The following is a 57,462-nucleotide window of genomic DNA, read 5'->3' on the forward strand; positions in this document are numbered from 1 at the left end:
GCTCAAGCGCAGCAAGGCTGCCTTGTCCGGGGTTTTGCTCTGGGCGGCCTGTTCGAGCAGTTGCTCGATACTGGCATCCGGGGTCCGTGGAAGTTCGCCAAGGCTGGAGGAGGGCGAGCTGGCGCAAGCCGCCAGCAAGGCAGCGAGGCAGAGGGCAGTGAACAGCCGCAGGCAAGCGATCATGTAGTGTTCCTGATACTCGATCAAATTAGCGTGGAATTGTACCCAAGCACTGGCCGGGGCGCGATGTTACTGGCGTGAAACTGTCGATTTAGCTCGTGTAAATGTTGCAGCACTGCACAAAAGGCCGAAAAACCAAGGGCGGGTAGGGCGTATCGCGAATGCATCTACGCGCTACAATGGCGACTTTTACCGATCATGAGGTGTGCGCTTTGACTGCTCCAGGTGCTTTGAATTCCGCTGCTGGCTCGCTTTATGTGGTGGCGACGCCCATCGGCAACCTGGACGACATCAGTGCCCGTGCGCTGAAAATCCTGCGCGAGGTGGCGTTGATTGCCGCCGAAGACACTCGGCACTCTCAGCGCTTGATGCAGCACTTCGGCATTCCGACGCCGCTTGCCGCTTGCCATGAACACAACGAACGGGATGAAGGTAGCCGCTTTATCACGCGTCTGCTGGCCGGCGACGATGTGGCGTTGATTTCCGATGCCGGTACGCCGCTGATTTCCGATCCGGGCTATCACCTGGTGCGCCAGGCGCGCGCGGCGGGGATCAACGTGGTGCCGGTGCCGGGGGCGTGTGCCTTGATCGCTGCGCTCTCGGCGGCGGGCCTGCCATCGGATCGCTTCATCTTCGAGGGCTTCTTGCCGGCCAAGGCTGTGGGGCGTCGGGCGCGTCTGGAGCTGGTCAAGGAAGAACCGCGCACGCTGATTTTCTACGAGGCCCCGCATCGCATTCTTGAATGCCTGCAAGACATGGAGCTGGTGTTCGGCGGCGAGCGCCCTGCGTTGCTGGCCCGCGAGATCACCAAAACTTTTGAAACCCTCAAGGGTTTGCCGCTCGCCGAGTTGCGCGAATTTGTCGAGTCCGACAGTAATCAGCAGCGCGGCGAGTGCGTGGTGCTGGTGGCCGGTTGGTCGGCGCCGGAGGCGGAAGACGCGGTCAGCAGCGAAGCCATGCGCATCCTCAACCTGTTGCTCGAAGAAATGCCGCTCAAACGCGCCGCCGCCCTGGCCGCGCAAATTACCGGCGAGCGCAAGAATGTGCTCTACCAAGTTGCTCTGGATCAGCAGAAGGGCGAATGAAAACCCGACGCGCAGGAGCGGCCAACGGCGTTTAGCGCTTGTTCTTCGGCCGCTCTGCCGTTAACCTTCGCGCCGGAGAGTCGATTGGACAGTCGCTGCCCTCTATGAAAATTAGGGGGGGGAGGAAAGTCCGGGCTCCATAGGGCGAAGTGCCAGGTAATGCCTGGGAGGCGTGAGCCTACGGAAAGTGCCACAGAAAATAACCGCCTAAGCGCTTCGGCGCCGGTAAGGGTGAAAAGGTGCGGTAAGAGCGCACCGCACGTCTGGCAACAGTTCGTGGCTAGGTAAACCCCACTTGGAGCAAGACCAAATAGGGTCCCAAGGCGTGGCCCGCGCTGGGACCGGGTAGGTTGCTAAAGATGTCCAGTGATGGCCATCGTAGACGAATGACTGTTCAAGACAGAACCCGGCTTACAGATCGACTCTCCACCTTTTTCTCTCCCTGCTTGAATGATTGAGCAGGGCATCGGTAGTAGCAAATTCCCTCTTCACGTAATACGGGTGGAGGGTTTTGGTGATATCGATTAGCCTGCTTTGGCAGGCATAGAAGGACCTCCCCGTGACATCGATTTCCCTCCTTACATAAACACCAGCAGACCCCCTCTTCTAATACCGAAAAAATCTTACTCTTAACAAATTACTTTAACTTTCGAACGCAGCTGTCCGTGCTGATTCAAGTTATTGGGCGAAAACCCACGCCAGATTCTCGTTACCCCTCCTGTTGTGCTCCTAAATCTCCGTTCTGTAAGGCTTTTCCTTTAATCCGCGCCTTGACGGTGCGGTAGGGGCATTCCTATAGTGTGCGCAAGTGGCGGAAAGTGGCATGAAGTGGGTTTTTTGAGCTCAAAACGCTAAAAATTGGAGAAACGCTGACGTGTTTCGCGGAGCTAACGCTATCAGTCTCGATGCAAAGGGCCGTCTCGCTATGCCGAGCCGGTACCGTGACGAGTTGGTTTCGCGTAGTTCCGGTCAGCTAATCGTCACCATCGATGCCGTTGATCCATGTTTGTGTGTTTATCCCCTCGATGAGTGGGAAATTATTGAAACCAAACTGCGCGCACTGCCTTCGCTTCGCGAAGAGAACCGCCGCCTGCAACGTTTACTGATTGGTAATGCCGTCGACCTCGAGCTCGATGGCAGTGGTCGTTTTCTGGTTCCGCCGCGTCTGCGCGAATATGCCAAGTTGGATAAGCGCGCAATGTTGGTAGGCCAACTGAACAAGTTCCAATTATGGGACGAGGATGCCTGGGATGCGGTTTCTGCCGCTGACCTGGCTGCTATTCAACAACCGGGCGCCATGCCTGATGAACTGCGTGATTTGATCTTGTGACTATTGATAGCGGCTTTAACCACATCACCGTACTGCTTGACGAAGCCGTGGAGGCTCTCGCCGTACGTCCTGATGGCTGCTATCTGGACGGCACGTTCGGACGCGGCGGACACAGTCGGTTGATCCTCAGCCAGCTCGGTCCCGATGGTCGGTTGCTTGGATTCGATAAAGATCCTCAAGCGATTGCCACCGGGCAAACGCTAGCGGCCGAAGACGGCCGCTTTGTCGTTGTGCAGCGCAGCTTTGCCGAGCTCGGTTCGGAAGTCGCCGAGCGCGGTCTGGCCGGCAAGGTCAGCGGCGTTTTGCTCGACCTGGGCGTCTCCTCGCCCCAGCTCGACGACCCTGAGCGCGGCTTCAGTTTCCTCAACGATGGTCCGCTGGACATGCGCATGGACCCGTCTCGCGGGATCAGCGCCGCAGAATTCGTCAACAGCGCGCCGGTGGAAGAAATCGCCCGGGTGTTCAAGGAGTACGGCGAAGAGCGTTTCTCCGGCCGCATGGCCCGTGCCGTGGCCGAGCGTCGCGACATCAAGCCGTTCGAGCGCACTGCTGACCTGGCCGAAGTCCTGAAAGTCGCCAACCCTGCCTGGGAAAAGGGCAAGAACCCGGCTACTCGCGCGTTCCAGGGCCTGCGTATTCACGTCAACAACGAACTGGGCGATCTGGAGGCCGGCCTCGAAGCCGCACTGGAATCCCTGGAGATCGGCGGTCGTCTGGTCGTGATCAGCTTCCATTCCCTGGAAGACCGCATCGTCAAACTGTTCATGCGCAAACTGGTAAAAGGTGAAGCCGACAACCTGCCGCGCAATCTGCCGGTGCGCCACGTCGCCTTCGAACCGAAAATCAAAGTCCATGGCAAAGCGCAGTCCGCCTCCGAGGCCGAACTCAAAGCCAACCCACGTTCCCGGAGCGCCATCATGCGCGTCGCGGAGAAGCTGCGGTGAGCAAGCTTTTCGCCAAGCCCCTGCCCGGCGGAAGCTTTTTCATGATGCTGCTGTTTGTGGGCGTGCTCGTGTCGGCCATCGGCGTGTCGTATAGCGCCCATTGGAACCGTCAATTGCTGAACTCGCTGTACAACGAACTGAGCGTGCGCGACAAGGCGCAGGCGGAGTGGGGCCGGTTGATTCTCGAGCAGAGCACCTGGACCGCCCACAGCCGTATCGAAGTGCTGGCCACCGAACAACTGAAGATGCGCATCCCGGGCGCCGCTGAAGTACGGATGGTGGCGCCATGATGAAACTCGAAGGCGCACTGTTTCCTTGGCGGTTCCGCGTGGTGCTGGGTTTGCTCGGTGTCATGGTGGCTGCGATCTGCTGGCGCATCATCGACCTGCAAGTGGTTGACCGTGACTTCCTCAAAGGTCAGGGCGACGCGCGCAGTGTTCGTCACATTCCTATTCCGGCTCACCGTGGTCTGATCACCGACCGTAACGGCGAGCCATTGGCCGTGAGTACTCCGGTCACTACCCTATGGGCCAACGCCAAGGAAATGCAACTGGCCAAAGAGAAGTGGCCAGCACTCGCAGCGGCGCTGGGGCAAGACCCGAAAGCCCTGGCCGAGCGTCTTGAGGCCCAGGCCAACAAAGAGTTCATTTATCTGGTGCGCGGGTTGACCCCCGAGCAGGGCCAGTCGGTGCTCGACCTGAAAGTGCCCGGTGTCTACGGCATCGAAGAGTTCCGCCGTTTCTACCCGGCCGGCGAAGTCACCGCGCACATGGTCGGTTTTACCGACATTGACGATCACGGGCGCGAAGGCGTCGAGCTGGCCTACGACGAATGGCTGGCCGGGGTCGCCGGCAAGCGACAGGTCATCAAGGATCGGCGCGGCAGACTGATCAAGGATGTCCAGGTCACCAAAAACGCCAAGGCCGGAAAGCCCTTGGCGTTGTCCATTGACCTGCGCCTGCAATACCTGGCCAACCGTGAACTGCGTAACGCGATCATTGAGAACGGCGCCAAGGCCGGCAGCCTGGTGATCATGGACGTGAAGAGCGGCGAGATCCTCGCTATGGTCAACCAGCCGACCTACAACCCGAACAACCGTCGCAACCTGCAACCGGCGATGATGCGTAACCGCGCGATGATCGACGTGTTCGAACCCGGTTCGACCATGAAAGCGATCTCCATGAGTGCGGCCCTGGAAACCGGGCGCTGGAAGCCGAGCGATACCGTCGAGGTGTACCCGGGCAGTTTGCAGATTGGTAAATACACCATCAAGGACGTCTCGAAGACCGAAGGCCCGGTGCTCGACCTGACCGGCATCCTGATCAACTCCAGTAACGTCGGCATGAGTAAGGTCGCCTTCGACATTGGCGGCGAAACCATTTTCCGTCTGGCGCAGAAAGTCGGCCTCGGCCAGGACACCGGCCTGGGCTTCCCGGGCGAGCGCGTTGGCAACCTGCCGAACTACCGCGAATGGCGCAAGGCTGAAACCGCCACGCTGTCCTACGGCTACGGTATTTCGGTGACGGCGATCCAGTTGGTTCACGCCTTCTCGGCACTGGCCAACAACGGTCGTATCGCACCGCTGACCCTGATCAAAACCGACAAGCCACCGCAGACCACCCAGGTGATCCCGGAAAACGTCGCCAAAACCATGCAAGGCATGCTGACCCAGGTGATCGAGGCCCCGCGCGGTGTATTCCGTGCGCAGGTGCCGGCGTATCACGTGGCCGGCAAGTCGGGTACTGCACGTAAGACGTCGGTGGGCTCCAAAGGCTACGCCGAGAACTCCTACCGTTCGCTGTTCGCCGGCTTCGGCCCGATGAGCGATCCGCGTTTTGCCATCGTGGTGGTGATCGATGAGCCGAGCAAGGCCGGTTACTTCGGCGGCCTGGTCTCGGCACCGGTGTTCAGCAAAGTGATGTCCGGGACCTTGCGTCTGATGAACATCACCCCGGACAACCTGCCACCGACCCAACAAGCTAATGCAACCCCGGTCGTTCCGCTGAAAGCCAATGGAGGGCGCGGCTGATGTCTCTGAGTCTGAACAAGATTTTCGCCCATGCCGGTCGTGATCTGTTGATCCGCGAACTGACCCTGGACAGCCGTAATGTCCGGGCTGGCGATTTGTTCCTTGCTGTTCCTGGCGGCAAATTCGACGGTCGCGCGCACATTGCCGACGCGTTGCAGCGCGGCGCGGCGGCCGTGGCTTATGAAGTCGATGGCGCCACCGTGCTGCCGATCACCGATGCACCTTTGATTCCGGTCAAAGGCCTGGCAGCGCAGCTGTCGGACATCGCCGGGCGCTTCTATGGCGACCCGAGCCGTCACCTGAACCTCGTGGGCGTGACCGGCACCAACGGCAAAACCAGCGTGACCCAATTGGTCGCCCAGGCCCTTGACCTGCTCGGCCAGCATTGCGGCATCGTCGGCACCCTGGGCACCGGTTTCTACGGCGCGCTGGAAAGCGGCCTGCACACCACGCCGAACCCGATTGCCGTGCAAGCAACCCTTGCCGACCTGAAGAAGGCCGGCGCCAAAGCCGTGGCCATGGAAGTGTCTTCCCATGGCCTGGATCAGGGCCGTGTGACCGCATTGGCGTTCGATGTGGCGGTGCTGACCAACCTGTCCCGGGATCATCTGGACTACCACGGCACCATGCAGGCCTACGGCGAAGCCAAGGCCAAGCTGTTTGCCTGGAATGATTTGAAATGCCGGGTGATCAATCTCGACGACGAATTTGGCCGCGAACTCGCTGCTGATAAACGTGAGTCGCGCTTGATCACCTACAGCCTGGAAGATTCCAGTGCCTACCTTTATTGCCGTGAAGCGCAGTTCGATGACGAAGGCGTGCGCGCCACATTGGTCACGCCGCAGGGCGAGCACCATTTGCGCAGCACCTTGCTCGGTCGTTTTAACCTGAGCAACGTACTGGCTGCCGTCGGTGCCTTGCTCGGCCTCGACTATGCGCTGGACGAAATCCTCAAGGTCCTGCCGAAACTCGAAGGCCCGGCCGGCCGCATGCAGCGCCTCGGTGGCGGGACTCAACCGCTGGTGGTGGTCGATTACGCCCACACCCCGGATGCCTTGGAAAAAGTCTTGCTGGCCCTGCGTCCACACGCCAAGGGTCGGTTGCTGTGCCTGTTCGGTTGTGGCGGTGATCGCGATCGCGGCAAGCGTCCGCTGATGGCCGAAGTGGTCGAGCGTCTGGCCGATGGCGTACTCGTCACCGACGACAACCCGCGTACCGAAGACCCCTCGGTGATTTTCGATGACATCCGCGCCGGTTTCGCGGCTGTGGATAAAGTCACCTTCGTCGCTGGCCGTGGTCAGGCGATTGCCCAACTGATTGCCAGTGCGACCGCCGATGATGTGATTGTCCTGGCCGGTAAAGGTCACGAGGACTATCAGGAAATCAACGGTGAGCGCCACGCCTTCTCCGATCTGGTCGAGGCCGATCACGCCTTGACCGCTTGGGAGGTGGCCCATGCTTAAAGCGTTGAAGCTCAGCGAATTGACCGGCGCGTTGAATGCTCGGCTAGTGGCGGCTGACGCCAGTTTCGACGGTGTCAGCATCGACAGCCGTGCGATCAAACCCGGCCAACTGTTTATTGCCCTGACCGGTCCGCGCTTCGATGGTCATGACTACCTGAATGACGTTGCCGGTAAAGGCGCCGTGGCCGCATTGGTCGAGCGCGAAGTCGCCGACAGCACGCTGCCGCAATTGCTGGTCAAGGACACCCGTCAGGCCCTCGGTCAACTGGGTGCGCTGAACCGTGCGGCTTATACCGGCCCGGTCGCGGCAGTCACCGGTTCCAGCGGCAAGACCACGGTCAAGGAAATGCTCGCGAGCATTCTGCGCACTCGCGGTCCGGTACTGGCGACCCGTGGCAACCTGAACAACGACCTCGGCGCGCCGCTGACCCTGCTCGAGCTGGCACCGGAACACACCGCCGCCGTGATCGAACTCGGTGCTTCGCGCCTTGGCGAAATTGCCTACACCGTGGCGATGACCAAGCCCCACGTAGCCATCCTCAACAACGCCGGGACCGCTCACGTGGGCGAGTTCGGCGGGCCGGACAAAATCGTTGAAGCCAAGGGCGAGATTATTGAAGGGCTGGCGGCCGATGGTATTGCCGTGCTCAATCTCGACGACAAGGCATTCGGCATCTGGAAGACCCGCGCTGCCGGTCGCAAAGTGCTGACCTTCGCGCTGAACAACCCAAGCGCCGACTTCTATGCCAGCGACCTGAGCCGCGATGCCCGCGGTTGCCCGGCGTTCAACCTGCACAGTCCTGAAGGTGTGGAGCGGGTTCAACTGAACCTGCTCGGCACCCATAACGTCGCCAATGCCATGGCCGCCGCCGCTGCCGCACATGCCTTGGGCGTGTCGCTGTTCGGCATCGCCACGGGCCTGGGCGCGGTGCAACCGGTCAAGGGCCGTACCGTCGCGCAACTGGCGACCAACGGCATGCGCGTGATTGATGACACTTACAACGCGAACCCCACCTCGATGTGCGCCGCCGTTGATATACTCGCCGGCTTTTCCGGCCGCACCGTTCTGGTGCTCGGGGATATCGGCGAGTTGGGCGACTGGGCGGAGCAGGGGCACCGCGACGTGGGCGAGTACGCCCGGGGCAAGGTATCTGCGCTTTACGCAGTCGGGCCAATGATGGCTCATGCAGTGAACGCATTCGGTCCGCAGGCCCGCCACTTCGGCACTCAGGCTGAGCTGATCGAAGCGCTGGGCGCCGAGCAAGACACAAACACCACTATTTTGATCAAGGGCTCGCGCAGCGCTGCGATGGAAAACATCGTCGCCGCTTTGTGCGGGTCCAGTCTGGAGAAACATTAATGCTGCTGCTGCTAGCGGAGTATCTGCAACAGTTCTACAAAGGCTTCGCGGTCTTTCAGTACCTGACCCTGCGCGGGATTCTCGGTGTGCTGACCGCGCTGGTTTTGTCGCTGTGCTATGGCCCGTGGATGATCCGCACTTTGCAGAACCGTCAGATCGGCCAGTCCGTTCGCAATGACGGTCCACAATCGCACCTGTCCAAATCCGGCACCCCGACCATGGGCGGCGCGCTGATCCTGTCGTCCATCGGTGTCAGCACGTTGCTCTGGGCTGACCTGAGTAACCGTTACGTCTGGACCGTGTTGCTGGTGACCTTGCTGTTCGGCGCCATCGGCTGGGTCGACGACTACCGCAAAGTCATCGAGAAAAACTCCCGTGGCTTGCCGAGCCGCTGGAAGTATTTCTGGCAGTCGGTGTTTGGCCTGGGCGCGGCGCTCTTCCTTTATATGACCGCGACCACTCCGGTGGAAACCACCCTGATCCTGCCGATGCTCAAGGACTACAGCATTCCGCTGGGCGCAGGCTTCGTTGTCCTGACTTATTTCGTGATTGTCGGCTCGAGCAACGCGGTCAACCTGACTGACGGCCTCGACGGCCTGGCGATCATGCCGACCGTGATGGTCGGCGGTGGTCTGGGGATCTTCTGCTACCTGTCCGGTAACGTGAAATTCGCTGAATACCTGCTGATCCCTTATGTGCCGGGCGCGGGCGAGCTGATCGTGTTCTGCGGCGCGTTGATCGGTGCGGGCCTGGGCTTCCTCTGGTTCAACACCTATCCGGCCCAGGTTTTCATGGGCGACGTCGGTGCGCTGGCGTTGGGCGCCGCGTTGGGCACCATCGCGGTGATCGTCCGTCAGGAAATTGTCCTGTTCATCATGGGCGGTGTGTTCGTGATGGAAACCCTGTCGGTGGTCATCCAGGTGGCCTCCTTCAAAATGACCGGGCGCCGCGTATTCCGCATGGCGCCGATTCACCACCACTTTGAACTCAAGGGCTGGCCCGAGCCGCGCGTGATTGTCCGTTTCTGGATCATCACCGTGATTCTCGTACTGGTCGGCCTTGCCACCCTGAAGCTGAGGTAGAACGAGTGTCTCTGATCGCTTCTGACCACTTCCGCATCGTTGTCGGCCTCGGCAAGAGCGGCATGTCCCTGGTTCGCTTCCTGGCGAACCGGGGCACGTCGTTTGCCGTGGCCGATACGCGGGAAAATCCACCGGAACTGGCCACGCTCAAGCGTGACTATCCGCACGTGGAAGTGCGTTGTGGCGAGCTGGACGTCGAGTTCCTGTGCCGTGCCGACGAGCTCTACGTGAGCCCCGGCCTGGCGCTGGCGACCCCGGCCCTGCAAGCGGCGGCGGCTCGTGGCGTGAAGTTGTCCGGCGACATCGAGCTGTTCGCGCGTAACGCGAAGGCGCCGATTGTGGCGATCAGCGGTTCCAATGCGAAAAGCACCGTCACCACCCTGGTTGGCGAGATGGCTGCTGCGGCGGGCAAGCGTGTGGCGGTCGGCGGCAACCTCGGTACGCCGGCGCTGGACCTGCTCAGCGATGACGTCGAGCTGTACGTGATGGAACTGTCGAGCTTCCAGCTCGAAACCACCGATCACCTCGGCGCCGAAGTGGCGACCGTGCTCAACGTCAGCGAAGACCACATGGACCGCTACAGCGGCCTGCCGGCGTATCACCTGGCCAAGCACCGGATCTTCCGTGGGGCCAAGCAGTTTGTGGTCAACCGCCAGGACGCCCTGAGCCGTCCGTTGATCGGCGAGGGCCAGCCTTGCTGGACCTTCGGTTTGAGCAAACCCGATTTCAAGGCATTCGGTATCCGCGAAGAAGACGGCGAGAAGTACCTGGCCTTCGAATTCCAGAACCTGATGCCGGTGCGCGAATTGAAGATTCGTGGCGCCCATAACCAGTCCAATGCTTTGGCGGCACTGGCCCTGGGCCACGCCGTGGGCCTGCCGTTCGACGCCATGCTGTCGAGCCTGCGTACTTTCGCCGGGCTTGAGCATCGTTGCCAATGGGTCCGTGACCTGGATGGCGTGGGCTACTACAACGATTCCAAAGCCACCAATGTCGGGGCCGCGCTGGCGGCCATCGAAGGCCTGGGCGCGGACATCGACGGCAAGGTCGTGTTGATCGCCGGTGGCGACGGCAAGGGTGCCGAATTCAAGGATCTGCGTGATCCGGTGGCGGCCAACTGCCGCGCCGTCATTTTGATGGGCCGCGATTCCGACAAGATCGGCGAGGCCATTGGCGACGCCGTGCCGCTGATTCGCGTCGGTTCGCTGGTCGAAGCGGTAGAACAATGCCGCGCCGTTGCGAAACCGGGCGATGTGGTGCTGTTGTCGCCGGCCTGCGCCAGTTTCGACATGTTCAAAAATTACGAAGACCGTGGTCACCAGTTCGTCCGCGCTGTGGAGGATCTGGCATGAGCCTGCGAAATATCATCAAGCCGTATCCATCGCCGATCATCACCGGGCGCGGTATCGACCTCGATTTCCCGATGCTCGCCGGTTGCCTGGCCTTGATCGGTCTCGGGCTGGTGATGATCGCGTCGGCCTCCACCGAAGTGGCGGCGGCGCAGTCGGGCAGCGCCCTGTATTACATGATTCGCCACTTGATCTACATCCTGCTGGGCCTGGGTGCCTGCATCGTCACCATGATGATTCCGATCGCCACGTGGCAACGCCTGGGTTGGCTGATGCTGATTGGTGCGTTCGGTTTGCTGGTGATGGTGATCGTCCCCGGCATCGGCCGAGAAGTGAACGGTTCGATGCGCTGGATCGGTTTCAGCTTCTTTAACGTGCAGCCGTCCGAGATCGCCAAGGTGTTCGTGGTGATCTACCTCGCCGGTTATCTGGTGCGGCGCCAGAAAGAAGTGCGCGAGAGCTGGATGGGCTTCTTCAAGCCGTTCATCGTGCTGCTGCCGATGGCGGGCCTGTTGCTGATGGAGCCGGACTTTGGTGCCACGGTCGTCATGATGGGCGCGGCGGCGGCGATGCTGTTCCTCGGGGGCGTGGGGCTGTTCCGGTTCTCCTTGATGGTGGTGCTGGCGGTGGCGGCGGTGGTGTTGCTGATTCAGGTGCAGCCGTATCGGATGGCGCGTTTGACCAACTTCGCTGACCCGTGGGCTGACCAGTTCGGTGCCGGTTATCAGTTGTCCCAAGCCTTGATCGCGTTCGGTCGCGGCGAATGGCTGGGCGTTGGCCTGGGCAACAGCGTGCAGAAGCAGTTCTACCTGCCGGAAGCTCACACCGACTTCGTGTTCTCGGTCCTGGCCGAAGAACTGGGCGCGGTGGGTTCGCTGTGCACCGTCGCGCTGTTCGTCTTTGTGTGTATTCGCGGCATGTACATCGGTTTGTGGGCAGAGAAGGCCAAGCAGTTCTTTGCCGCGTATGTGGCTTACGGCTTGTCGTTCCTGTGGATTGGTCAGTTCCTGATCAATATCGGGGTGAACGTCGGCCTGCTGCCGACCAAGGGCCTGACCCTGCCGTTCCTCAGTTATGGCGGTAGTTCGTTGGTGATTTGCTGTGCCTGTCTCGGGTTGTTGCTGCGCATCGAGTGGGAGAGCCGGACTCACCTGGGCAGTGAAGAGATGGAGTTCCAGGAAAGTGACTTCGCTGAGGAGCCACCCCATGGGCGCTAACGTATTGATCATGGCGGGCGGCACCGGTGGGCACGTGTTCCCGGCACTGGCCTGCGCGCGCGAGTTCCAGGCCCGGGGTTACACCGTGCATTGGCTCGGCACCCCGCGCGGCATCGAGAACGACCTGGTCCCGGCCGCTGGCCTGGAACTGCATCGCATCAATGCCAGCGGTTTGCGCGGCAAGGGCAAGCTGTCGCTGCTCAAGGCGCCGTTCATGTTGCTCAAGTCGATCTGGCAGGCGCGGGCGATCATTCGCCGGTTGCGTCCAGTGTGCGTAGTTGGCTTCGGTGGTTATGTGACCGGTCCTGGTGGCGTCGCTGCCAAATTGTCCGGCGTGCCGGTCATCGTTCACGAACAGAACGCCGTCGCCGGTACCGCCAATCGGTTGCTGATGCCGTTGGCCGCCCGAGTCTGTGAAGCGTTCCCCGACACCTTTACCCTGTCGGACAGCCGTCGGACCACCGGTAACCCGGTGCGCACCGAGCTGTTCCTCGAAACACCGCGCCCGGCCCTGGCCGGTCGCAAGGCGCGTTTGCTGATCCTGGGCGGAAGCCTGGGCGCAGAACCGTTGAACAAGTTGCTGCCTGAAGCCCTGTCGCAAGTCGCCGTCGACCTGCGCCCGGAGGTGTTTCATCAGGCCGGCAAAAACCACGATGAAGTGACTGCGCAGCGCTATCGCGAGGCTGGCGTCGAGGCGCAAGTGCAGCCTTTCATCAAAGACATGGCCCAAGCCTATGGCTGGGCCGACCTGGTGGTGTGCCGTGCAGGTGCATTGACCATCAGTGAACTGGCCGCCGCCGGTCTGCCCTCGATGCTGGTGCCTTTGCCCCACGCGATCGACGATCACCAGACCCGTAACGCCGAATATTTGGCCCGTGAAGGCGCTGCCTTCCTGATGCCGCAAAGAACGACTGGCGCCGCAGATCTTGCCGCACGCCTGACAGAGGTCCTGATGCAACCGCAACGACTCAATGACATGGCCAACGCGGCCCGCCGACTGGCGAAACCCGATGCTACCCGTAACGTCGTCGACACCTGCCTGGAGGTGGCCCATGGTTGAGAATCAGAAAGCCATGCCGCAACCGGAGATGCGCCGCATCCGCAAAATCCACTTCGTCGGTATCGGCGGCGTGGGCATGTGCGGCATTGCTGAAGTGTTGTTGAACCTGGGCTATGACGTGTCCGGTTCCGACCTCAAGGCTTCGCCGGTGACCGAGCGCCTGGAATCCTTCGGCGCGCACATTTTCATCGGCCACCGCGCCGAAAACGCGGCGGCCGCCGACGTGCTGGTGGTGTCGAGTGCCGTGAACACCTCCAACCCGGAAGTCGCCACTGCCCTGGAACGCCGGATTCCGGTCGTACCGCGCGCCGAAATGCTCGCCGAGCTGATGCGCTACCGCCATGGCATCGCCGTCGCCGGTACCCACGGCAAAACCACTACCACCAGCCTGATCGCTTCGGTGTTCGCGGCCGGTGGCCTGGACCCGACGTTCGTCATCGGTGGCCGTCTGAATGCCGCGGGCACCAATGCCCAGCTCGGCACCAGCCGTTACCTGATCGCCGAAGCCGACGAAAGCGATGCGAGCTTCCTGCACTTGCAACCGCTGGTGGCCGTGGTCACCAACATCGACGCCGATCACATGGCGACCTACGACGGCGACTTCAACAAACTGAAGAAAACCTTCGTCGAGTTCCTGCACAACCTGCCGTTCTACGGTTTGGCGGTGGTGTGCCTGGACGATCCGGTGGTGCGTGAAATCCTGCCCCTGGTCAAACGCCCGACGGTCACCTACGGCTTTGGCGACGACTGCGACGTGCGCGCGATCAATGTGCGCCAGCAAGGCATGCAGACCTTCTTCACCGTGCTGCGCCCTGACCGCGAGCCGCTGGATGTCTCGGTCAACATGCCGGGCAACCACAACGTATTGAACGCCCTGGCGACCATCTGCATTGCCTCCGACGAAGGCGTCAGCGATGAAGCCATCGTTCAGGGCCTGTCCGGGTTCCAGGGTGTCGGCCGACGCTTCCAGGTCTACGGCGAACTGCCGGTCGAGGGCGGCAACGTGATGCTGGTGGACGACTACGGTCACCACCCGACCGAAGTCGCCGCCGTGATCAAAGCCGTGCGCGGTGGCTGGCCGGAGCGTCGTCTGGTGATGGTTTACCAGCCGCACCGTTACAGCCGCACACGAGACCTGTACGACGATTTCGTCAATGTACTGGCCGACGCCAACGTCCTGCTGCTGATGGAAGTCTATCCGGCCGGTGAAGAACCGATCCCGGGCGCCGACAGCCGCAAGCTGTGCAACAGCATCCGTCAGCGCGGTCAGTTGGACCCGATCTACATCGAGCGCGGTGTTGACCTGGCGCCGATCGTCAAGCCGCTGCTGCGTGCCGGCGACATCCTGCTGTGCCAGGGCGCCGGTGATATCGGCGGTCTCGCACCGAAACTGTTGAACAGTCCGTTGTTCGCCGGTGCCGTTGCTGCACCGGCTGTGGGGAAATTGAAATGACTGCTGCCTACGCCAACCTCGTCTCCACGATCGCGCCGAAAGACTTCGGTCGGGTCGCCGTGCTGTTCGGTGGCAAAAGTGCCGAGCGTGAGGTTTCGCTGAAATCGGGTAATGCCGTTCTCGCGGCGCTGCAAAGCGCGGGTGTGGATGCGTTCGGCCTCGACGTCGGCGATGACCTGTTGCAGCGTCTGCTCAACGAAAAAATTGATCGCGCCTTCATCATTCTCCACGGTCGTGGCGGTGAAGACGGCAGCATGCAGGGCCTGCTCGAATGCCTGGGCATTCCGTACACCGGCAGCGGCATTCTTGCCTCGGCACTGGCCATGGACAAGCTGCGCACCAAGCAGGTCTGGCACAGCCTCGGGATTCCGACGCCACGCCACGCGGTACTGAGTTCGGAGGCCGATTGTATTTCGGCGGCCACGGAACTGGGCTTCCCTTTGATCGTCAAACCGGCCCATGAAGGTTCAAGTATCGGTATGGCCAAAGTGAGTTCCACGTCCGAGTTGATCGACGCCTGGAAAGCGGCCGCTACCTACGATTCGCAAGTGTTGGTGGAGCAATGGATTCAAGGTCCGGAGTTCACCATCGCCACCCTGCGTGACCAGGTGTTGCCACCGATTGCCCTGGGCACGACGCACAGCTTCTACGACTACGACGCCAAGTACGTGGCCAATGACACCCAGTACCGCATTCCGTGTGGCCTGGACAGCACCAAGGAAAAAGAACTGATGGACCTCACGGCGAAAGCCTGTGAGGCGCTGGGTATCGCCGGTTGGGGCAGGGCAGACGTGATGCAGGACGCCGACGGGCAGTTCTGGTTCCTGGAAGTCAACACCGCACCGGGCATGACCGATCACAGCCTGGTGCCGATGGCGGCCCGTGCTGCCGGTCTGGATTTCCAGCAACTGGTACTGGCGATTCTGGCCGCCAGCATTGCCGGCAATAACGAGCCGCGAGGTTAAGACCATGCAAGGCGCACAGCTGAGACATCAGCCCCCCGCACCACCCGGCCGCAAGCCGGTGCCGCGGGGTGCCAGCCGAATGGTGGCCAAAGAGCCGATGTCCGCGCGCCTGCCGAAAGCCAATTTTGGTTTTCTCAAAGCCTTGTTCTGGCCGGTGCTGCTGGTCGCGCTGGGCTTCGGTACTTATGAAGGCGCGCAGCGTTTGCTGCCCTACGCCGACCGGCCGATCACCAAGATCAACGTGCAGGGCGATTTGAGTTACATCAGCCAGCAAGCGGTGCAGCAGCGGATCGCCCCTTACGTGGCGTCGAGCTTCTTCACTATCGACCTGGCGAGCATGCGCACCGAGCTGGAACAGATGCCATGGATTGCCCACGCCGAAGTACGGCGGGTATGGCCGGATCAGGTGGTCATTCGCCTGGAAGAGCAATTGCCGGTGGCCCGATGGGGCGATGAATCGCTGTTGAACAACCAGGGTCAGGCGTTTACGCCCAAGGAACTGGCGAACTACGAACACTTGCCACAACTGTTCGGCCCACAGCGGGCCCAGCAGCAAGTCATGCAGCAATACCAGGTGCTGAGCCAGATGCTCAGGCCATTGGGCTTCTCGATTGCACGCCTGGAATTGCGTGAACGAGGCAGTTGGTTCCTGACGACTGGCGCCGGCAGTGCCGGCCCCGGGATCGAACTGCTGCTGGGACGCGGCAACCTGGTGGAAAAGATGCGCCGTTTCATTGCCATCTACGACAAGACGCTTAAAGAACAGATTACGAACATTGCGCGCATCGATCTGCGCTACGCCAACGGCCTCGCTGTTGGCTGGCGGGAACCTGTAGCGCCCACGACAGCCCAACCCGCTGTCGCGAAGAATTAAGAAGAGGCAGGACCCATGGCAAACGTGCAAAGCGGCAAAATGATCGTCGGTCTCGATATCGGCACCTCCAAAGTGGTGGCGCTGGTCGGCGAGGTCTCGGACGACGGCACGCTGGAAATTGTCGGGATCGGCACTCATCCGTCCCGTGGCCTGAAGAAGGGCGTGGTGGTGAACATCGAGTCCACCGTGCAATCGATCCAGCGCGCCATCGAAGAAGCGCAGCTGATGGCCGGTTGCCGGATTCACTCGGCGTTCGTCGGCGTGGCCGGCAATCACATCCGCAGCCTGAATTCCCACGGCATCGTGGCGATTCGTGATCGCGAAGTCAGCGCCGCCGACCTCGAGCGTGTGCTCGACGCCGCCCAGGCCGTGGCGATCCCGGCTGACCAGCGCGTGCTGCACACCCTGCCGCAGGATTACGTGATCGATAACCAGGAAGGCGTTCGTGAGCCTCTGGGCATGTCGGGCGTACGTCTGGAAGCCAAGGTTCACGTGGTGACCTGCGCCGTCAACGCCGCACAGAACATTGAAAAATGCGTGCGTCGCTGCGGTCTGGAAATCGACGACATCATTCTCGAGCAACTGGCTTCGGCCTACTCGGTCCTGACCGACGACGAGAAAGAGCTGGGCGTGTGCCTGGTGGATATCGGCGGCGGTACCACCGACATCGCGATCTTCACCGAAGGCGCGATCCGTCACACCGCCGTGATCCCGATTGCGGGCGACCAGGTGACCAACGACATCGCCATGGCGTTGCGCACTCCGACCCAGTACGCCGAAGAGATCAAGATTCGCTACGCCTGCGCCCTGGCCAAACTGGCCGGTGCCGGTGAAACCATCAAGGTCCCGAGCGTTGGCGACCGTCCACCGCGCGAACTGTCCCGCCAGGCCCTGGCCGAAGTGGTCGAGCCGCGTTACGACGAACTGTTCACGCTGATCCAGGCCGAACTGCGCCGCAGTGGCTACGAAGACCTGATCCCGGCCGGCATCGTGCTGACCGGCGGTACGTCGAAAATGGAAGGCGCGGTCGAACTGGCCGAAGAGATCTTCCACATGCCGGTCCGCCTGGGCGTGCCCCATGGCGTCAAGGGCCTGGATGACGTGGTGCGCAACCCGATTTATTCCACTGGCGTTGGCTTGTTGATGTACGGCCTGCAGAAGCAGTCCGACGGGATTTCGTTCTCGGGCATCAGCAGCCGCGACAGCTACAGCAATGAAGAACCGAAAGCCGCCTTGCTCGATCGCATCAAGAGCTGGGTACAAGGCAACTTCTAAAGATTTACCGCAACACCGCAACAAACGCAGTAGGCGAAAAAACTAGAGAATGTAAGGAGAGGGAAAATGTTCGAACTCGTAGACAACATCCCCGCAAGCCCGGTTATTAAAGTTATCGGTGTTGGCGGAGGCGGCGGCAACGCTGTCAACCACATGGTCAAGAGCAACATTGAAGGCGTTGAATTCATCTGCGCCAACACTGATGCCCAGGCGCTGAAATCCATCGGCGCGCGGACCATCCTGCAACTCGGTACCGGCGTGACCAAAGGTCTGGGCGCCGGCGCCAACCCTGAAGTAGGTCGTCAGGCCGCTCTCGAAGACCGTGAGCGCATTGCCGAAGTCCTGCAGGGCACCAACATGGTGTTCATCACCACTGGCATGGGCGGCGGTACCGGTACCGGTGCGGCGCCAATCATTGCCGAAGTGGCCAAGGAAATGGGGATTCTCACCGTTGCGGTGGTGACTCGTCCGTTCCCGTTCGAAGGCCGCAAGCGCATGCAGATCGCCGACGAAGGCATCCGTCTGCTGTCTGAAAGCGTTGACTCGTTGATCACCATTCCCAACGAGAAGCTGCTGACCATCCTGGGTAAAGACGCGAGCCTGCTGTCGGCTTTCGCCAAGGCTGACGATGTACTGGCCGGTGCCGTTCGCGGTATCTCCGACATCATCAAGCGTCCGGGCATGATCAACGTCGACTTTGCCGACGTGCGTACCGTGATGAGCGAAATGGGCATGGCGATGATGGGCACTGGCTGCGCCAGCGGTCCGAACCGTGCACGCGAAGCCACCGAAGCGGCCATTCGCAACCCGTTGCTCGAAGACGTGAACCTGCAAGGTGCACGCGGCATCCTGGTGAACATCACCGCCGGTCCTGACCTGTCCCTGGGTGAGTACTCCGACGTGGGTAGCATCATCGAAGCCTTCGCTTCCGAGCACGCGATGGTCAAGGTCGGCACCGTTATCGATCCGGACATGCGCGACGAGCTGCACGTGACCGTGGTTGCCACCGGTCTGGGCGCGAAAATCGAGAAGCCTGTTAAGGTGATCGACAACACCATGCACACATCCGTGGCCTCGCAGCCGCAGCAACAAGCGCCTTCGCGTCAGGAAGCGCCTGCTGTTAACTACCGTGACCTGGACCGTCCGACCGTCATGCGCAACCAGGCTCAGGCCGGTGCTGCGACTGCCGCGAAGATGAATCCGCAAGACGATCTGGACTACCTGGACATCCCGGCATTCCTGCGTCGTCAGGCTGATTGATGGAATGTATCAGGGCTATGAAGGTGATTGGTGTTCAGCAAAGGTCTGGTCTGCTATTATCGCCAGCCTTTGTTGATACCAGTTCGCAATTTGCGCTGAAGCGGTCCAAGCCATGATTAAACAACGCACACTGAAAAATATTATCCGTGCCACAGGTGTAGGCCTGCACTCCGGGGAGAAGGTATACCTGACCCTCAAGCCTGCACCTATCGACACCGGCATCGTGTTTGTTCGTGCCGATCTGGACCCTGTGGTGCAGATTCCCGCTCGCGCGGAAAACGTTGGCGAAACCACGATGTCGACCACGCTGGTCAACGGTGACGTCAAAGTGGACACGGTGGAGCACTTGCTCTCGGCCATGGCTGGCCTGGGCATCGATAACGCCTACGTCGAGCTCTCCGCGTCCGAAGTTCCGATCATGGATGGTAGCGCTGGACCTTTCGTATTCCTGATTCAATCGGCCGGCCTGGAAGAGCAGGACGCCGCCAAGAAGTTCATCCGTATCCTGCGGGAAGTGACAGTGGAAGACGGCGACAAGCGCGCCACTTTCGTCCCTTTCGAAGGTTTCAAAGTGAGCTTCGAGATCGATTTCGATCACCCGGTTTTCCGTAACCGTACACAAAGTGCAAGCGTGGATTTTTCCAGCACTTCGTTCGTAAAAGAAGTCAGCCGCGCCCGTACCTTTGGTTTCATGAGTGACATCGAGTACCTGCGCAAGCACAACCTCGCACTCGGCGGCAGCGTTGAAAACGCTATTGTGGTCGACGCGGATGGTGTACTGAACGAAGACGGTCTTCGCTATGAAGACGAATTCGTGAAGCACAAGATCCTCGATGCAATTGGTGACCTCTACCTGCTGGGCAATAGCCTGATTGGTGAGTTCAAGGGCTTCAAGTCCGGACATGCATTGAACAACCAGCTGCTGCGCAAGTTGATTGAGCAGACAGATGCTTGGGAAGTCGTGACTTTCGAAGACGCCAGCACTGCACCGATCTCTTACATGCGTCCTGTTGCGGCCGTGTAAGTAAAAACCTCTCTAGTTTTTAAAGGCTGCCTTCGGGTGGCCTTTTTTTATGCCGATAAATTGAAAGATCAAAAGATCGCAGCCTTCGGCAGCGCCCACAGGCGCGTAGGAGCTGCCGAAGGCTGCGATCTTTTGATCTTCGCTTTTAACCCGCGCTAACCACCCGGTTCCGCCCACCTTCCTTGGCCTGATACAACGCTTTGTCCGCCGCAAACAACAATTGCTCGAGGCTGATCTCGCTCGTACTGGTCCAAGTGCCAATACCAATACTGACAGTAATCGGCAGCTCGGCTCCCGCCACCAACGGCAGTTGCTCCACGGCTACGCGGATGGCTTCAGCAATTTGTTGCGCCCCTGCGCTGTCGGTTTCCGACAAGACCACCGAAAACTCCTCTCCGCCGTACCGGGCGACCAGGTCTCCGGGCCGTCGCACATTGGCGCTGATCACCTTGGCCAGCGCCCGCAGCGCATCGTCGCCACCCTGATGGCCATGCCGGTCATTGAATGCCTTGAAGTGGTCGGCATCGATCATCAACACCGACAACGGCTGGCCGGAGCGTTGCGCGCGAAACCATTCGTGGCGCAGCACCTGATCCAGGGTTCGACGGTTGGCCACGCCGGTCAAGGCATCGGTGGCCGCCAGTTGCGCGAGTTCGCGTTCGGCGTTGTGGCGCAGGCGCAATTCGCGACTGAGCAGCCAGGCCAGCCACAGCAGACCGATGCACAGCACGCCGGTGGCGCCACTGATGACGAGCGCCTGGCGTTCCCAACTGGCGAACACTTCGTCGCTGGAGAGCGCCACAATCACCGTCAGTGGCAGATTGCCGACCCGGGAAAAGGTGTACAGGCGTTTTTTGTGGTCAATGCTCGACACGCTGTTAAAGCTGCCACTGCCTTCACGCAGGATGCGCACCACATTCGGCCGGCTGGCGAAGCTTTTACCGATGGAATCGCTTTGCAGGTAAGGCTTCTGCGCCAACAGGATGCCGTCGTTGTTGATGATGTTCAGGGTGCTGTCATTGCCAATGTTCAGGCTGTTGAACAACTCGTCGAAGTACGCCAAGCGCATCGAGGCCACCGCCACGCCCATGAATTCCCCGGTGGGCGAGGAAATGCGTCGGCTGAAACTGATCCGCCACTGGTCGTTGTCGTCGCAGTCGCAACGGGGCTTGAACGGTCGGCTGATGAACATCCCGGTGTCGCGGTTGAAGACATGGGCGGTGAAGTAGTCGCGGTCGGCGAAGTTGCCCGGTTTGGGCTCGATCAGCGACGAGTCGGCCAGCACCTCCCCGTGCTTGTCCAGCAACAGGATGTCGCCCTTGAAGCGGGCGGTGGTGGAGCGATCGAACAGCACCAGGTGGCGGACCTGCGGCGGCATCTGTTTCAGGTCATCGCGCTGCGAGGCGGCAATCAGCCCTTGCAGGGTCAAGTCATAGAGCTCGACGGTGCGCAGTACATCGGCATCGATCAGTTGGGCGATGGTGGTCGCGCTGCGGGTCGCGGCCTGCTGCGCGTTGGCGTGTTCGCGGATCAGCAGAAACATGACGATGCTGAGAATCGCGATGACGGTCAGGCAACTGCCCAGAATCAGCAGCAGCTCAGGGCGACCAGTCCGGCCTGGTAGGTAGGGGGTACGGCTCGCTGTCATGGTTCTGATGTCTGCTGAAGGGACGTTATAAGCGTAGTTCCATAAACGTCGTTTCCCGAAGGACGCGCGTTTATCGCAGCAGCCATTCATGGAGATTTGGATGTTACTGAGGAAATGCATAAGCGGCGAGCCGGGACGCACACCTTGTGGGAGTGGGCTTGCTCGCGAAAGCTGAGTGTCAGTCGAGATTAATTTAACTGACACACCGCTTTCGCGAGCAAGCCCGCTTCCACAGGTCTGCGCCATTAAGCCAGACGAGTGGGCCGCGTGGTATTTAGCAAACGTTAGAAAACGTTAATCGGGTAATCAACGATCACGCGGTATTCATCGGTGTCCTGATCCAGCGCGCCGTAGCCGTTGCCGCCACGGTTGGTCGCCCATTGCAGGCGTACCGCCAGATCCTTGGCCGTACCGCCCTGGACCACGTATTTCAGATCAATGTCGCGCTCCCAGTGCTTGGCGTGTTTGCCGTCGGCGCTGTACCACGAGGCGTAGCCTTTGCTGTCCGGATCAACCTTGGTCAGGTCGGTCTCGCCCCGGGAATAGGACAGCGCCGAGGTCAGGCCGGGCAAGCCGAGGCCGACGAAATCGTAGGCGTACTTGAGTTTCCACGAGCGCTCGTTCGGACCGTTGAAGTCCGAGTATTGCTGGGAGTTGTCCAGGTAGATGCTGTCGCCCTGGCTGATGTAGTCGAACGGCGTGTTGCCGTTGACCCGCTGATACGCGGCGGTGACGCTGTGATTGCCCACGCCGACGGTGAAATGCAGGCTGTAGGTGTTGTTGTCGATGGTGCCCAGCAGCGCATCGCCGGTGTCTTGCGTGTGATAAAAGTGCAGACCCGGGTTGAGGCTGATCAGGTCGTTGAGCTGATAGGTGTAATCCAGATCGTAGTAGTACTGGTTCCAGATGTCCTTGAGCTCGGCGGCGTACAGGCTGCTGGTCAGCCCCGGCAAACCGCTCCAGGCCACGCCGGCCCAGTTCAGGTGCCGGCTCTCGTCACCGTCGGCCAGGCTGCCGTAGGACGTGCCGATCCGGGTGTGGCCGCTCTGGTTGTAAGGCTTGGTAAAACTGGCTTGGCCACCTTCAATCAACCAGCCATCGAAGCTGTGATTGGTCAGGCTGACGCCCCGAAAGGTCTGCGGCAGCATGCGGCTGTCCCCCCCGGCGATCACCGGGTTGGTGAGAAACAGGTCACCGGCCTTCAACTCGGTATCGAAGGCGCGCATTTTCAGCGTGCCGCCGCCGGTGGAGAACGAGCCCGGCGCTTTGCCGTTGCCATCGCTCACCGGCAGGATGCTCGAGTTATCAGTGCCGCCACCGCCATCGAGTTTCAGCCCGAGCATGGCGTGGGCATCAAGGCCGAAACCCACGGTGCCTTCGGTGAAACCGGATTCAAACTTGCCGAGAAAGCCCTGGCCCCATTCGATGTTGTCATCGGTGTGCTGGTGCCGGTTGCGGTTCATGTAGTAATTGCGGGCGTTGAGATTGAGGCTCGCCCCTTCGACAAAACCTTCATGACTGGCAGCGTCATCGGCGGCGTGAGCGTTGGTTGCCATCGTTGCAGCTACTGCAATGAACAACGGGCTGAGTTTCAGAGAAAAAGACACGTGCGGTACAGCTCCTTTTGGGTCATTAACGTCAGTTCATGGATCGACGTTTTTTACTTCTTGTTTAGGGAGACGAAGCGGGAGGTGATTTCTGCACAACAAAAAAAAGCCGCTGATAGCAGCGGCTTTGAAGACAACTTTTCATGGGAAGAGCCGATGAAAAGTGTCGAGGGAAACAGAGCGATACGGTGGATCAGCTGTCTTTCTCAACCTGTGGTTTGGTCGCAGAAGTCGACGCTTGAGGGGTTTGCGCAGCTTGCTGGGCTTTGGCGGTCATCTCGGCCTGGGACTGTTCGAAGGCTTTGGCCCGTGCCGCATTTTGTGCGACGAAGGACGGCGATTCTTCAGCCATGGCGACCGGGGACAGGAACAAAGCGGACAAAACGAAAGCGCTGGCAATACCCATAGTGTTGGACATCTTTAAAACCTTCTTGCTTGGCAAGTGCTGTTTGGTGCGCGAAGGTTAAGGGGCTGGCGCGATGGGAAACAGAGCGGATTTCAGAAAGGACTGTTGCGGATAAAGCAAAGATCGCAGCCTTCGGCAGCTCCTAGAGGGGAACACATTCCAAAGGTAGGCGCTGCCGAAGGCTGCGATCTTTTGAGGCCCGTCAGACAGGAAGATGAATCCCGAAGGTATTCATCCCATGGTCACTGCGCACAAACACATCGCCGCCGTGCATCAGCGCAATCGCTTTCACAATCGCCAAACCGAGGCCATGGTTGTTGCCGCTGTTGCTGCGCGACGCATCCACCCGGTAAAAGCGCTCGAACAAGCGTGGCAAATGCTCTCTGGCAATCGGCGATCCGGGGTTGGCCACCCCAATACTGACCTGATGCTCCGCCACCTCGATTCGTACCTGAATCACCTGCCCGGGCTCGGTGTGTTGCACCGCGTTACTCAGCAAGTTGATCAGCGCCCGGCGCAGATGCGCGATCTCAATGCTGACCTGTGCATCACCGCTGACCTGCACTTGCACCTGCGCATCTTCCAGAATGAAATCCAGATACTCCAAAGTCGTCGCCACTTCATCGGCCAGTGAGGTGGACGTCAGTTTGGTCGCCTTGCTGCCCTGGTCGGCGCTGGCCAGGAACAGCATGTCATTGATGATCGAGCGCAGCCGTTCCAGCTCTTCGAGGTTGGATTGCAGCACCTCGAAATAATGTTCCGCCGAACGGCCACGGGTCAGCGCCACCTGGGTCTGGCCGATCAGGTTGGTCAGTGGCGAGCGCAGTTCATGGGCCACATCGGCGTTGAACGACTCCAGGCGCGAATAGGCCTGTTCGACCCGTTCCAGGGTCGAGTTGAACGAACTGACAAACTGGTCCAGTTCCGGCGGCAACGGCGACAGGCGCAACCGCCCGGAACGCAACGGTGGCGCCAGACGCTGGGCTTCCTGGGATAACTTGATCAACGGCTTGAGGCCGATCCGCGCCACCCAATAACCCAGGGCCGAAGCCAGCAATACACCGACAATCGCCAGGCTGATCAGGGCGATCAGCAAATGGTGTTGAGTTTGTAGAAAGGTCTCGGTGTCGATGCCGATCATGAAACGCAGCGGCGGGCGCTGGTCCTTGGCCGGGAACTGGCTGACCAGCACTTTCAGTGGCGAGGCATGGTCCGGCACCTGCAAGTCGCGCCGGCCCAGCGGCCCTTCGGCGAACGCGCGGATCTGCGGCGTGATGTTGCCGTATTCGTACTGCGGATCGCCGCTGATGATCCAGAAACGGATGCGCTTGTCTTCTTCGCCCAGCAATTTGAGCTTGTTGTTGATCTTCACCCAATGCTCGGGGGTGCCGTAACGGCCGACCGTGGATTCGAGCACGCTGTAACGCGCGTCCAGTTCGGCTTCGGGCAACAGGCCCAGGCCCTTGTCGACCTGCTGGTACAACGCCCAGCCGATCAACAGAAACACCAGCAGCGCCACCAGCGTGAACATCCCGCTCAGGCGCAGCGCAATCGAGTTACTGGACACCACGGCTCTCCAGCACATAACCCATGCCGCGAATGGTGTGCAGCAACTTCTCGTCGAACGGCCCGTCGAGCTTGGCCCGCAGGCGTTTGATCGCGACTTCGACGACGTTGGCGTCGCTGTCGAAATTGATGTCCCAGACCATCTCGGCAATCGCGGTTTTCGAGAGGATTTCACCCTGGCGGCGGGCGAGCACACTGAGCAGTGAGAACTCCTTGGCGGTCAGGTCCAGGCGCGTGCCGGCGCGGGTGGCCTTGCGGCTGATCAAGTCGATCCACAGGTCGGCGATGCTGACCTGCACCGGTTCATGGCCGCCACTGCGCCGGGTCAGCGCTTGCAGGCGCGCCACCAGTTCGAGGAAGGAAAACGGTTTGCCGAGGTAATCGTCGGCACCATCGCGCAGGCCCTTGATGCGGTCTTCCACGCGTTCGCGGGCGGTGAGCATGATCACCGGGGTTTGCTTGCGCGCGCGCAACGCCCGCAACACGCCGAAGCCGTCGAGGCCCGGCAGCATCACGTCGAGGATGATCACCGCGTAGTCGCTTTCCAGCGCCAGGTGCAGGCCTTCGACGCCGTCCCGCGCCAGGTCCACGGTGTAACCCTGTTCCGTCAGGCCGCGATGCAGGTAATCCGCGGTTTTTTCTTCATCTTCGATAATCAGAACGCGCATGACCCCGCCTCAGTCTGTGGTCGCCAGTGCCGGCATCGGCGCAGGTTTGGGTCTATGAAAAAGTCGCTCAAGCCACAAGTATATGACCGGCGTGGTAAACAGCGTCAGCGCCTGACTCACCAGCAGCCCGCCGACCACCGCAATCCCCAATGGCTGGCGCAGTTCGGCGCCGGTGCCGTAGCCGAGCATCAGCGGCAACGCACCGAGCAGGGCGGCGAGGGTGGTCATGATGATCGGCCGGAACCGCGTGATACAGGCCTGGAAAATCGCCTCTTCCGGCGGCAAGCCACCCTTGCGCTGGGCTTCGAGGGCAAAGTCGATCATCAGGATGCCGTTTTTCTTGACGATACCGATCAGCAGCACCAGCCCGATCAGCGCCATGATCGAAAAGTCCTGGCCCCAGATCCACAGCATGATCACCGCACCGAGCCCGGCAGAGGGCAGGGTCGAAATGATGGTCAGCGGATGCACGAAGCTTTCATAAAGCACGCCGAGAATGATGTACACCGCCACCAGCGCCGCCAGAATCAGCCATGGCTGACTGGCCAGCGAACTCTGGAACGCCTGGGCCGCGCCCTGGAAGTTGCCGCTGATCGCCGCCGGCATGCCGATTTCGGCTTTGGCCTGATTGAGCAGGATCACCGCATCGCCCAACGCCACGCCAGGCGCCAGGTTGAACGAGAGGTTGGCGGCCGGGAACATGCCGTCGTGGGCAATCGACAAGGGGCCAATGGTCGGCGCATCGAATTTCGCCAGGGCCGACAACGGCACCATCTCTCCACTCAACGGCGAACGCAGGTAGAAGTAGTTGAGGCTTTCAGCCTTGCCGCGTTGTTTGGTGTCGAGTTCCAGAATCACGTTGTACTGGTTGATCTGGGTCTGGAATTCGTTGATTTGCCGCTGGCCGAAGGCGTCGTACAGCGCTTCATCGACATCGCTGGCGGTCAGGCCGAAACGCGCGGCGGCGCTGCGGTCGATGCTGATGTGGGTGATGCTGCCGCCCAGTTGCAGGTCGTTGGAAATATCGCGGAAGGCCGGGAGCGTGCGCAGTTTTTCGGTCAGGCGTTGGGTCCAGGTGCTGAGGACGGCACCGTCGTTGCTTTTGAGCACGTATTGATACTGGGCGCGGCTCGGGCCGGAGCTGAGGTTGATGTCCTGGCCGGCGCGCAGGTACAACACAATGCCGGGAACTTTCATCAGTTGCGGGCGAATCCGGTCGATGAACTGGCTGGCCGTGACATCACGGTCGCCGCGTTTTTTCAGGGCAATCCAGAACCGGCCGTTGGCGATGGTCTGGTTGCTGCCCGACACGCCGACCGAATGGGAAAACGCCTGCACCGCCGGGTCCGCCGCGACGATTTCGGCCATCGCCAGGTGTTTTTTCACCATGTCGCCGTAGGAAATATCCGCCGCCGCTTCGGTGGTGCCGAGGACGAAACCGGTGTCCTGAATCGGGAAGAAGCCTTTAGGGATAAAGATGTAACCGCCGATGGCCAGCCCAAGGGACAGGCAGAACACGCCGATCATCAATTTCTGGTGGGCGAGGGCGCGGCGCAGCAGTTTTTCGTAACCGGCCAACAAGCGCTCGCCGAAGGTCGGTTTGCTGTGGGCGTGATGCACTGGCGCGCGCATGAACAGCGCGGCCAGGGTCGGCGCGAGGGTCAGGGACACCACCACGGAAATCATGATGGTCGAGGTCGCGGTCAGGGCGAATTCCTTAAACAGCCGCCCGACCACGCCGCCCATGAACAGCAGCGGAATAAACGCCGCCACCAGCGAGAAACTGATCGAGACCACGGTAAAACCGATCTCGCCGGCGCCTTTGATCGCCGCCTCGCGCATGCCGTCGCCGGCCTCCAGGTGCCGGTGAATGTTCTCCACCACCACAATCGCATCGTCCACCACAAACCCCACGGCCACCACGATCGCTACAAGGGTCAGGTTGTTCAGGCTGAAACCCATGATGTACATCAGGGCGAAACTGGCGGTCAGCGACACACCCAATACCGCCGACACAATCATGGTCGCCGACCATTGGCGCAGGAACAGCGCCATCACCGCCACCACCAGCATGATCGCGATCAGCAGGGTGATTTCCACTTCGTGCAGGGAGGCACGAATGGTTTGGGTACGATCGATCAACACTTTGACCTGCACCGAGGCCGGCAACATCGCTTCAAGCCCCGGTAATGCGGCTTGAATGCGATCCACGGTCTCGACGATGTTCGCCCCCGGTTGCCGGGAGATCACCAGGTTCACACCGGGTTGGTCGCCGGCCCAGGCCTGGACGTAGGCATCTTCCGAACCGTTGACGACTTTGGCGACATCTTTGAGGTGAACCGGTGCACCGTCCTTATAGGAAACGATGAGCTGGCTGTATTCGTCGGGGTGGAACAACTGGTCGTTGGTGGACAGGGTCGAAATGCTCGACTCACCGTACAGCGCACCCTTGGCCAGGTTGAGGCTGGTCTGCTGGATCGCCAGGCGAATGTCCGCCAGGGTCAAGCCAATGGCTGCGAGTTTGTCCGCCGAGGCCTGGATGCGGATCGCCGGACGTTGCTGACCCGTGATGTTGATTTGGCCTACGCCGTCGATCTGACTGATCTGACGCGAGAGCAGGGTTTCCACCAGGTCGCTGAGTTCGGTGCCGGGCATTTGCGTCGAGCTGACGCTGAGGATCAGCACCGGGCTGTCGGCCGGGTTGACCTTCTTCCAGGTCGGCAGGGTCGGCATGTCTTTGGGCAGTTTGCCGGCTGCGGTGTTGATCGCGGCTTGTACTTCCTGGGCGGCGGTGTCGATGCTTTTATTGAGGGTGAATTGCAGGGTCAGCAGGCTGGAACCCAGTGCGCTGCTCGACGTCATCTGGGTCATGCCGGGGATGGCGCTGAATTGCACCTCCAGCGGCGTGGCCACCGACGAGGCCATGGTGTCGGGGCTGGCGCCGGGCAGTTGCGCGGACACCTGAATGGTCGGGAATTCCGCTTCCGGTAACGGCGCAATCGGCAGGCGCGGGAAGGCAATCACGCCGAGCAGCACCAAGGCAAAGGTCAGCAGGATGGTGGCGACCGGGTGATCGATGCACCACGCGGAAGGGCCTCTCATTGTTTAGGCTCCGCTTGCACCACTTGCGGCGGATCGCTCAGCACCTGCACCGTCGAGCCAGGCTTGAGCCGCGACTGGCCGTCGCTGACCAGCACGTCGCCGGGTTTGACGCCGGTGATGATGTCCTGACCACTGCCCTGATACACCATCTGCACCTGGACGGTCTCGACCTTGTCGCCGTTGACCCGGTACACAAAGTGTTGATCGAGGCCCCGCTGTACGACCGTCGGTGGTACCACCAGCGCATCTTTATCCAGCGCTGTCTGAATTTTTACCGTCACCAGCAGGCCGGGCCAGAGTTTCTGGCTGGCGTTGTTGAATTCCGCCTTGGCGCGGATGGTCCCGGTGTTGGCGCTGATCTGGTTGTCGATCAGGGTCAGGTGACCTTCGCCCAGCAGGTTGCCGGTTTCACCATCGGTGTCGGCGCCGATGTAGGCCTTGACCTGGGCGCGTTGCGGGTCACTGATCAGGCCTTGCAGGGTCGGCAGCATTTGCTGCGGCAGGGAAAACTCCACGGCAATCGGATCGATCTGGGTCACGGTGAACAGCCCTTGGGCGTCGGCCATGCGCAGGAAGTTGCCTTCATCCACCGTACGAATACCGACGCGACCGGTGACCGGGGAGCGAATCTGCGTGTAGGAAAGCTGCACCTGCGCCGCGTCGATGGAGGCTTGATTGCCTTGGGCGGTGGCTTTGAGCTGGTTGACCAAGGCTTGTTGCTGGTCGTAAGTCTGTTTGGACACGCCGTCATCAACGCTCAGCAACTTGTAGCGCTTGAGGTTGACCAGTGCGACTTGCAACTGCGCCTGGCTTTCACCCAATTGGGCGCGGGCCTGGTCGAGGCTGGCGCGGATCGAGCGGTCGTCGATGGTCGCCAGCAAGTCGCCGGCCTTGACCAACTGACCTTCCTTGACCAGCAACTTGGTGAGAATGCCGTCGATCTGCGGGCGCACCACCACGCTGTGCAAGGACAGCACCGAACCGATGCCGCTGACGTAGCGCGGCACGTCCTTTTCGGTGACCGCGACCACCCGCACCGGGATGGCTGTCGGGGTGGCGAGTTTGGCGGTGGCCGGTTTGTTGGCGTACCACAGGCCCAGCGCTGCCAGGACAATCAGAGGGGCTGCGATCAAGGCGGTTTTTTTCTGAATTCGCATGCGAGTGGGGCGCCGGGCTAGAGGGACGGGAACGGGGTCGGATTTTATACCTCTCCTTATAGTCCTGTTACCCGGTCAGGAAGGTGACTGCTAACTGACGGGGCTGTCAGTTTGGCATTGCAGTTAACATGATGGACCGCGTTATCGTTCTTCGCGGGCAAGCCTCGCCCCTATATTGGAATGCATTCCCTTGTAGGAGCGAGGCTTGCCCGCGACGGCGTCAGTCCAGTCACCGCTAAAACCCCTGGCCGACGACTTGTCGCTTGAAGCTTGCAGCTTGCAGCGCCTCATCCAGTTATACTCGCGCCTTTCGCGGCCCACTTACCGGGCCCGACTCTTTGTGCACCACCCGGAGCTTTCATGACTTCCCCGACACAACCGCCGGTCGCCGACGCCTTGAGCGACGACCCGGCAGACCTGCCAGACAGCGTCGACTCCAGCGCAGACAGCGAAACCAAAGCCGCGATCCCGGCGTTCAAGTTTCCGTTCAAACCGGGTGACTTGGCCGCCGCCAAGAACGCCAGCCAGCCGTGGTACAAGAACGGCGCCAAGAACGGCCACACCAAGACCCCAGGCGCTGCGCCACCGGGTACGCGTCGCTCGATGGGCAAGCGCTGATAGACCGCTCCTTGTCGGAAAAGAAACCTCGCTGACATAGAGACCGTTCCCACAAGGATGAGCGATTCGTCCTCTGGGAAAATCGGTGGTTACTCGTCGAAGATTCACTCCCGTGAATTTTCGACGTAGGCCACCGAATGCCCCTGCTAAAAATCCTCTGTTTACTGTCGCTGTTCGTCCTGACGGCCGGTTGTGTGTCGTCTGTGGCCGAGCCGCGCCCGCGTTCTGCCCACTATGTCCTCAACGACGAGGGCCTGCCATTTTCCGATGCGGTGCAGGTTGGCGAGACGGTTTATCTGTCCGGTGTCCTCGGCCTGGGGCCTGACGGTGAACTGGTCAAGGGCGGCATCGGCCCGCAGATGACCCAGACTATGGAGAACCTGCGCAGCGCGTTGCAACGCAGCGGTTCATCGCTTGCCCATGTGGCCAAGTGCACGGTCATCCTGGCCGACATCAAGGATTTCAGCGCAATGAACGAGGTGTATCGGCGCTACTTCCCGGCAGACCGTTTACCGGCCCGCACGTCCTTCGTTGCCAAGGCCTTGGTGCTGAACGCGCGGGTCGAGGTTGAGTGCGTGGCGGTCGCTGCCCGCTGATCGACGGTGCAGTGATGGCTAAATGCCTGGAAGCTGAGCCAGATCAGTATTTGTGGTGTCAGCGCGCTTAGAGTCAGCAGCCCTGCCGACTCTTTCAATAAAACGAGCGCGCTTTCCATGAAGATCAACCTCCCGGTCACGGGTCGCAATGTCGACTTTGCTTCTGATGTGAACATCCTCTCGACCACCGATCTGACCAGCGCGATCACCTACGCCAACGAAGACTTCATCAAGATCAGCGGTTACACCCGTGAAGCCTTGTTGGGCTCGACCCACAATCTGTTGCGCCACCCGGACATGCCGGCGCAAGCGTTTGCCCATATGTGGCAAACCCTGAAAAGTGGCCGTTCGTGGATGGGGCTGGTGAAGAACCGTTGCCAGAATGGCGACCACTACTGGGTCAGCGCCTATGCCACGCCGGTGACGCAAAACGGTCAGGCGGTGGAGTATCAGTCGGTTCGCACCAAACCCGGTCCTCGGCAGGTCGAGGCTGCGGAAAAAGCCTACGCGCAACTGCGCAGTGGCCGACGCACCTGGTTGCAGCGCTTGCCGGTGGTGGGGCTGGGGTTGCGGGTGTCGGCGCTGTGCAGTCTGGTACTGGCCGGGGTCCTGGGTGTCGAGGTGTTGTTGCAGCCGCCACCGATCTTCGGCGTGCTGGCGTTTGTGCTGGGCAGCGGTTTGATGGCCTTCGGCATCGGGCTGTTGCTGCGACCGTTGAAGGCATTGACTGAGCGCGCCCGGCAGATTGCCGATAATCCACTCAGCCAGAGTGTCTACACCGGTCGCCGTGATCAATTTGGTCAGATCGAGTTCGCTTTGCAGATGCTCGAAGCCCAGGTGGGTGCGGTGGTGGGGCGCATTGGTGATGCCTCGCAGCGATTGGCCGGGCATGCGGCGGAACTGGTCGAGCACCTGCAAAGCAGCCACACCAGCACCCTGGCCCAGCAGGCCGAAACCGATCAAGTGGCGGCGGCGATTCATCAGATGACCGCCAGCGTGGCGCAGGTTGCCAGCCATGCGCAGCAAGCTTCGGTCACGGCGGACCTGGCCGGCAGCGAAACCCGCGAAGGGCATCAATTGGTCGGCGAAAGCCGCAGCGCCGTGTTGCGCCTGGCCGAGGAGCTGGCGCGAGCGACGGAGGTGATCCTTCAATTGGAAGGCCACAGCAACGATATTTCCGGGGTGCTGGAGGTGATTCGCAGCATCGCCGAGCAAACCAACCTGCTGGCGCTGAACGCGGCGATTGAAGCGGCGCGGGTCGGGGACGCCGGGCGCGGTTTTGCGGTGGTGGCCGACGAAGTTCGCGGGTTGGCGCAACGGACCCAGCAATCGACCAACGAGATTCAGCGGATGATCAGCACCCTGCAAAACGGCGCCCGGGACGCGGTGCTGGTGATGCAGCAAAGCAGTGAGCATGTGGAGAGCAGCGTCGGTCAGGCCCGTCGCGCTGCCGATGCGCTGGACGGGATCAGTCAGCGGGTGAACCAGATCACTGAAATGAGCCTGCAAATCGCCGCCGCCGTGGAAGAGCAGAGCACCGTCAGCGAAGACATCAACCGCAACATCACCAGCATTCGCACCGCGTGCGAACTGACGGTGAATGAGGGGCGCAAGAGTCAGGTCAATTCAGCGGATGTGGCGGGGCTGGCCGGGGATTTGCGCTTGTTGGCCCAGGAGTTCTGGGGGCAGCGGCGTTAGGTTCTGGATGTGTAGTGGCTGATCGGCCGCCTTCGCGAGCAAGCCCGCTCCCACAGGGAAATGCATTCCAATGTGGGAGCGGGCTTGCTCGCGAAGAGGCCATCACCGACAACACAACCCTCGGATCAAGCCGCCCGCAGCGAGATAAACGCATAGTTCAGCGGCGTCTCAGTCGCTACCTCAGCCCCGGCCGCCAGCACTTGTCCGGCAATATCCTCCCCCGACACATGGAACAACCATTCACTGCCCGGCGCTGCCGAAGGTTGGGCCACCACCTGATCGATGACCGACGCAAAAGCGCTCATCTGCGGCAGGTAAGCGGTAAACCCGTCACCCTTGAGCGCCGTCGTGCGAATCCCCAGCAACCCGCAAATCGCATCCTTGGTCTGCACCTCATCGCGATCCGCCTGGCGTGAGCGTTGGATCAACGTCACCAGCTCCTGATCCACCAACTCACCGCCCACGATCAGGTTAGGGCCCTGCTCCCATGATTCGGGCGGGCATTCTTTCACCGCCGTGTTCAGTGGGATGTGTGGGTTGATTTCCATCGGGTAGATGCGACAGACCAGCGGCCGGCGCTGGTAGATGCGGCAGAGGTTGTCTTCGTCAAGATTCCGGCAGGGGCCGACGTTGTACGCCGCGAAGGTGATGGCGACGTAAGCCTCAGTGGCACCACTACGAACCACCACCGAGCGGCGTTCGGCGTGTTCTCGCTGCAACAGCGGCAGGCCCAGGCCATTGCCCAGAAAGCCTTCGACCAGCACGATCACCTGGCCGCCATCGTTGGCCCACATGCGGGCTTCGGTCAGGGTCAGGGGTACGTGATGATCGGTGCAGCATTTGCCGCAGCCTACGCAGGAAAACGTCGTATTCATTGGTCGATCGGTCGCCGGTAAGGGTGTGAAGTGGCGACAGAAAGCCACCGCCAGGGCTGCACTCGAAGCAAGTTATGCGCCACTCACGGCTTTTTCGCGGTGGGGCGGATGGAGTCCCATTCGGTCACGTAAGCGGTTTTGCTCGCTTTGTTGTACAGGCACAACTCAGTGCCTTGCTGACCCTTCATGTGCTTTTGCGGGTATTGGCCTTGGAGCAGGAGCGCGGTGTAGCCGACCCGGTCGTCGAATTGTGCGGCGGTGCCGACGGGTTTGGCGTTTTTCAGGCCGCTGGCCTTGGTGCAACTGCTAAGCACGGCTTTGTCGTAGGCGGCCCAGGCGTCGGGGCTGGAGGCGTGGGCCTGGGTGGTGAGTGCGGTGAGGATGAGCAGCAGAGCGGTGAGTTTCATCAGGGGCATCCTTGTGCGTGTTGGCCAGGGTTGGAGTATGCCTCAAGCGTTTCGAATGGCCGACACCGCCAAGATCGCAGCCTTCGGCAGCTCCTACCGTTGGAATGCGATCCTCCGTAGGAGCTGCCGGAGGCTGCGATCTTTTAACGGTATCAGGCCGGCACTAATTCCCGGCGAGCCACCCACATCCCGGCACTTTCATACAATCAGGCGTCGTGCCTGGGCGGCGAGGGTGAGTAGCAGCGTGATGAGTTTCATTGGGGGCATCCTTGTGCGTGCTGGCCAAGGTTGGAGTATGCCCCAAGCGTTTCGAATGGCCGACACCGCCAAGATCGCAGCCTTCGGCAGCTCCTACCGTTGGAATGCGATCCTCCGTAGAAGCTGCCGAAGGCTGCGATCTTTTAACGGTATCAGGCCGGCACTAATTCCCGGCGAACCACCCGCATCCCGGCACTTTCATACAAACAGGCGTCGGGCCTGGGCGGTGAGGGTGAGTAGCAGAAGGGGCATCCTTGTGCGTGTTGGCCAGGGTTGGAGTATGCCCCAAGCGTTCCGAATGGCCGACACCGCCAAGATCGCAGCCTTCGGCAGCTCCTACCGTTGGAATGCGATCCTCCGTAGGAGCTGCCGAAGGCTGCGATCTTTTAACGGTATCAGGCCGGCACTAATTCCCGGCGAACCACCCACATCCCGTCACTTTCATACAATCAGGCGTCGGGCCTGGGTGGTGAGGGTGAGTAGCAGAAGGGGCATCCTTGTGCGTTTCGGCCAGGGTTGGAGTATGCCCCAAGCGTTTCGAATGGCCGACACCGCCAAGATCGCAGCCTTCGGCAGCTCCTACCGTTGGAATGCGATCTTCCGTAGGAGCTGCCGAAGGCTGCGATCTTTTAACGGTATCAGGCCGGCACTAATTCCCGGCGAACCACCCGCATCCCGGCGTTTTCATACAATCGCTGCGCCCGAAGGTTGTCCTCCAGCACTTTCAAATCGACAAAGCCTTCGCGGCGCTGCTGAAACACTTTGAAAGCATGTAGCAGCAACGCATGACCGAGTCCCAGGCGCTGGGCGCGAGGATGCACCACCAGATTCTTGATGTAGGCGCTGGTCCAGCACTGACAAACGCCGACGACACCTTGGTCATCTAGGGCGATGAAACACAGGCTCGGATCGTATTCCGGATCGGTCTCAAAACGCCGCTGCCAGACGTCGAGCGCCGGCACGCGACCGCCGCCTTCGCGATAACCGAGCGCCATCAACTGATGCACGGCTTCGGCGAGTTCGGGGCGGTATTGGCTCAGTTCAACGCCGCTGGGCCAGGCGATGGCTGGCACCGCCTCGGTGAGGTCGCGGCGCATTAAAAAGCAAAAGTCCTCGGCCAACTCAGTGTCCCTGTTCGGCGACAGCCTTGGCGGCTTCGATCAGGCATTTGGTCAGTTCTGGCGAAGAGAACTTGGTCAGCACCGCGTTGGCCCCGGCCAGACGGGCCTTTTCGCTGTTCATCGCGCTGTCCAGCGAGGTGTGCAGCAGCACGTAGAGGTGCGAGAAGTCCGGGGTTTCGCGCAGGGTGCGGGTGAAGGCGTAGCCGTCCATTTCCGACATTTCGATGTCCGAGACGATCAGGTTGATCTGCTGGGCGGTGCCTTGCAGGTCCAGCAGGCAGTCGATGGCTTCCTTGGCGCTGCGGGCGGTGTGGCATTGCAGGCCGAGGTTGCGCAGGGTGTGCACCGATTGTTGCAGCGCGGTCTGGCTGTCGTCGACCACCAGAATCCGCGCGTTACCGAGGACTTCGGCGTCTTCCATGCTCAGTTCGGTCGGGGCGGTTTCGATCTGCGCCGGGGCGATGCCGTGGATGACTTTTTCGATGTCCAGCACTTGCACCAGCACGCCATCGACCGAGGTCACGCCAGTGATGTACGAACGCACGCCGCCAGAGCCGAAGGGTGGCGGGCGGATGTCGGTGGTCAGGCAGTGGACGATCTTGCTCACCGCTTGAACGTGCAGGCCCTGTTTGGAGCGGCTGACGTCGGTGACGATCAGGCAGCCGCCGTTCGGGTCTTCCAGCGGTCGCTCGCCAATGGCGCGGCTCAGGTCGATCACCGACAACGACGCGCCGCGCAGGGTGGCGATGCCTTTGACGTGTGGATGCGACTCCGGCAGCTTGGTCAGCGGCGGGCAAGGGATGATTTCACTGACTTTCAGCAGGTTGATCGCCATCAGCTTGCCGCTGCGCAAGGTAAACAGAAGAAGCGAAAGTGAATCTGCGCGGGCTTTGGTGGTGGACATAAAAACCTTCTTTGGAGAAAGGTGATGGGCGAGTGGAACATCGCCAAAAGCTATTGATGCCGGGTTATCGACTTGATGGGAGCAGGCTTTAGCAGCAATAGATGTGGGGTGGATCAAAAGATCGCGGTCTTCGGCAGCTCCTACAGGGAAATGTGATCGGCGCAGGAGCTGCCGAAGGCTGCGATCTTTGGTTATTTCATCCCCAATCTCTTGGCCATGCGCCCCAGGTTCGCTCGATCCAAGCCTAGCTCACGGGCCGCGCTCGCCCAATTGTTGTGGTGGCGTTCCAGACAAGCGTTGATCAATTGCCGCTGATACTCCTCGGTCGCCGCGCGCAAGTCACCCGAGACCAACGTCACCGGGCTGACGGCCGGTTGCTCGGCAGGCCGTTCGACGGTGCCGTGGGGCAAGTCGAGGTCCGCTGCGCTCAGGCTGAGAATCTTCGGCCGTTCCTTGCAGTTGCCCAGGGCTTTCAACGCGCTGCGGCCGATCAAGTGCTCCAGTTCCCGCACATTTCCCGGCCACGGATACGCGAGCAGCGCCGCTTGGGCATCGCTGTTCAGGCGCAGGCTGTTGAGGCCCATGCGCGAGCGGTTCTGTTCGAGAAAGAAGCCGCTGAGCAGCAACACATCCCGCCCGCGATCCCGCAGCGCCGGCACCAGCAGCGGGTACACGCTCAGGCGATGATAGAAGTCGGCGCGGTAGCGGCCGCTGCGCACTTCTTCGGCGAGGTCGCGGTTGGTCGCCGCGATCAGCCGCACATCGACCTGATGTTCCTTGTCCGAGCCCAGCCGCTGCAATTGGCCGCTTTGCAGCACCCGCAAGAGTTTGGCCTGCACGGTGAGGGACAACTCGCCGACTTCATCGAGGAATAACGTACCGCCATTGGCCAGTTCGAACTTGCCGCGCCGGTCATTCAGCGCCCCGGTGAACGCGCCGCGCACGTGGCCGAACAGCTCGCTCTCGACCAGCGTGTCCGGCAGAGCCGCGCAGTTGAGGCTGATGATCGGTTTGTCGGCACGCGGGGACGCGGCGTGGATCGCCTGGGCCACCAGTTCCTTGCCGACCCCGGTTTCCCCGGTGATCAGCACGGTCAGGTCGCTGCCGCCCACCAGATTGATTTCTTCCACCAGGTGTTTGTGGGTCTTGCTCTGGCCGATCATCTCGCGGTTCTGCTGGCCGCTGGCCTGACGGTAGACCTCGGCGCGCTGGTGTTCGTCTTCGGCGCGATTGGCCAGCCGTTCGATGCGCTCGGCGGCGTTGACGGTGGCGGCGGCGAGGCTGGCGAACGCTTGCAAGGCGTCCAGTTCGATGGGCTCGAAGCGCTCCGGGTCCAGGGCATCGAGGGTCAGCAGGCCCCACGGGCGTTCATCGATAAACAGCGGGCAGCCCATGCAGTCATGGACTTCCAGATGTTCGTCGAGGCCATCGACCAAGCCGTCATAGGGGTCGGGCAAATCGCTGTCGGCGGCGAAACGGGTTGGGCCGGGGCTGCTGAGCAACGCTTCGAAACGCGGGTGTTCGCTGACTTTGAAACGTCGGCCCAGGGTGTCGGTGCTCAAGCCGTCCACCGCCAGCGGCACCAGCCAATCGCCATCAAGGCGCAGCAGGGCGGCGGCGTCGCAGGGCAGCAGGGCGCGCATGGCTTCGAGCAGGCGTCGATAACGCTCGCCTTCGGGCAGTTCGCGGGACAGGTCGGAGACCAGGGGCAGCAGGGCGGTGAGCAGGGATTTTGCAGTCATAGTGACTCCATGTAGTCGGCAGGACTATAAAGCACTGTGTGTCGATATGACTACGAACAGTTCAAGTTACTGATTTTTAAGGTTTTAAATCTTGGCATGGAAACTGATAAGTAAAGGGTATTCACATAAAAGCTCAGGAGTCGCCCTAATGCTTAGCGTTCAAGACCGTGCCATCGTCAAATCCACCGTGCCGCTGCTGGAAAGCGGTGGCGAAGCGCTGATCACTCACTTCTACCGCATGATGCTCTCCGAATACCCGGAAGTCCGCCCACTGTTCAACCAGGCCCACCAGGCCAGCGGCGATCAGCCCCGTGCCCTGGCCAACGGCGTGCTGATGTATGCGCGGCACATCGACCAACTCGACCAGTTGGGCGATCTGGTGGCGAAGATCATCAATAAACACGTGGCCCTGCAAATCCTCCCGGAACACTACCCGATTGTCGGTACCTGTCTGCTGCGGGCGATTGCCGAAGTGCTGGGCGAAGAAATCGCCACGCCTGAAGTCATCGCGGCATGGGGCGCGGCTTACGGTCAATTGGCCGATATTCTGATCGGTGCCGAAACCAGCATCTACGATCAGAAAGAGCAGGCACCGGGCGGCTGGCGCGGGGCGCGGGAGTTCATCGTTGCCGGCAAGGTCGAGGAAAGTGCGGAAATCATCTCGTTCTACTTCGAACCGGCCGACAAAGGTCCGATCCTCGCCGCTGAGCCGGGCCAGTACATCGGCATGAAACTGATCCTCGACGGTGAAGAGATTCGTCGTAACTATTCACTGTCGTCGCTGACTTCCCAATCGGACAACGGCCAGTACCGCATCAGCGTCAAACGCGAAACCGGCGGCCGGGCCTCCAACCATTTGCACGATCAACTACATGTCGGCGCGAGCATCCAGCTGTTTCCGCCCTCGGGCGAGTTCACCCTGACCGCCAGCGACAAACCGCTGGTGTTGATCAGCGGCGGTGTGGGCATTACCCCGACCCTGGCGATGCTCGAAGCGGCGCTGGCGACCGAGCGGCCGGTCCACTTTATTCACTGTGCCCGTAACGGCAGCGTGCATGCGTTCCGTGACTGGATCGACGGGTTGGCCGCGCGTCATCCGCAGCTCAAGCGCTTCTATTGCTACGCCGAAGACGATGGCGTGAGCCCGGCGGCGGACAAGGTCGGGTTGTTGAGTCAGGAACAACTGGGCGCGTGGTTGCCGCAGCAGCGCGACCTGGACGCTTACTTCCTCGGGCCGAAGGGCTTTATGGCGGCGATCAAGCGTCACCTCAAAGCGCTGGGCGTGCCGGAGAAGCAGAGCCGTTATGAGTTTTTTGGGCCGGCTTCTGCGCTTGAGTAAGTCGATGTGATGGGGTGAACCCGCAAAGATCGCAGCCTGCGGCAGCTCCTACAGGGATCGCATATACCCGTAGGAGCTGCCGCAGGCTGCGATCTTTTGATCTTGTTGTTCAAAACTTAATCCCTTCTTAACCGGCCTATCGTCTATTCCCCGACATCTACCGGCGCGCACCTGGCTCTCAACCGTCACGGTCTGCGTGTAGACTTCCGGCAATCGATATCTAGAAGGGAAACGCGATGAGTGACGAAACAATGCGGCTGGGCCGTGAGCGGCGCTTTCTGGTTTTGCTGGGCATCATCTGCCTGGCGCTGATCGGTGGGGCGCTGTACATGCAGGTGGTTCTGGAAGAGGCGCCGTGCCCGCTGTGTATCCTGCAGCGCTATGCCTTGTTACTGATCGCGCTCTTCGCCTTTATCGGCGCGGCCATGCGCACCCGCCGCAGCATTACGGTGTTTGAGGTGCTGGTGGTGATCAGCGCACTCGGTGGCGTCGCAGCGGCCGGGCATCACGTTTATACCCAGTTCTACCCGGCGGTCAGCTGCGGCATTGATGTGCTGCAACCGATTGTCGATGGCTTGCCGCTGGCGAAGATTTTCCCGCTGGTGTTCCAGGTCGACGGCTTCTGCTCCACGCCGTATCCGCCGATCCTCGGCCTGTCGCTGGCGCAGTGGGCGCTGGTGGCGTTTGTGCTGGTGGTGGTGCTGGTGCCGTTACTGGTGTCGCGTAACCGCAAGGCAATCCGCTAACCCGTCGCGTTAAAAAAGCGCCCCGGTTCTCGTAAAGAGGACCGGGGCGTTTTGCGTTTCAGGGCTCTGGCAAAAGACCTTGATTGAAAACAAGGAGAGGGGTGTGACGTGTGCGACATGTTGTCACAGCTCGAGTGTCGCAAGGCATTACAAGCGCTCGAATTGGTGCATAGCTAAGCAATGAAACGAGCGGCTCGGGGCGTCCGTCCATTCAAGCGCTGTCACGGGTAAACAGGCAGTTTTAACAGGCCCCGGCGAACCGCTGGAACCCTGCCATGTCGGGGGTTTGGCAGGGGTGGGGGAAGGCAAAGCGCCATGAAGGCTGTCTGAACTGCGGGTGGTAGCCCCACAAATTTTGGTGTTTTTGTTGAGAATTAATTTCGATACCATGCTGAACTTTTGCAAAATCCGTTAATGATTGTTGCTGGAACGGATAAAAATTATTTCGAGATGAGACATGGTTTATACAACGCTACGTATCTACAATCGCCCGCACTGAATTCCCGGCACTGCTCTCGTCTGAGCAGAATAGGGCGTCGAGAAGCCTAGCGGCTTTATGCGACCCCCAGGTGTCGGTGCCTTTCCGACTATCCGCACCAAATGGAATTGGTCTGTAACAAGGCCTTTGACCACGAATTCGAATAAGAACTCACCGCTAGCCCAGGATTTGTCGAACAGCGTCTGACGCGCGACGGGCAGCCCTTATTCAATCCAAGAAAAATGCCAACCCTTGGCAGGGTGAAGTGTTGGCGATCAAAACCCAACTGCATTGCGCAAGCTGCTTTAGAGGTCGTGAGATGAGTAAAAACAGGTACCCCAGACTACTAGGCTTATTGCCGCTGCTCGGCACGTTGCTGCTGTCAGGCTGCAACATGACCTTGCTCGACCCCAAGGGCCAGGTGGGCCTGGATGAGCGAAACCTGATCATCACCGCAACGCTGCTGATGCTGTTGGTCGTTGTGCCGGTCATCGTCATGACGTTCCTGTTCGCCTGGAAATATCGCGCTTCCAACCAGGACGCGGTCTACGCGCCCAAGTGGTCGCACTCCACCAAGATCGAAATCGCGGTGTGGGCTGTTCCGGTCCTGATCATCATTGCCCTGGGTTACGTGACCTATAAGTCGACCCACGCACTGGACCCGTACCGTCCGCTGGATTCCGACGTCAAGCCGATCACCGTTGAAGTGGTCGCCATGGACTGGAAATGGCTGTTCATCTACCCGGAACAAGGCATCGCCACCGTTAACAAACTGGTGTTCCCGGCTAACACGCCAATCAACTTCAAAGTGACCTCCGACACCGTGATGAACTCGTTCTTCATCCCGGGCCTGGGCGGCCAGATCTACGCGATGGCGGGCATGCAGACCAAGCTGCACCTGATTGCCAACCAGAACGCTGAATTCGACGGTATCTCGGCCAACTACAGCGGCGCGGGTTTCACCGGCATGAAGTTCAAAGCTATCGCCACTTCCCAGGCGGATTTCGATGCCTGGGTCAGTGATGTCAAGAAGGCACCTAAACAGCTGGAAAAAGCTGAATACGAAGCCCTTTCCAAACCAAGCCAGAACAACCCAGTCGAACTCTACGCCTCGTTCACGCCAAACCTGTTCCAGATCATCCTCGACAAGTACGAAGGCATGAAACCGGGCAAGCCAATGCACCACGAAGGTAAAGAGCACGAAATGGCCGCCATGGAAGGGATGGACATGAGTTCGCATTCAGCTGCCGGGGCAGAGGAGTAAACGATGTTTGGTAAATTAAGTTGGGAAGCGATCCCGTTCCACGAGCCGATTGTGATGATTACCATCGCCATGATCGCGCTCGGCGGTCTGGCGGTATTCGGGTTGATCACTTACTTCAAGAAGTGGACCTACCTGTGGACTGAGTGGCTGACGTCGGTCGACCACAAGAAAATCGGCGTGATGTACATCATCGTCGCCATGGTCATGCTGCTGCGCGGTTTTGCCGACGCCATCATGATGCGTTCCCAGTTGGCCATGGCCACCGAGGGTTCGCCTGGCTACCTGCCGCCTGAACACTATGACCAGATCTTCACCGCTCACGGTGTGATCATGATCATCTTCATGGCGATGCCATTCTTCACCGGCCTGATGAACCTTGCAGTGCCGCTGCAGATCGGCGCGCGTGACGTTGCCTATCCATTCCTGAACTCCTTGAGCTTCTGGCTGCTGGTTTCCGGCGTCGTGCTGGTGAACGTGTCCCTGGGTGTCGGCGAATTCGCCCGTACCGGTTGGGTTGCGTATCCGCCGCTGTCGGAACTGGGCTACAGCCCGGGCGTTGGTGTTGACTACTACATCTGGGCATTACAACTGTCCGGGCTCGGGACGACATTGACGGGGGTCAACTTCCTGGCCACCGTGCTGAAAATGCGTACTCCGGGCATGAAGATGATGGACATGCCGATCTTCACCTGGACCTGCACCTGGGCCAACGTGCTGATCGTGGCATCGTTCCCGATTCTGACCGCTACCCTGGCACTGCTGACGCTTGACCGTTACATGGATTTCCACATTTTCACCAATGAACTTGGTGGCAATCCAATGATGTACGTCAACCTGTTCTGGGCCTGGGGTCACCCCGAGGTTTACATCCTGATTCTGCCGGCGTTCGGGGTCTTCTCCGAAGTCATCTCGACCTTCTCCGGCAAGCGTCTGTTCGGCCACCACTCGATGATCTACGCCTCGGGCGCGATCTCGATCCTGGGCTTCATGGTCTGGCTGCACCACTTCTTCACCATGGGGTCGGGGGCCAGCGTCAACGCCTTCTTCGGCCTGGCGACGATGCTGATTTCGATTCCGACGGGGGTGAAGCTATTCAACTGGCTGTTCACCATCTATCGCGGTCGTCTGCAGTTCACCAGCCAGGTGCTCTGGACCCTGGGCTTCATGGTGACCTTCGCCATCGGCGGCATGACCGGCGTACTGCTGGCCATCCCGGGTGCTGACTTCGTGTTGCACAACAGCCTGTTCGTGATCGCTCACTTCCACAACGTGATCATCGGCGGCGCGGTATTCGGCTACATCGCCGGTTTCGCTTTCTTCTTTCCTAAAGCGTTCGGCTTCAAGCTGCACGAAGGTTGGGGCAAGGCAGCGTTCTGGTTCTGGATCTCGGGCTTCTTCGTCGCGTTCATGCCGCTCTATGCACTGGGCTTCATGGGCATGACCCGTCGTCTGAACGCCACTACCAACCCTGAGTGGGTGCCTTACCTGCATGTTGCAATGTTCGGCGCGGTCATGATCGCCGTCGGTATTGCCTGCCAGTTGATCCAGCTGTACGTCAGTGTGCGTGACCGCAAGAAGCCGGAAAACATGTGCGAACACGGCGACCCGTGGAATGCCCATACCCTGGAATGGTCGACCTCCTCGCCACCGCCGTTCTACAACTTCGCGGTACTGCCAAAAGCACCAGGCATCGACCCGTTCACCGAAGCCAAGGAAAACGGTACGGCGTACCAGACTCCGGTCAAGTACGAGCCGATCCACATGCCAAACAACACCGCGACCGGCCTGGTCATGGGTGCTCTGTTGACCGTGTTCGGTTTCGCGATGATCTGGCACATCTGGTGGATGGCCATCTTCGGCCTCGCTGGCACCGTGATCTACTTCGTGATCCATGCTGCCCGTGATGACCAGGGCTATATGGTGCCGGTCGACGTGATCGAGCGCATCGAAGCCGAGCAGCACAAGCGTCTGGTAGCAGCCGGGAAAGTCCCTGCTGGTGCCACCCGTGTTGAAACCTCGTTGGAACAGGCTTAAACCATGTCGAACTTAGTGACCAATGCTGGACACACCCATGTCGATGAACATGGGCACGATGACCATCACCACGACTCGGGCGAGATGACCGTATTCGGTTTCTGGCTCTACCTGATGACCGACTGCATTTTGTTTGCGTCGATCTTCGCGGTGTACGCGGTACTGGTTAACAACGTAGCGGGTGGCCCGTCGGGCCACGACATCTTCGAGCTGCCGTACGTGCTGGGCGAAACCGCCTGCCTGTTGCTCAGCTCGATCACCTACGGCTTCGCCATGCTGGCGTTGTTCAAGGGCAACAAGAAAGCGGTGCTGGGCTGGTTGGCCATCACGTTCCTGTTCGGCCTGGGCTTCATCGGCATGGAGATCAACGAGTTCCACAAGCTGATCTCCGAAGGCTTCGGCCCTAGCCGCAGCGGCTTCCTGTCCGGGTTCTTCACCCTGGTCGGCACCCACGGTCTGCACGTGACCAGCGGTCTGATCTGGATGGCGATCATGATGTATCAGGTCAACAAGCACGGCCTGACGTCGACCAACAAGACCCGCCTGAGCTGCCTGAGCCTGTTCTGGCACTTCCTGGACGTGGTCTGGATCTGCGTATTCACCGTTGTTTACCTGATGGGGACCCTGTAATGGCTAATGCACATTCCCACGATAGCCACGACGCCGGCCACGGCAGCGTAAAGTCTTACGCCATCGGCTTCATCCTGTCGGTGATCCTGACGATCATTCCGTTCGGCCTGGTGATGTACCCATCGCTGCCGAAAGTCTGGACGCTGTGGATCGTACTGGCCTTCGCCGTGATCCAGGTGCTGGTTCACCTGGTGTACTTCCTCCACCTGGACCGCTCCGCCGCCCAGCGTAACAACGTGATTGCGTTTGTCTTCGCTGCGATGGTGATCGTCCTGCTGGTTGGCTTGTCGCTGTGGATCATGTTCAGCATCCACACCGTCATGATGGCGCACTGAGGAAAGTCCGGATGTCCTTTAAGCACTTTATCCAAATCACCAAACCGGGGATCATTTTCGGTAACGTGCTTTCTGTGGCGGGCGGATTTTTCCTGGCCTCGAAAGGGCATGTCGATCTGGCCATCTTCCTGGCCGCCATGATCGGCACGTCCCTGGTGGTGGCTTCCGGTTGCGTGTTCAACAACTGCATCGACCGCGACATCGACCTGAAGATGGAACGTACCAAGAACCGGGTGCTGGTCCAGGGCTTGATCTCCCTGAAACTGGCCCTGATCTACGCGACCGTCCTGGGCATTGCCGGCGTTGCACTGTTGTACAAGGTGGCTAACCCGTTGGCTGCGCTGTTTGCGGTGATCGGTTTCGTCATCTACGTCGGCTTCTACAGCCTGTACCTCAAGCGCAAGTCGGTTCACGGCACGCTGGTGGGCAGTCTGTCGGGGGCGATGCCGCCGGTGATCGGCTACGTCGCCGTGACCAACAGTTTCGACATGGCCGCGCTGACCCTGCTGGTGATGTTCAGCCTGTGGCAGATGCCGCATTCCTACGCCATCGCGATCTTCCGCTTCAACGATTACCTGGCCGCATCGATTCCGGTGCTGCCCGTGAAGCGCGGGATCGAAGTCGCCAAGAAGCACATCCTGCTCTACATCCTGGCGTTCCTGGTCGCGACCCTGATGCTGACCTTCAGCGGCTACGCCGGCATGAGCTACCTCGCCGTCGCCGCCGCCATGGGTATGTACTGGTTGTACATGGCCTGGACCGGCTACAAGGCAGTGGATGACACGGTCTGGGCACGCAAGCTGTTCGTGTTCTCGATCTTCACCATTACCGCGTTGAGCGTGATGATGTCGCTGGACTTCAAAGTGCCGAGTGAGCTGTTGCTGACTTATGCGCCTTAAGGTTTAGCCGCTGTACGAAAAACCCCGCTTTCGAGAGAAATGCGGGGTTTTTTATTGAGGTTTTTCTGAAGGATTGAGTTGTCCCATTCGCGAGCAAGCCCGCTCCACTGTGGGAGCGGGCTTGCTCGCGAATGCTGCGATGAGGTGCATCAGGAAAACTCAGCGGTCGAGCAACCGAAAGAACCGCTCACGCACCTGCGGATGATCGCTGTGCGCCACATTGAAACGCAGGTGCTGGCTCGCATCGGGGGCTTTGCTGAGTAAGGTCCCAGGGGCCAGAACGAGGTCATTCTCAAGTCCTTTTTTCGCCAGGGTTTCGGCGTGCAGCCCCTCCGGCAAGCGGGTCCAGATAAACAACCCTTCGCCGGGCAGGGAAGACACCGAGCAACCCGCCTCGATCAGCCAGCGTGATACCCGACTGCTCGATTCATAAAGCCGATCCACCGTGCGCCGCGTGTGTTTGGCGTAGCTGCCGTTGCTGAGCATTGCGCACGTAATCTGCTCCGCCAATTCCGAGGTCACGCCGCCGCAAGCCATTTTCAGGGTGGTCAGCCGGGCCGCCAGTGGCGGTGACAGCACTGCATAGCTGACACGGCTGTTGGCGGTCAGAGTCTTGGAGAATCCGGAAACGTAGCTGACGTTGTCCAACCCGCTCGCGGCCAGACGCGGGGTGCGCCGCTGTTGAAGGTCGCCGTACAAATCGTCTTCCAGAATATGAAAGCCGTAGCGATGGCTCAGCTCCAGCAACCGGTACGCCTGCGCCGGGGAGAACGAATGCCCGGTCGGGTTATGCAGCGTGCTGTTGGTCATATACAGCACCGGTTTGTGGGCAATCACCTGTTGTTCGAACGCGTCCAGGTCCATGCCGTCGCACTGGCGGGCAATGGTGACGACCTTGGCGCCATGCAGCGCCAGGTTGGCGTGCATGTTGAAGTAGCAGGGGTCGTCGAGCAGTACGGTGTCGCCGGGTTTGATCAGCAGGCGCATCAGCAGGTCGATGGCCTGCATGGTGTTGCCGGTGGTGATGATTTGCTCCACCGGTACCTCGATACCGAAACCGGACAGTTTGACCCGCAACGCCTCGCGCAGCGGCAGGTAACCGCCGGCCACGCCGTACTCCCCCATGCGCAGGGCCGTGGCGCGCAGGGTGCTGCGCACGGCTTTGAGCAGCTCTTCGGCGGGCAGCCACGAGGAAGGTAAAAAGCCGCAGCCGGGACGCAGGGCGCCGTTGTCCAGCAGCAATGCGCGGCGAACGACGCTGAGGGTGTCCTGGGGTTGCAGGTCCGGGCCGGCGTCGGTCGCGATTGCGAAGCTGGCGCGGTGCACGTAATGCCCCGATCCCTGGCGTGACACCACCAGCCCCTTGGCCCGCAAGTGGTCGAGGGCCTCCACGACCGTGGACTTGCCCACCTTCAATAGTTCGGAGAGTTCGCGAATCGGCGGCAGTTTGGCACCGTGGGGCAAGCTGCCGTGGTCGATGGCGAAGGACAGTTGATCGACAATCTGCTGCACCAGCGGCACGCCCGGCTGAAACTCGATGGCGGCGATCACCGCGCGTTGAGCCTGCATTTTACTGGTCTCCCTGGCAGTAAAGTTCGCTGGATTCTATACGAACTTGCCCTGATCAAGACAAGCGTCTGTGCCTACCATCAACGGCGTTTTTTGCACGATTGATCAAGAAGGTTCAGCACAATGATTAAGCCAACCACCCGCGACGAACGCTTCATCGAACTGGCCAAAGAGCTCGGTTTTGATATCTACGACGAAAACGCGGCCGGTGGGCATTACGCGCCGCTACTTCGACATGGCGACGAGCTGTATGTCAGTGGCCTGGTGCCGCGAATGAACGGCAAGATCCATTACCCCGGACGAGTGGGGCTGGAGCTCAACCTGGCGGATGCTCAAGCGGCCGCCAGCATCAGCGCCGTACGTGCATTGGCGCTGATCCTGGATGCGGTCGGGTCGCTGGACAACGTCAAGTCACTGGTTCGCATCACTGTGTACGTGAAATCCACCTTTGATTTTGTTGATCTCAGTGAAGTGGCCAACGGCGCGTCGGATGTCTTCACGCAGGTACTGGGCGAGGCGGGCAAACACACTCGAACCACGGTTGGTGTGTATCAACTGCCGAAAAATGCGCCGATTGAAGTGGACCTCATCGCCGCCCTGCATCCCTCTGCGCAGTAAAACATCGCGTATTAAAAAGCCCCGCTTTCGACAGAACGCGGGGCTTTTTCATTCAAATGCGCAGTGAACAGAAGCCTTGGGCTAATCTGTCGAAAGTTGGGATGAATAATGGATGTATGAAGAGGTGGGGTGGAGGGGAATGACTGACCACATGACGTGCGATGAACGCTTTATCGCCCTGGCAACGGAGCTCGGTTATGACATTTACGGCGAAAGTACCGTCGGCTGGCATTTCGAACCGTTGGTTCGGCATAACAACGAACTGTATGTCAGTGGTCTGGTGCCGCTTATACATGGCAAGGTTCAGTTCCCCGGCAGAGTTGGTCTTGAACTGACCCTGGCCGATGCCCAGGTCGCCGCCAGCATCAGTGCGATGCGCGGTCTGGCCTTGATTGTCGACACCATCGGTTCGCTGGATAAAATCAAGTCGCTGCTGCGTGTCACGATTTACGTGAAGTCCACGGCGGACTTCGTTGACCTGGGCGAAGTGGCCAACGGCGCGTCGGATGTCTTCCGGCATGTGTTGGGCGACGCCGGGAAACATACGCGAACGACCATCGGGGTTTATCAACTGCCAAAAAACGCGGCGGTTGAACTGGATATGATCGTGGCGTTGCGTCCTCCGGCGTTGTGACCTCCCAGGCATAAAAAAGCCCCGCACTGAGCTTCAGGCGGGGCTTTTTGTTTTTGCAGCAGCGGCCCGGGGTGTTACTGGGCGGCGATGCTGTACCCATCGAACGCGGTTTGCTGTTGCAGCGCGGTGATGATGTTCTTGCGGTTGACCGCTTGTTCGGTCCCGGCGTTGTCGAGGAAGGTTTCGCTTTCCAGCTCCGCTTCGTCGCCTTCACCCACGAAGGTGAAACCGAGGAATTCCAGGGCCTCGCGGTCAACGTTCAGGCGCGAGCGCGGCGTGCGCAACGGCAGGGTGACGTTCACGCCATCCTTGCTGATGGTGAACACTTCGACTTCTTTCTTGGCCCGGGCGGTTTTGCTCTTGCCGCTGCTTGGGTTGCTGATGGCTTGATGGGTCTGGTTCAGCACTTTCAGCGCCAGGCCGTAGACGATTTCCTGGAACGCCGGGTCGTCCTTGAAGCTGGATAGAATACGGCTGATCGGGAACTTGCTGCTCAGGTCTTCGAGGGCGGCAATGTCGGACGCCTCGGCATCCTTGAGTTGCTTGAGTTCGCCCATCAGTTCGTAGGCTTTGTCGTCGTCGAAGCTGTCGTGAGCCTGGCGAATCGCGGTGCGCAGTTCGCGGATCTGGTCGCTTTCGCGGGTGGACTGGAAAGCGTCCAGGACCATCTCGCTGATGGTCTTGGCCTGGGGCACGTGCTGTGAAAGATTGATGGAGTTTTCGTATTCCGCTTTGGACGACAAGGTGACTACGGATTCAGCGGTGTTGGAATCGGACATTGAAATTTCACTACTTCTATAACTTGAGTTGAGGCGAGAAAGCACAGGGCCTTTTCTGGGGGCCTAATCTATTGGACCCGCGCTGTGTTGTCACGGCCCAACAGGCGAGCGGGCAATAATCCGGGTACGCCAGTCACCCCGTAGGAGCTGCCGAAGGCTGCGATCTGTTGATCTTCAGCACCTTCAGCATTGCCCAAGATCAAGATCAAAAGATCGCAGCCTTCGGCAGCTCCTACGTGGCTGTCATTGGCTTCAGGGATTGGAACACTCGCGCTAGCGCTCGATTATTTTCCCGGCGTATTCAGGTTCATCGAGCGAACCACCCCTTGTTCCGCCGTTTGCTCGTCCACCGGCAGCGTGAAGCGGAACGTCGCGCCACGTCCCGGCACATCGATCAACTGGATGTCGCGGCCGTGCAATTGCAGGATTCGATGCACGATCCGCAACCCCAGCCCACCGTCGCGGCGTGCGCCGCCAATGTTGAACGGCCGCAGGAACAGCCCTTCGCGCAATTCGGCGGCGATGCCGGGGCCGGTGTCGCTGATTGTCACTTCGACGAACGCGCCTTGGGGCCGCAGGCTGAGTTCGATTTCACCGCCCTGGGGCGTATGACGCAGGGCGTTGTCGAACAGGTTGGTCAGCACTCGCTCGATCAACCCGAGGTCGGCGCACGCGGCGGACACGTTGGGCGCAAACGTTGCCTTGAGCTCCACCTGACGCGCTTCGGCGGTGAGTTCGAACTTCTGGAAGATGTCCTGCACCAGGTCGGTCATGGAAAACCGTTCCAGTATCGGTTGCACAAAACCGTGTTCCAGCCGCACCAGTTCCAGCAACGATTGCGCAAGGCCACCGACCTTGCGGCTTTGATCCAGGGCGATGCCCAGGTAGCGGCGGCGGTCGGCGGGGGACAGCGTGGCATCCTTGAGCGACAGGGTTTCCAGGTAACCGTGCAGCGAGGCCAGCGGCGTGCGCAGGTCGTGGGAGATGTTCGCTACCAGTTCGCGGCGCTCCTGATCCTGGCGGGTCAGCGAGCGCCATTGCTCGCTGAGGCGGGTTTGCATCTGCCGGAACGCGGCGTCGAGGATGGCAATCTCATCGTGACTTGCGACTTTTTCGACCGGGCCTGCGGTGGCTGGCGAGACGGGGACGCCATCAATGTCGAACTGGCTGACGGTTTCGGTCAGGCGGCGCAACGGCCGGGTGATCAGGGCAAACGCGGTAAGACCGGCAATCAGGCACAGCAGCGCCACCAGACCGATGGACAGCAGCGCCGTATTGAGCGCGGCGCTGGTGGCACCGCGTTCGGCGAAACGGTCATGTTCTTCGCTGAGCAATACCACATACAAATAGCCAGCGGGTTTGCCGTCGACTTGCAACGGCGCGGCACTGAAGACTTTGCGGCCATCGACGCTGCGCGGGTCGTCGCCAAGGATCGGCAAGGCATCCCCCTTGAGCAGTCGCTGAATCGGTAGCAGATCGACTTGCTCGCGGCGTATCCGCCCTTCAGGCGCGGCGCTGCCGACAATCCGTCCCTGGGTGTTCAGCAGGTAAACCTCGACGCTCGGGTTGACCAGCATCAGTTGGCTGAACAGATCGCGCACGGCATTGGGCATCAGGCCTTTGGCGTCCATCAGCACCGTGTCGTGGGCGATGTGCTGGGCCAGGTCCCGGGACAATCCCTGGACCACTTCCTGTTCATGCATCTGGTTGGAGCGCACCTGCATCCATGCCGAGGTGCCGCAGCACACCAACAGCAACACGGCAAACACCAGGGACAGGCGCTGGGTCAGGGTCAATCTCATGGCTGGTCCTCGAGTGCCGCGAATTTGTAACCACGCCCCCACACCGTGAGGATGCGCACCGGTTGCGCCGGATCGGTCTCGATCTTGGCCCGCAGGCGATTGATGTGGGTGTTGACGGTGTGCTCATAGCCTTCATGGCTGTAGCCCCACACGGCGTTGAGCAGGTCCATGCGCGAGAACACCTTGCCCGGCTGGCGGGCGAAGAAATACAACAGGTCGAACTCCCGTGGCGTGAGGTCCAGGCGTCGTCCGTCGAGGGACACTTCCCGGGTGATCGGGTCGATGGACAGGCCATCGATGATCAGGCTGCCGGCGTCCATCTTCAGGTTGCGGGCCATGGCGTCGACCCGTCGCAGCAGCGCTTTGACCCGCGCCACCAGCTCCAGCATCGAGAACGGTTTGGCCAGGTAGTCGTCGGCACCGAGCTCCAGGCCAAGGATGCGGTGCAACTCGCTGGAGCGTGCGCTGGTGATGATGATCGGTGTGTAGCGGGCCATGGCGCGGGCGCGGCGGCAGATTTCCAGGCCATCGACGCCGGGCAGCATCAGGTCGAGGACCAGTGCGTCCCAGCTTCCTTGCTGCAACAGGCGCATGCCTTCGTCCCCGTCGGCGCAATGCACCACCTCGAACTGCTCATCGCGAAGATGCAGGCAGATAAGGTCGGCGATATGCAAATCGTCCTCGACCACCAGGACGCGTTTTGTCTGTTCCATGAAGCTCAATCCTTTGCAGCGAATGGGCACATTGTGCGGGTTTTCCGGCGGGGGAGTTATCACGAATTGTTTAACTTCCCGTGAGGATTCGGCGATCAACCCAAGCCTAGGCTGTGTTCCATGACAGGCACCTGGAATTTTGGAGACGGCCATGTTTTCACGCAGACAATTTCTCTTAACAAGCGGCGGGCTGGGGGCTGCAGCCCTGGTGATCGGTGTATTGCCAAAATTTGCGGCCACCTCGGCGCTGGTCAGTGAGGCCAGCGCTGCCGACGCTTTCGAGGTGACGCACACCGACAGCGAATGGCGCGCCCTGCTCAGCGCCGAGCAGTACGCCATCCTGCGCAAGGAAGGCACCGAGCGGGCCTATACCAGCCCGCTGAATGACGAGCACCGCGCCGGAACGTTCGAATGTGCCGGGTGTGATCTGCCGCTGTTTTCATCCGAGACCAAGTTCGACAGCCGCACCGGTTGGCCGAGTTTCTGGCAGCCGCTGGACAACGCCGTGGCCACCCGCCAGGACCGTTCATTTGGCGTATTGCGCGAAGAAGTTCATTGCCGGCACTGTGGTGGGCATCTGGGCCATGTCTTCGACGACGGGCCGAAACCGACGGGCCTACGTTACTGCATGAATGGCCTGGCCATGACCTTCACCCCAAAAACAGCGTGATCCGCCGATATTTCCTTTCTCTCACTTGATGCAGGTAGACGCCATGTGGCTTCTGATTCTTTCTTATCTCGGTGGTGTGCTGACGATTGTCAGCCCCTGCATTCTGCCGGTATTGCCGTTTGTCTTCGCGCGCACCGGGCAGCCCTTTATGAAAAGTGGTTTGCCGCTATTGGCGGGGATGGCCATGACCTTTGCGCTCGTCGCCTCGCTGGCGGCGGTGGGCGGCGGTTGGGTGGTACAGCTCAATCAGTACGGCCGCTGGCTTGCATTGGTGTTTGTGGCGCTGTTCGGCCTGACACTGTTGCTGCCACGGCTGGCTGACCGTTTGACCCGGCCGCTGGTGGCGGCTGGCAGTCGATTGTCGGAAGTGGCGGGGGCCGACGCCCGGCCGCGTCCCGGTGCTTCGTTTCTGATCGGTGTGGCCACGGGCCTGCTATGGGCGCCCTGCGCCGGGCCGATTCTGGGGCTGGTGCTGACCGGTGCGGCGCTGCAAGGCGCAAGCATCGGCACCACGTTGCTGTTGCTGGCCTATGCCGCCGGTGCGGCAACTTCCCTGGCCGTGGCGCTGTTGCTCGGCGGTAAGGTGTTCGCCGCGATGAAGCGCTCGATCGGCGCTGGCGAATGGGTTCGGCGCGGACTTGGCGCGATGATGCTGGCAGGTGTGGCCGCCATCGCTCTGGGGCTGGATACCGGGATTCTGGCTCGGTTTTCGACAGCGTCCACTGGCGGTATCGAACAGGCTTTGGTCGGGCGTCTTGCCGGTAAATCACCGATTAACCGCGAGGCGATTCCGGTTACGGACGGCGTCATGCCAGTGGCAGACAAAGCCCCCGGCACGCTCCCGATTGAAGGCAACCTTCCACCGCTGGACGGCGCCGTGCAATGGCTCAACTCGCCACCCCTCACCGCCGAAGCGTTGAAAGGCAAGGTTGTGCTGGTGGATTTCTGGACCTACTCCTGCATCAACTGTCTGCGCACCTTGCCGTATGTGAAGGCCTGGGCCGAGAAGTACCGTGATCAGGGCCTGGTGGTGATCGGCGTGCATGCGCCGGAGTTTGCTTTCGAACGCAATGTCGGCAACGTCACCAAAGCCATGAAGGACCTGGGGATCAACTACCCGGTGGCCATCGATAACGATTTCAAGATCTGGCGTGCGTTCAACAACGAGTACTGGCCGGCGCATTACTTTGCCGACGCTCAGGGGCGCATCCGCTATCACCACTTTGGCGAAGGCGAATACGCCGAGTCAGAGCGCGTGATTCAGCAATTGCTGAAGGAGGCCGGGGCGAAGCAGGTCGCGGACGGTCTGATCAATGCCAGTGCCGAGGGTGTGCAACTCGCCCCGGACATGAAGGAAGTCCAGTCGCCGGAAACCTACGTCGGCTATCAGCGTGCGGAGAACTTCGTCCCGGAAAAAAGTCTCGCGGCGGACAAGGTTGCTACGTACAGCCCACCGGCCCAACTGGCCCTGAACAACTGGAGCCTGGGCGGGCAATGGAAGGTCGGTTCGGAGCGTGCCACTGCAAGCGCCCCGGCCAGCCGTATCGTCTACCGCTTTCATGCGCGTGATCTGCATCTGGTGCTGGGCCCTGGCACTGACGGCAAACCCGTGCGCTTCAAAGTGCTGATCGACGGCAAGGCCCCGGCCGAGGCCCACGGTACCGACGTGGCCCCCGACGGCAGCGGCAGCGTCACCGAACAACGGTTGTATCAGTTGGTGCGCCAGTCCGGCGATGTCACGGATCGCACCTTCAGCATCGAATTTCTCGATCCGGGCGTCTCGGCCTATGCCTTCACGTTTGGTTGATAGCGATCTCATTTTCCAAGGAGTCAGCCCCATGAAAACCTTATTCACCTGGCGCCGTACCTTGCTTGCTCTGGCGGCGGCCAGCGTCATTGGCCAATGCTCGGCGTTCTCTTTCGGTGCCGAAGACGCTGTGGTTATCGCGCCTCCCGCGCTCGACGAAACCACCCAGGCTCACAGCGAGACCGCCGTTTTTGCCGGTGGTTGTTTCTGGGGCGTCCAAGGGGTGTTCCAGCACGTCAAAGGGGTGAAAAAAGCCGTTTCCGGTTATGCCGGCGGCGCGGCCAACACCGCTCAATACGAACGGGTCAGCGATGGTGATACCGGTCATGCCGAGTCCGTCGAAGTCACCTTCGACCCGACTCAAGTCACCTACGGCACCCTGCTGCAAATCTACTTCTCGGTGGCCCACAACCCCACCGAGCTCAACCGCCAGGGGCCTGATAGCGGCACCCAGTATCGCTCGGCGATTTTCCCGGAAAACGCAGAACAGCAACGCGTCGCCCAGGCCTACATCACTCAGCTCGATGCCGCGCATTCGTTCAGCAAACCCATCGTCACCAAACTGGAAACCTACAACGGTTTCTACCCGGCCGAGGACTACCACCAGGACTTCCTCACCGAACACCCGACGTACCCGTACATCGTGATCAACGACATGCCGAAGGTGGCACAGTTGAAGCAGTTGTATCCGGACAAGTATCAGGAGAAAGCCGTGTTGGTGAAGGCAGGCTCGTAAACCTCAGGCAGGCGCAAAACCACTGTGGGAGCGGGCATGCTCGCGAAGACGGCATATCAGTCACATGCGCATTGACTGACACTCCGCGTTCGCGAGCAAGCCCACGTTTATTCGCGACGCGGACGCGCCATGGCAATGGTCGATACTTCAAAACCCAGGCCGGCGAAAAACTCCGAAGCACCTTCCCGACCCGCACACAAAACCTGCGTGATGTCAGAACTCTCCCCCAGCACGGATCTCCAGGGCAGCACTCATCCTGAAATCACGTTCTTGCCCATCACTTTCGACCGATACAGGGCCTGATCGGCCCGAGCCAACAGCCCGGTCTGTTGTTCTTCGTCAAAGCGCTGGACCACGCCAAAACTCAAGGTCACTTGAAAGTCCCCCACGGGCAGCAAAATCGTCAGTTCATGGCGGATTTTTTCCGCGACTGAACGAGCATCGGCCAGCGCCGTGTTGGGCAGGATCAGGATGAACTCGTCACCGCCCCAACGGGCCAGTAAATCGCCGTCACGCACGTGATGTTTCAGGCACTCAACCACCTGCACCAGCGCCGCATCGCCCAAGGCATGGCCGTAGTGATCGTTGATGATCTTGAAGTCATCGATGTCCATGGCGATCAGCGAAAGCGGTTGGCGAAAGCGCTGGGCGCGCTCGCATTCCTGGGGCAGAGCCTTTTCCAGGCGATAGCGGTTGGCGACCGAGGTCAAGGCATCGGTTTGCGCCAGTTTGCGGTTTTCTTCGAGTTGGATTTGCAGTTGCTGATTGACCCGGGACAGCTCGCGGGTGCGTTCTTCAACCAGCGCTTCGAGGGAGTGATTGCGCCGTTCCAGTTCTTCAAACAGACGCTTTTTGTCCTCGATGCTGCGGTGCGCCCCGACCATCCGCGCCACCGAGCCATCGGCATTGCGGGCCAGGATATAACCACGGTCTTCGATCCAGGTGTAACTGCCATCCTGCATACGGCAGCGATATTCGGCCTGATAGCCAGGCGCGCGTTGATTCAGGTAGTCATCGAACAGCGCCATGACCCGGGAATAATCGTCGGGGTGCATGACGGTTTCCCAGGTCAGCACGGTGTTGTCCAGGGAGTGCGGCGCATAGCCGAGCATTTCGTACCACCCGGGGTTGCGATAGACGAACCCGGTATTGGCGTTCCAGTCCCAGATACCGTCGCTGACCAGTTCCAGAATGGTGTGCAGCATGTCTTCGTTGAAGTCCGAGAGATTGAACTTCAACGACTCGATATTCGATGCGTCGCCCATCACCGCTCTCCCTGCCGCCCTTATATCGACGTAACTTGCCCGTCGAGCAGATTAGTCCATGGCGTATTGGTGCGGCTAGTGCTTGCCCCACATCTGCATGGCGAAGTCGACGAAGCTGCGCAATTTCGGCAAACGGTAGCGATCCTGGGCGTAGACCAGGTGCATTGGCCGAGTGGGCAGTTGGTAATCCTGCATCAGGGCCACCAGTTTGCCGTCCTTCAGGTCTTGCTCCACCAACGCGTCGGGCACCATGACGATGCCCATGCCGGTTCGCGCCGCTTGGTGCAGGCCCGCCGAACTGTTGATCAGCATCGGCCCGCTGACCGCCACCAGCACCTCGCCTTCGGGGCCGGTCAGTCGCCACTGTTTTTCCACTGAATGCCAGTCATCGCCGGCCGGGTAGGCAAAGGCCAGGCAGTCGTGCTGTTGCAGATCTTCGGGTTTATGCGGTGTGCCCCGGCGCGCCAGGTATTCCTTGGAGGCGCACATCGTCAGGGTGTAATCGATGAGCGGGCGGGCAATCATGTTGGACGGCTCGATGGCGCCCAGGCGAATCGCCGCATCGAAGCCGTTTTCCAGCAGATCCGGACGTCCGTTGGTAAGCACCACGTCCAGTTTGACCTGCGGACAACGCAAGGCAAATTCGCTGAGGGCGGGCGCGAGCCGCTCAGTGCCAAAGGTCAGCGGCGCGGTGATGCGCAGCGTACCGCTCGGTTCGTCGAGGGTTTGTTCGGCCAGCCGTTCGGAGTCGGCCACCAGCCCCAGCACTTCGAGGCAGCGCTGGTAATACGCGGTGCCAAATTCCGTCAGGCGCTGGCGCC

The 57,462-nt window shown here is 60.5% G+C and carries 51 protein-coding genes and 1 other RNA gene (2 of these 52 running past the window's edge); 33 read left to right on the top strand and 19 right to left on the bottom strand.

Features of this window, described 5'->3' with window-relative positions; translation table 11 throughout:
- Positions 1-183 carry the 5' portion of a penicillin-binding protein activator gene (locus V5E99_RS14185; protein ID WP_499802981.1) on the bottom strand. 1,635 nt of this gene lie to the left of the window's left edge, so only the first 183 of its 1,818 coding nucleotides appear in the window; its start codon is at positions 181-183; its stop codon lies off the left edge, out of view.
- Positions 184-383: 200 nt separating this feature from the next.
- Between V5E99_RS14185 and rsmI the strand changes: the two genes are divergently transcribed.
- From rsmI to lpxC, 18 genes are all read left to right on the top strand, one after another.
- Complete coding sequence (gene rsmI, locus V5E99_RS14190) at positions 384-1,265, top strand: 16S rRNA (cytidine(1402)-2'-O)-methyltransferase (RefSeq protein ID WP_499803044.1); 882 nt, start codon at positions 384-386, stop codon at positions 1,263-1,265.
- 76 nt (positions 1,266-1,341) lie between these two features.
- Positions 1,342-1,695, top strand: an RNA gene (rnpB, locus tag V5E99_RS14195) — RNase P RNA component class A.
- A gap of 444 nt (positions 1,696-2,139) precedes the next feature.
- Positions 2,140-2,595, top strand: coding sequence for a division/cell wall cluster transcriptional repressor MraZ (mraZ, locus tag V5E99_RS14200; protein WP_008147486.1), 456 nt, complete (start codon positions 2,140-2,142; stop codon positions 2,593-2,595).
- A 2-nt stretch (positions 2,596-2,597) separates the two neighbouring features.
- Positions 2,598-3,539, top strand: a complete 942-nt coding sequence (gene rsmH / locus V5E99_RS14205) for a 16S rRNA (cytosine(1402)-N(4))-methyltransferase RsmH (RefSeq protein WP_499803045.1) — start codon at positions 2,598-2,600, stop codon at positions 3,537-3,539.
- Positions 3,536-3,829 carry a cell division protein FtsL gene (gene ftsL, locus V5E99_RS14210; RefSeq protein WP_499802982.1) on the top strand — a complete coding sequence of 98 codons (294 nt, stop codon included), beginning with the start codon at positions 3,536-3,538 and terminating at the stop codon, positions 3,827-3,829. The genes rsmH and ftsL overlap by 4 nt, the downstream gene beginning before the upstream one ends.
- Positions 3,826-5,568 (top strand): peptidoglycan D,D-transpeptidase FtsI family protein, encoded by a 1,743-nt coding sequence (locus V5E99_RS14215; RefSeq protein ID WP_123410157.1) that lies wholly within the window; start codon positions 3,826-3,828, stop codon positions 5,566-5,568. Before ftsL ends, V5E99_RS14215 begins: the two co-directional genes overlap by 4 nt.
- The gene (locus tag V5E99_RS14220) at positions 5,568-7,031 is read left to right on the top strand and encodes a UDP-N-acetylmuramoyl-L-alanyl-D-glutamate--2,6-diaminopimelate ligase (protein ID WP_499802983.1); all 1,464 of its coding nucleotides are present in this window, start codon (positions 5,568-5,570) and stop codon (positions 7,029-7,031) included. Before V5E99_RS14215 ends, V5E99_RS14220 begins: the two co-directional genes overlap by 1 nt.
- Positions 7,024-8,391, top strand: a complete 1,368-nt coding sequence (locus tag V5E99_RS14225) for a UDP-N-acetylmuramoyl-tripeptide--D-alanyl-D-alanine ligase (RefSeq protein WP_499802984.1) — start codon at positions 7,024-7,026, stop codon at positions 8,389-8,391. The genes V5E99_RS14220 and V5E99_RS14225 overlap by 8 nt, the downstream gene beginning before the upstream one ends.
- Positions 8,391-9,473: a phospho-N-acetylmuramoyl-pentapeptide-transferase gene (gene mraY / locus V5E99_RS14230; protein WP_499802985.1), complete on the top strand. Its 1,083-nt coding sequence runs from the start codon at positions 8,391-8,393 to the stop codon at positions 9,471-9,473. Before V5E99_RS14225 ends, mraY begins: the two co-directional genes overlap by 1 nt.
- Before the next feature lie 5 nt (positions 9,474-9,478).
- Positions 9,479-10,825 carry a UDP-N-acetylmuramoyl-L-alanine--D-glutamate ligase gene (gene murD, locus V5E99_RS14235; RefSeq protein WP_499802986.1) on the top strand — a complete coding sequence of 449 codons (1,347 nt, stop codon included), beginning with the start codon at positions 9,479-9,481 and terminating at the stop codon, positions 10,823-10,825.
- Positions 10,822-12,039 (top strand): putative lipid II flippase FtsW, encoded by a 1,218-nt coding sequence (ftsW, locus tag V5E99_RS14240; protein WP_499802987.1) that lies wholly within the window; start codon positions 10,822-10,824, stop codon positions 12,037-12,039. Before murD ends, ftsW begins: the two co-directional genes overlap by 4 nt.
- Entirely contained in the window at positions 12,029-13,099 is a 1,071-nt protein-coding gene (murG, locus tag V5E99_RS14245) for an undecaprenyldiphospho-muramoylpentapeptide beta-N-acetylglucosaminyltransferase (protein WP_499802988.1), read from the top strand. Before ftsW ends, murG begins: the two co-directional genes overlap by 11 nt.
- Before the next feature lie 28 nt (positions 13,100-13,127).
- Entirely contained in the window at positions 13,128-14,552 is a 1,425-nt protein-coding gene (gene murC / locus V5E99_RS14250) for a UDP-N-acetylmuramate--L-alanine ligase (protein WP_499803046.1), read from the top strand.
- Positions 14,549-15,517, top strand: coding sequence for a D-alanine--D-alanine ligase (locus V5E99_RS14255; protein ID WP_499802989.1), 969 nt, complete (start codon positions 14,549-14,551; stop codon positions 15,515-15,517). The genes murC and V5E99_RS14255 overlap by 4 nt, the downstream gene beginning before the upstream one ends.
- Positions 15,518-15,596: 79 nt before the next feature.
- A complete protein-coding gene (locus V5E99_RS14260; protein WP_499802990.1) occupies positions 15,597-16,391 on the top strand; it encodes a cell division protein FtsQ/DivIB in 795 nt (264 codons plus the stop codon).
- 15 nt (positions 16,392-16,406) lie between these two features.
- Entirely contained in the window at positions 16,407-17,666 is a 1,260-nt protein-coding gene (gene ftsA / locus V5E99_RS14265) for a cell division protein FtsA (protein WP_046048247.1), read from the top strand.
- A 66-nt stretch (positions 17,667-17,732) separates the two neighbouring features.
- Entirely contained in the window at positions 17,733-18,926 is a 1,194-nt protein-coding gene (ftsZ, locus tag V5E99_RS14270) for a cell division protein FtsZ (RefSeq protein WP_033061342.1), read from the top strand.
- A gap of 112 nt (positions 18,927-19,038) precedes the next feature.
- Positions 19,039-19,950, top strand: a complete 912-nt coding sequence (gene lpxC / locus V5E99_RS14275) for a UDP-3-O-acyl-N-acetylglucosamine deacetylase (protein ID WP_054045542.1) — start codon at positions 19,039-19,041, stop codon at positions 19,948-19,950.
- 145 nt (positions 19,951-20,095) lie between these two features.
- Here lpxC and V5E99_RS14280 read toward each other — a convergent pair whose 3' ends face one another.
- From V5E99_RS14280 to V5E99_RS14310, 7 genes are all read right to left on the bottom strand, one after another.
- The gene (locus tag V5E99_RS14280) at positions 20,096-21,598 is read right to left on the bottom strand and encodes a sensor domain-containing diguanylate cyclase (RefSeq protein ID WP_499802991.1); all 1,503 of its coding nucleotides are present in this window, start codon (positions 21,596-21,598) and stop codon (positions 20,096-20,098) included.
- Between the two features lie 284 nt (positions 21,599-21,882).
- Positions 21,883-23,205: an OprD family porin gene (locus tag V5E99_RS14285; protein WP_499802992.1), complete on the bottom strand. Its 1,323-nt coding sequence runs from the start codon at positions 23,203-23,205 to the stop codon at positions 21,883-21,885.
- Positions 23,206-23,398: 193 nt separating this feature from the next.
- Positions 23,399-23,623: a hypothetical protein gene (locus tag V5E99_RS14290; protein WP_499802993.1), complete on the bottom strand. Its 225-nt coding sequence runs from the start codon at positions 23,621-23,623 to the stop codon at positions 23,399-23,401.
- A 190-nt stretch (positions 23,624-23,813) separates the two neighbouring features.
- Positions 23,814-25,178, bottom strand: coding sequence for a heavy metal sensor histidine kinase (locus V5E99_RS14295; protein WP_499802994.1), 1,365 nt, complete (start codon positions 25,176-25,178; stop codon positions 23,814-23,816).
- Positions 25,168-25,845, bottom strand: coding sequence for a heavy metal response regulator transcription factor (locus V5E99_RS14300; RefSeq protein ID WP_054045531.1), 678 nt, complete (start codon positions 25,843-25,845; stop codon positions 25,168-25,170). Before V5E99_RS14300 ends, V5E99_RS14295 begins: the two co-directional genes overlap by 11 nt.
- Before the next feature lie 9 nt (positions 25,846-25,854).
- Entirely contained in the window at positions 25,855-28,947 is a 3,093-nt protein-coding gene (locus tag V5E99_RS14305) for a multidrug efflux RND transporter permease subunit (RefSeq protein WP_499802995.1), read from the bottom strand.
- Positions 28,944-30,080 carry an efflux RND transporter periplasmic adaptor subunit gene (locus V5E99_RS14310; RefSeq protein ID WP_499802996.1) on the bottom strand — a complete coding sequence of 379 codons (1,137 nt, stop codon included), beginning with the start codon at positions 30,078-30,080 and terminating at the stop codon, positions 28,944-28,946. The genes V5E99_RS14305 and V5E99_RS14310 overlap by 4 nt, the downstream gene beginning before the upstream one ends.
- A gap of 384 nt (positions 30,081-30,464) precedes the next feature.
- On the opposite strand from V5E99_RS14310, the gene V5E99_RS14315 reads away from it, so the two are divergent.
- The 3 genes from V5E99_RS14315 to V5E99_RS14325 all read left to right on the top strand — a co-directional run bounded on the left by V5E99_RS14315 (position 30,465) and on the right by V5E99_RS14325 (position 33,016).
- Positions 30,465-30,722 (top strand): hypothetical protein, encoded by a 258-nt coding sequence (locus tag V5E99_RS14315; RefSeq protein WP_083375782.1) that lies wholly within the window; start codon positions 30,465-30,467, stop codon positions 30,720-30,722.
- A 137-nt stretch (positions 30,723-30,859) separates the two neighbouring features.
- Positions 30,860-31,318, top strand: coding sequence for a RidA family protein (locus V5E99_RS14320; RefSeq protein ID WP_499802997.1), 459 nt, complete (start codon positions 30,860-30,862; stop codon positions 31,316-31,318).
- Between the two features lie 117 nt (positions 31,319-31,435).
- Positions 31,436-33,016 carry a methyl-accepting chemotaxis protein gene (locus tag V5E99_RS14325; RefSeq protein ID WP_499802998.1) on the top strand — a complete coding sequence of 527 codons (1,581 nt, stop codon included), beginning with the start codon at positions 31,436-31,438 and terminating at the stop codon, positions 33,014-33,016.
- A 125-nt stretch (positions 33,017-33,141) separates the two neighbouring features.
- Here the strand turns inward: V5E99_RS14325 and V5E99_RS14330 are convergent, their stop codons facing one another.
- From V5E99_RS14330 to norR, 5 genes are all read right to left on the bottom strand, one after another.
- Positions 33,142-33,891, bottom strand: a complete 750-nt coding sequence (locus V5E99_RS14330; protein ID WP_499802999.1) for a YkgJ family cysteine cluster protein — start codon at positions 33,889-33,891, stop codon at positions 33,142-33,144.
- An 83-nt stretch (positions 33,892-33,974) separates the two neighbouring features.
- A complete protein-coding gene (locus tag V5E99_RS14335; RefSeq protein WP_499803001.1) occupies positions 33,975-34,298 on the bottom strand; it encodes a hypothetical protein in 324 nt (107 codons plus the stop codon).
- Positions 34,299-35,194: 896 nt separating this feature from the next.
- Positions 35,195-35,653 (bottom strand): GNAT family N-acetyltransferase, encoded by a 459-nt coding sequence (locus V5E99_RS14340; protein WP_499803002.1) that lies wholly within the window; start codon positions 35,651-35,653, stop codon positions 35,195-35,197.
- Positions 35,654-35,678: 25 nt separating this feature from the next.
- Positions 35,679-36,581: a chemotaxis protein CheV gene (locus V5E99_RS14345; RefSeq protein WP_499803003.1), complete on the bottom strand. Its 903-nt coding sequence runs from the start codon at positions 36,579-36,581 to the stop codon at positions 35,679-35,681.
- 191 nt (positions 36,582-36,772) lie between these two features.
- A complete protein-coding gene (gene norR / locus V5E99_RS14350) occupies positions 36,773-38,323 on the bottom strand; it encodes a nitric oxide reductase transcriptional regulator NorR (protein ID WP_499803004.1) in 1,551 nt (516 codons plus the stop codon).
- 148 nt (positions 38,324-38,471) lie between these two features.
- Between norR and hmpA the strand changes: the two genes are divergently transcribed.
- From hmpA to cyoE, 7 genes are all read left to right on the top strand, one after another.
- Positions 38,472-39,662 carry an NO-inducible flavohemoprotein gene (gene hmpA, locus V5E99_RS14355; protein WP_499803005.1) on the top strand — a complete coding sequence of 397 codons (1,191 nt, stop codon included), beginning with the start codon at positions 38,472-38,474 and terminating at the stop codon, positions 39,660-39,662.
- Between the two features lie 236 nt (positions 39,663-39,898).
- Positions 39,899-40,408, top strand: coding sequence for a disulfide bond formation protein B (locus tag V5E99_RS14360; RefSeq protein WP_499803006.1), 510 nt, complete (start codon positions 39,899-39,901; stop codon positions 40,406-40,408).
- Positions 40,409-41,205: 797 nt separating this feature from the next.
- Positions 41,206-42,150 (top strand): ubiquinol oxidase subunit II, encoded by a 945-nt coding sequence (cyoA, locus tag V5E99_RS14365; protein ID WP_499803007.1) that lies wholly within the window; start codon positions 41,206-41,208, stop codon positions 42,148-42,150.
- 3 nt (positions 42,151-42,153) lie between these two features.
- Positions 42,154-44,184 (top strand): cytochrome o ubiquinol oxidase subunit I, encoded by a 2,031-nt coding sequence (cyoB, locus tag V5E99_RS14370; RefSeq protein WP_499803008.1) that lies wholly within the window; start codon positions 42,154-42,156, stop codon positions 44,182-44,184.
- 3 nt (positions 44,185-44,187) lie between these two features.
- Entirely contained in the window at positions 44,188-44,814 is a 627-nt protein-coding gene (locus V5E99_RS14375; RefSeq protein WP_054613570.1) for a cytochrome o ubiquinol oxidase subunit III, read from the top strand.
- Complete coding sequence (cyoD, locus tag V5E99_RS14380) at positions 44,814-45,149, top strand: cytochrome o ubiquinol oxidase subunit IV (RefSeq protein ID WP_054045505.1); 336 nt, start codon at positions 44,814-44,816, stop codon at positions 45,147-45,149. The genes V5E99_RS14375 and cyoD overlap by 1 nt, the downstream gene beginning before the upstream one ends.
- Before the next feature lie 11 nt (positions 45,150-45,160).
- Positions 45,161-46,048 (top strand): heme o synthase, encoded by an 888-nt coding sequence (cyoE, locus tag V5E99_RS14385; RefSeq protein WP_499803009.1) that lies wholly within the window; start codon positions 45,161-45,163, stop codon positions 46,046-46,048.
- 159 nt (positions 46,049-46,207) lie between these two features.
- On the opposite strand, the gene V5E99_RS14390 is transcribed toward cyoE, so the two are convergent.
- Positions 46,208-47,617 carry an aminotransferase-like domain-containing protein gene (locus V5E99_RS14390; RefSeq protein ID WP_499803010.1) on the bottom strand — a complete coding sequence of 470 codons (1,410 nt, stop codon included), beginning with the start codon at positions 47,615-47,617 and terminating at the stop codon, positions 46,208-46,210.
- Between the two features lie 123 nt (positions 47,618-47,740).
- On the opposite strand from V5E99_RS14390, the gene V5E99_RS14395 reads away from it, so the two are divergent.
- Together V5E99_RS14395 and V5E99_RS14400 are read left to right on the top strand one after the other, a co-directional pair.
- Entirely contained in the window at positions 47,741-48,235 is a 495-nt protein-coding gene (locus tag V5E99_RS14395) for a RidA family protein (protein ID WP_499803011.1), read from the top strand.
- A 139-nt stretch (positions 48,236-48,374) separates the two neighbouring features.
- Positions 48,375-48,869 carry a RidA family protein gene (locus V5E99_RS14400; protein ID WP_499803012.1) on the top strand — a complete coding sequence of 165 codons (495 nt, stop codon included), beginning with the start codon at positions 48,375-48,377 and terminating at the stop codon, positions 48,867-48,869.
- A gap of 74 nt (positions 48,870-48,943) precedes the next feature.
- Here the strand turns inward: V5E99_RS14400 and V5E99_RS14405 are convergent, their stop codons facing one another.
- The 3 genes from V5E99_RS14405 to V5E99_RS14415 all read right to left on the bottom strand — a co-directional run bounded on the left by V5E99_RS14405 (position 48,944) and on the right by V5E99_RS14415 (position 52,163).
- Positions 48,944-49,648 (bottom strand): hypothetical protein, encoded by a 705-nt coding sequence (locus tag V5E99_RS14405; RefSeq protein ID WP_499803013.1) that lies wholly within the window; start codon positions 49,646-49,648, stop codon positions 48,944-48,946.
- Between the two features lie 284 nt (positions 49,649-49,932).
- Complete coding sequence (locus tag V5E99_RS14410; protein ID WP_499803014.1) at positions 49,933-51,450, bottom strand: sensor histidine kinase; 1,518 nt, start codon at positions 51,448-51,450, stop codon at positions 49,933-49,935.
- On the bottom strand, positions 51,447-52,163 hold the full coding sequence (locus V5E99_RS14415; protein WP_499803015.1) for a response regulator transcription factor: 717 nt from the start codon (positions 52,161-52,163) through the stop codon (positions 51,447-51,449). Before V5E99_RS14415 ends, V5E99_RS14410 begins: the two co-directional genes overlap by 4 nt.
- Positions 52,164-52,314: 151 nt before the next feature.
- Here V5E99_RS14415 and msrB point away from each other — a divergent pair, with 151 nt between their 5' ends.
- Genes msrB through msrA form a run of 3 tightly spaced genes read left to right on the top strand, consistent with a single transcriptional unit; the run spans position 52,315 to position 55,376 of the window.
- Positions 52,315-52,833: a peptide-methionine (R)-S-oxide reductase MsrB gene (gene msrB, locus V5E99_RS14420; protein WP_499803016.1), complete on the top strand. Its 519-nt coding sequence runs from the start codon at positions 52,315-52,317 to the stop codon at positions 52,831-52,833.
- A 43-nt stretch (positions 52,834-52,876) separates the two neighbouring features.
- Positions 52,877-54,640 (top strand): cytochrome c biogenesis protein DipZ, encoded by a 1,764-nt coding sequence (locus tag V5E99_RS14425; RefSeq protein ID WP_499803017.1) that lies wholly within the window; start codon positions 52,877-52,879, stop codon positions 54,638-54,640.
- 31 nt (positions 54,641-54,671) lie between these two features.
- Positions 54,672-55,376 (top strand): peptide-methionine (S)-S-oxide reductase MsrA, encoded by a 705-nt coding sequence (gene msrA, locus V5E99_RS14430; protein WP_499803018.1) that lies wholly within the window; start codon positions 54,672-54,674, stop codon positions 55,374-55,376.
- Positions 55,377-55,627: 251 nt separating this feature from the next.
- On the opposite strand, the gene V5E99_RS14435 is transcribed toward msrA, so the two are convergent.
- Both V5E99_RS14435 and V5E99_RS14440 read right to left on the bottom strand, forming a co-directional pair.
- Positions 55,628-56,641, bottom strand: coding sequence for a sensor domain-containing diguanylate cyclase (locus V5E99_RS14435; protein ID WP_499803019.1), 1,014 nt, complete (start codon positions 56,639-56,641; stop codon positions 55,628-55,630).
- Positions 56,642-56,716: 75 nt separating this feature from the next.
- Positions 56,717-57,462, bottom strand: partial view of a LysR family transcriptional regulator gene (locus tag V5E99_RS14440; RefSeq protein WP_499803020.1) — the 3' portion only. 142 nt of this gene lie beyond the right edge of the window; 746 of the gene's 888 nt are visible here — the last part of the coding sequence; its start codon lies beyond the right edge, outside the window; it ends in the stop codon at positions 56,717-56,719.

Origin of the sequence: Janthinobacterium sp. LPB2021202312-11-4, from assembly GCF_037049705.1 — a bacterium.
In the GTDB taxonomy this organism is placed as follows: Bacteria; Pseudomonadota; Gammaproteobacteria; order Pseudomonadales; family Pseudomonadaceae; genus Aquipseudomonas.

Coding starts and splice junctions, on each gene's coding strand:
- V5E99_RS14215 (WP_123410157.1), top strand. CDS start 3,826: ATGATGAAACTCGAAGGCGCACTGTTTCCTTGGCGGTTCCGCGTGGTG.
- V5E99_RS14220 (WP_499802983.1), top strand. CDS start 5,568: ATGTCTCTGAGTCTGAACAAGATTTTCGCCCATGCCGGTCGTGATCTG.
- V5E99_RS14225 (WP_499802984.1), top strand. CDS start 7,024: ATGCTTAAAGCGTTGAAGCTCAGCGAATTGACCGGCGCGTTGAATGCT.
- mraY (WP_499802985.1), top strand. CDS start 8,391: ATGCTGCTGCTGCTAGCGGAGTATCTGCAACAGTTCTACAAAGGCTTC.
- ftsW (WP_499802987.1), top strand. CDS start 10,822: ATGAGCCTGCGAAATATCATCAAGCCGTATCCATCGCCGATCATCACC.
- murG (WP_499802988.1), top strand. CDS start 12,029: ATGGGCGCTAACGTATTGATCATGGCGGGCGGCACCGGTGGGCACGTG.
- murC (WP_499803046.1), top strand. CDS start 13,128: ATGCGCCGCATCCGCAAAATCCACTTCGTCGGTATCGGCGGCGTGGGC.
- V5E99_RS14255 (WP_499802989.1), top strand. CDS start 14,549: ATGACTGCTGCCTACGCCAACCTCGTCTCCACGATCGCGCCGAAAGAC.
- V5E99_RS14260 (WP_499802990.1), top strand. CDS start 15,597: ATGGTGGCCAAAGAGCCGATGTCCGCGCGCCTGCCGAAAGCCAATTTT.
- ftsA (WP_046048247.1), top strand. CDS start 16,407: ATGGCAAACGTGCAAAGCGGCAAAATGATCGTCGGTCTCGATATCGGC.
- ftsZ (WP_033061342.1), top strand. CDS start 17,733: ATGTTCGAACTCGTAGACAACATCCCCGCAAGCCCGGTTATTAAAGTT.
- lpxC (WP_054045542.1), top strand. CDS start 19,039: ATGATTAAACAACGCACACTGAAAAATATTATCCGTGCCACAGGTGTA.
- V5E99_RS14280 (WP_499802991.1), bottom strand. CDS start 21,598: ATGACAGCGAGCCGTACCCCCTACCTACCAGGCCGGACTGGTCGCCCT.
- V5E99_RS14290 (WP_499802993.1), bottom strand. CDS start 23,623: ATGTCCAACACTATGGGTATTGCCAGCGCTTTCGTTTTGTCCGCTTTG.
- V5E99_RS14300 (WP_054045531.1), bottom strand. CDS start 25,845: ATGCGCGTTCTGATTATCGAAGATGAAGAAAAAACCGCGGATTACCTG.
- V5E99_RS14305 (WP_499802995.1), bottom strand. CDS start 28,947: ATGAGAGGCCCTTCCGCGTGGTGCATCGATCACCCGGTCGCCACCATC.
- V5E99_RS14315 (WP_083375782.1), top strand. CDS start 30,465: ATGACTTCCCCGACACAACCGCCGGTCGCCGACGCCTTGAGCGACGAC.
- V5E99_RS14320 (WP_499802997.1), top strand. CDS start 30,860: ATGCCCCTGCTAAAAATCCTCTGTTTACTGTCGCTGTTCGTCCTGACG.
- V5E99_RS14325 (WP_499802998.1), top strand. CDS start 31,436: ATGAAGATCAACCTCCCGGTCACGGGTCGCAATGTCGACTTTGCTTCT.
- V5E99_RS14330 (WP_499802999.1), bottom strand. CDS start 33,891: ATGAATACGACGTTTTCCTGCGTAGGCTGCGGCAAATGCTGCACCGAT.
- V5E99_RS14335 (WP_499803001.1), bottom strand. CDS start 34,298: ATGAAACTCACCGCTCTGCTGCTCATCCTCACCGCACTCACCACCCAG.
- V5E99_RS14340 (WP_499803002.1), bottom strand. CDS start 35,653: ATGCGCCGCGACCTCACCGAGGCGGTGCCAGCCATCGCCTGGCCCAGC.
- V5E99_RS14345 (WP_499803003.1), bottom strand. CDS start 36,581: ATGTCCACCACCAAAGCCCGCGCAGATTCACTTTCGCTTCTTCTGTTT.
- norR (WP_499803004.1), bottom strand. CDS start 38,323: ATGACTGCAAAATCCCTGCTCACCGCCCTGCTGCCCCTGGTCTCCGAC.
- hmpA (WP_499803005.1), top strand. CDS start 38,472: ATGCTTAGCGTTCAAGACCGTGCCATCGTCAAATCCACCGTGCCGCTG.
- V5E99_RS14360 (WP_499803006.1), top strand. CDS start 39,899: ATGAGTGACGAAACAATGCGGCTGGGCCGTGAGCGGCGCTTTCTGGTT.
- cyoA (WP_499803007.1), top strand. CDS start 41,206: ATGAGTAAAAACAGGTACCCCAGACTACTAGGCTTATTGCCGCTGCTC.
- cyoB (WP_499803008.1), top strand. CDS start 42,154: ATGTTTGGTAAATTAAGTTGGGAAGCGATCCCGTTCCACGAGCCGATT.
- V5E99_RS14375 (WP_054613570.1), top strand. CDS start 44,188: ATGTCGAACTTAGTGACCAATGCTGGACACACCCATGTCGATGAACAT.
- cyoD (WP_054045505.1), top strand. CDS start 44,814: ATGGCTAATGCACATTCCCACGATAGCCACGACGCCGGCCACGGCAGC.
- cyoE (WP_499803009.1), top strand. CDS start 45,161: ATGTCCTTTAAGCACTTTATCCAAATCACCAAACCGGGGATCATTTTC.
- V5E99_RS14390 (WP_499803010.1), bottom strand. CDS start 47,617: ATGCAGGCTCAACGCGCGGTGATCGCCGCCATCGAGTTTCAGCCGGGC.
- V5E99_RS14395 (WP_499803011.1), top strand. CDS start 47,741: ATGATTAAGCCAACCACCCGCGACGAACGCTTCATCGAACTGGCCAAA.
- V5E99_RS14400 (WP_499803012.1), top strand. CDS start 48,375: ATGACTGACCACATGACGTGCGATGAACGCTTTATCGCCCTGGCAACG.
- V5E99_RS14405 (WP_499803013.1), bottom strand. CDS start 49,648: ATGTCCGATTCCAACACCGCTGAATCCGTAGTCACCTTGTCGTCCAAA.
- V5E99_RS14410 (WP_499803014.1), bottom strand. CDS start 51,450: ATGAGATTGACCCTGACCCAGCGCCTGTCCCTGGTGTTTGCCGTGTTG.
- V5E99_RS14415 (WP_499803015.1), bottom strand. CDS start 52,163: ATGGAACAGACAAAACGCGTCCTGGTGGTCGAGGACGATTTGCATATC.
- msrB (WP_499803016.1), top strand. CDS start 52,315: ATGTTTTCACGCAGACAATTTCTCTTAACAAGCGGCGGGCTGGGGGCT.
- V5E99_RS14425 (WP_499803017.1), top strand. CDS start 52,877: ATGTGGCTTCTGATTCTTTCTTATCTCGGTGGTGTGCTGACGATTGTC.
- msrA (WP_499803018.1), top strand. CDS start 54,672: ATGAAAACCTTATTCACCTGGCGCCGTACCTTGCTTGCTCTGGCGGCG.
- V5E99_RS14435 (WP_499803019.1), bottom strand. CDS start 56,641: ATGGGCGACGCATCGAATATCGAGTCGTTGAAGTTCAATCTCTCGGAC.